This is a genomic window from Thaumasiovibrio clandestinus, from assembly GCF_047250365.1.
GTDB lineage: Bacteria > Pseudomonadota > Gammaproteobacteria > Enterobacterales > Vibrionaceae > Thaumasiovibrio.
This window is the reverse complement of the sequence record NZ_JBLBVL010000014.1, coordinates 1-57,671: the sequence shown is the minus strand read 5'-3', so window position 1 is coordinate 57,671 and position 57,671 is coordinate 1. Positions and strand designations below refer to the sequence as shown.

Below are 57,671 nucleotides of genomic sequence, written 5' to 3'. Positions count from 1 at the left end.
GCTATTAGTTTCTTTAATTGCTGGGGACTGAGAACTATAGACTTTATTAAATACACTAACGTTAGAGTCACCCAAATAAACATGAGATTGCAGACTCATTGTCGCGCCTTGCTCACCGCTGGCTTTATCGATGTTTTCAAAATCATAAAAACCAAACAGCTCACCCCATTCAAAGTTTAAGCCGCCTTCAATGCCGACTAAAGCTTGAGTAAAGTCACTCTCTGTTACACCATGCCCCCAAGCTTGATAATCAAAATGAATATTACCCCATGCTGAATATTCATTAGAAACAGCGGGCGTAGATAAGCATGCCGCCCCTAACAGGCAGGTACAAATAAGTTTCTTCATATTATATTTCCGTTATTGAACAAGTAGAAACCACTATTTACCATGAGAAAATAGTTTGGTCTTAATTTGAATTTAAACGGGAGTGATTATTCCACTCCCAATAGAGTATTTATTTACATAAACGATAAGAATAAGCCGGTTAATGCTGCGCTCATTAAGTTCGCTAACGTCGCTGCTAGAATAACCCGAACCCCCATCGACGCAATGAATGGTTTTTTCTCTGGCACAATGGTTCCCAATACACCAATCATCGCCGCTGGCGCCGACAAGTTAGCAAACCCAGCTAAAGCCATTGTTACTACCGCTTGCGTATGCGGCGTTAACGTCTCTTTTACTTCAGAGAAGCTCATAAAGGCAACAAACTCATTAAGCACTAACTTTTGACCAAGGAAGTTTCCTGCTACCATCACCTCAGCTGCTGGCACACCTAAAAGGAATGCCACTGGCGCAAAAATAAAGCCAAAAATGGACTGTAGCGTAACACCATCCCACCCGACGAGGCCGAACAGCGAGCCTAATATACCGTTTAACATGGCAATTAATGCAATCAGTGCTAATAACATCACACCAATGGCTGATGCCATTTTTAAGCCATTGAATGCACCACTGGTGGCCGCTTCAATGATATTAATTGGTTTGTCTTCTTCATTATAAATATCTAAGTTAACTTCAACTGGTGTTTCTGTTTCAGGCAGAATCAATTTAGCAAATAGTAGTCCAGCAGGCGCAGACATAAACGCGGCCGACACTAGGTATTTAATCTCGATCCCCATCCCGGCAAATCCAACCAAGACTGAACCAGCAATAGAGGCAAAGCCACCCGTCATCAATGCAAACAATTCTGATTTTGTCATCTTAGGCGCATACGGCTTCATCATCACAAATACATCGGTATTACCAATAAAAATGTTTGCTGCTGCAGCTGTCGATTCTGCTTGAGATGTACAAAGAATTTTCTGTACCGCCATGCCAATGTATTTCACTACACGCTGCATTATCCCAAGATAATACAGCACTGACATTAGTGAACTGAAGAATATAATAATAGGGAGAACATGAATGGCAAATATAAAACCGGAACTAAATGCGCCTAAATCACCAAACAAAAAGCGTATGCCTTCGCCGGAATAGTCCATAATTGAACCAACGGCATTAGAAACGCCCAGTAATATTACTTGCCCTGCTGGAACAAACAGAATAAATGCTGCAATAGATGCTTGTAATAGAAGGGCGATACTAACTGTTCTAAAATTTATCGCCTGTCGATTGCACGAGCAAAGCCAGCCAATAAGTAATAGTACGATAATTCCCAATAGGGGTATGAATGATTGCATGCTGGTACTTATCCTTTAATGAGACGGTTAAATAGGTCAATAAAGAGTTCATCACGTTCAATGAATTTAATCACGCGTATCGGATGACGCAGCTGATTGAAGGTCCACGTTAAGTTATCATTTAGCACAGGCGACGCACTCAGGGTAGCAGTGTACCAATTGGCATCCAACACATAACCAACCGGGGCGATATCCCAAATGACTTTACGATTGGCAAAACCAATCCAAGGACATTTAGGCGCTTCTTGAGCGAGATAATCACCAATGGCACTGGTGCCTGCCAAATAGTGCTGTATTTCTGGAACAGAGCTCGCCAGTGTATTGGTCACCCCCATACAAGGGAACAGAGTCAATGCAACGCCGGAGTCCAGTAACACCCGACTAGCATCGATATCTTGCATTAGATTGAATTCTTCTGTGTTTTCCCAATCGAAGCTATGACCTCCCAACCAAAGAATGTGCAGCTTATTAACCAGAGTTGGATCTGCCAATAACGCATGAGCGACATTGGTGGGAGCACCGATACAAATAACTTGTAGCACCCCTTCACAGGCATAAGCTCGTGCGATCAAGTCTTCGACGGCAGGAGAGCGTTCCGGCTGTGTACACTGGTAAACATACCGCGTCGAGCCAGTGAAAATGTCTGGTTTCGTGGCAGTGTCGACTCGTTGCATTACCCGCTCTATCTCTTCGAAACTCAGGGTCATACCTACAGCGGGATCAGACACCGCTTCATGACTGTCATTAAACATTGCATTGGTAAATGGCGCTGCATATACCGCTTGTAAATCGATACGATCACTGCGTAACATGGCCCAGGCAATCGCAAACTGATCATCAATTTCATTAAACGTGTCGCTGTCGATTACTGTTGCAATACGCCCCGTCGCAGGCACGTCCATCAGATGCATGCGCTTAGATAGCGTCAGCGATGGAAAGCTGGCTGTCATTGCGGTTAACGTTAACTCTGTAGGATTCATTACATCCCCTCCTGTTCATTTAGTCGCGCTTCTGCCAACGAGGCATTTGGCATATTGGATGCCCCCTTACGCTCAACAGCCAACGAGGCATACGCAGAGGCAAATTTAATGGCGTAATCAAGTGGCTTGCCATTGGCTAAACAGGCGGCTAACGAACCATTAAATGAATCACCCGCGCCTGATGTATCGGTAACGACCGCCTTAAAGCTCGGATAGTGTCGATGCTCCTCACCATTAAATAGCAACACCCCTTGGCTCCCCATGGTGATAAGCACTATTTTGACACCCATTTCATAGATAGCTGTTGCAGCTTGCTTGGCAGTTGCTATATCGGTAATTTCAATACCGGTGAGATCTTGGGCCTCTGTTTCATTAGGGGTAATAATGTCCACCAAATGGATCACAGATTTCACCTGCTCCTGATAAGGCGCTGGGTTTAATATGATCAGTGAGTCTGTCGTGCTGGCGTATTCCAACGCACGTCGTGTCGCATCAAAGTTATTCTCAAGTTGGGTTAAAAATACGCGACTATCTTGAATGAGCGAGAACTCTTGGCAAATTTCTTGCTCCGTTAGCGACAGGTTGGCTCCAAGATCGATAGCAATGAAGTTTTCGCCACGCTTACGCGAAACAAAGATTGACGCATTGCCCGTATGTTTTGCTTCATCCTCAAGGATGGTGAACGAGTTAATATCGGTGGTTGAAAAATAGCTCCGTGCTTTAGAGCCAAATTCATCTTTTCCTATCTTAACGGTCAGGTGCACCAAATCATTCACCTTAGCGGCAGCGGTTGCTTGGTTGGAACCTTTTCCCCCGGCATAAAACTCTGTTGAGAGTGAATGTATCGTTTCACCTTGACGTGGGAAATCTGACACCTCAGAGACGATGTCAATGTTGAACGACCCCAACACATATACGCCACTATGAGTAGACTTACCCTTGGCTGGATCGGCTGTTGAATGTTCATACTTTTCTGTCAGTGCGCTCATAATGTTCCTGATGCTTACTTGCTTGAAGTGGGTATTTTTGTCGATAGCGGCGAGCTGTGCCCCACCAAAGAACAGCTCGGCGACGCCGATTTCTTCTAATTGCTTTAAGTCTCTGCGTATGGTTCTGTCAGATACCTCTAACAATCTGGCCAACTCAGCAACCGTCACCCGCTTATCTCTTAGTAGTAATGAGCGAATCATGTTTATCCGGTGTGGCTTGAGCATGGACACCTCCTTTTAAGAGAATGGTACCGAGGTGGAAGGGGAATTTCTTAACGCTAGTACTCAAGATAGCGCTCAATTCGGACAATAGCTGTCCGAGTTTTCATTTTTTCCATTGCACCATTTAAAGCACGACTTAACGCTCGAAATAAAAAACAGCGTTCGATTTATTATTTCAAAAGCCCCTTTTCAACAGTGATTTTCGCAAGAAAAGTCAGTGCCCTAAATAGATTAACAATAGATAGGCACTGTTGTAATAAACCAGCCCCTGCACCATTGTCAACAGTGTAGGGGCTTTGCATTTAGGGGCACTGCAATATTCGATGACTTATAAAATCAGCCTACTCTTCATCGCCACAACGCGCGCTCCACCACGATTTATCAGTGGAAAGAAGAAGTATCAAATGTACCGATATAAAAGGTAGAAAACACTCTCTGCCCACTGGCGTCTAGCGCATAAACTCGAACTTGTTTGCTATACGTCCCCTCATCCGTTACCACGCTACGATTTATAGATAACGTGATGCGACTCTCTTCAGGTGCAACGCTTTCCTGAACACTCACGTACCCCGGGCCATATTCATCCTCTCCTTCCGGCCAGATACTTAGCCAAATCTCATCCACTTCTGCGCCTTCAGGCAAACCGACTTCAGACCATGCTAGCGTCAGCTCCCCGCCTTGATAGGCATCAAACGCCGTTTTCGCTTGGGGCGTTAATTGTGGTAACTCATTCACTGAGACTGTCGTTATAGGGTGAGTCCAAACATCTCCTTCAAGTTGTGCTACTGCCTCACTGGTCGGTGTTGGGCTGGTGGGATCCGTGAGATCTAACTCGGTCGTATATAACCAAACCACATACTCATCCCCTGCTTTAAAGTCATTGGCAGTAAAGCGATAGGGTTGTAGTGCATCATCGGATGGAAAGCCCCCGGCCCAATCACCTTGATACTCCCCTAAATGGTTTACTACCTGCAACTGCCCTAATCCATCAGCATCATTAAGAAACACAAACGCATTGGCCACCGGTTCACCGTCTCGTTGATTGCTAAACACCGCAGACTTAATTAACATGCCTTGATAAGGTGCTGGTGTATTGGTTGGGTCGTTGTCTTTAACCCCAATATTAACCCCACAACCGGGTTCATTGAAATTTGCCTGCCAACTACAGTGGAAATTGAAATGCATATCAACGATAAAGCGATTACCTTCAAATTGCCATCCCACGTCTGATTTTGCGACATACCAATCTAGTGGCTCAGTCCAACCTGGTTGGTCATCATCGATTAATACCAAGCCTAACTTAACGCGTTGACCATCATCAGCCCATTCTAAATAGCTCGGAGAGACAAATTGCAAATTAGCAAGGGTGGGGTCATCCACCATTTCAGCGATTACGATGGCTTTGTTGTCATCAAGGTCGACAAACGACTCTGCAAAAAATGGCGCTAATGTTGCCTCGGAGATATTGCCACTGCGCAAGACCTTATTAATCGCCTCAAGCATCTTAGCAATCAAAACTGTATCATCCTGGATCTCTTCCAGATCCACACCGTCAACACTCTCTAAAGTCACATCATTATCATCATGGTCAGTGATACTATCGAGCAACGTCACGCCGGGATTGAGTTTATTACGTATCGATGCGACAGCCGTTTCGGTATCAACGCTGATCTCTATTATATCTAGGAGAAAGTCCAGCCCATTGTGATTGGCCTTAAATTCGCTTGAGAGCAAATCAACGGTCTCAGAAATACCAAGGCTCTGCAATATTGGTGTTAATTTCGCTTGCAGGGCAGATTCTTGCTCTAGCAATACTTGTTCATCCAATACTGCACTGTTCTTTTCATAAAATTCGTGCGCCAATTGCTGTGCTGCATTCGCAATAATCAAATCGGTGAACGGTGTGATATTAATGATACCGTCTTGCTCTACAGCTTCACTGTACGAATGCAACTGATATTGCCGCCCTCCTACATAGCCAACGGCACGAAGACGATAAGGCGGTTCAATATCACTAACATCAACCGAAAAACTACCATCTGCTGCGATGGTTGCATGGCTGGTTTCCTTACCCTCCGAGCCCTTCACTACCACATAGCCCATCAATGGCGATCCCGCGGCAGCAACACCGCTAATCGTTGAAGACGGAGTGGCAATAGCATCACTGGTAACGCTATCATTACCACATCCAAATAGTGCGAGTATTATTGCGCTAGTTAAAAGTGATCGTTGTGCTTTCATCGCTCTGTTCCTTTGCGTTATATGATACTAAGAGCGTAATAAATGACAAAACAACCACATCCCCCATTCGGGGGACAAATGAGAGAAAAAGTAGACAGGTAAGACTTAAGAGGTGAGCTGATTCATGTAATAGCGACTGATCAGCTGATTTTGATGTTTCGAGCCTGTTTTATGCAGAATGTGTTTGATTTGCGTTTTTACCGTCTCTTTTGACACTCGTCGCTTTGCGGCAATTTCGCTACCATCACAGCCTTGTACCAATAGATTAAGTACACTACGTTCAGCCACCGTTAACGGCTCGATACACACCACACTGCTCGACTCTAGCTGCCGCCATTTCTGCGCAAAGAGATAATGGGAAACCCAACCATTTGCCCACAGAGCCAAGCTCTTCCACAGAGATTGTAAATGATAAAACTGTTTAGGCGATAAACGGCAATCTGCATGCGAACTTAGCATTAAATAGTGATGAGAGAGTAAAGGGTGTAGGCCGCTATACGAATGATGTAACTGCAATGTCGGCACCAACACGTCGTGGAAAATAGCGTCACCAATGGCATTAATAGGCAACATTTCTTGCATATAAACCAATTTACTCTGCAAATTCTGCTGAAGATAATAATTTAGGTAAGCATCATGACGTTGGTTTTTTTGATAAACCATCAGCTGTTGTTGGGAGAACCCTGATGAAATATCGACAAGTGGACGCTGGTACGGATCAAGTACCATCAGCACAAAACTCATCATCCCCATATGCTTCATCTCTTGACGTAACATCTGTTCAAAACCGACTTGATTAAGCAACTGCCATTGAGGCACAGACGCCATCCCTTGCTGCAATGTTGCCATACGCTTAACCGACATAAATAAGACTCGCCCCTCGATGCTAACCCTTACTGTGTATGCATAAGTAACTATGGCTGCCGATTTGGAAGTCATCAAATCTAAGTATTGATCCTGCTCACCCTATTGATAAAAATGTCGATCGCCGCAGGTCTATTGGTGCTATCCACGATAGTCATCGCATTGGTCAGCAAGAAGCTGGATATATAAGAAACAGTCCGAGTTGAGCCAGTAAAACGACAAAAGCCCCGACATTTCTGTCGAGGCTTTCTAAATGTGGCGGAGAGATAGGGATTTGAACCCTAGATACGCTATTAACGTATGCCGGTTTTCAAGACCGGTGCTTTCAACCACTCAGCCATCTCTCCGTAAGTGCGGCGTAATATAACGACTCTTCAGAACCAAGTAAAGCCTTTTTTGTACATAATGCTTAAAAAGATGCTATTTAACCCATTTTTAGCAATACACACCAAAAAATAACATAAAAAACATTGGGATAGGAATCATAAAAATAGTATTAATATTTGACAGTAAATAGGCTTAAGGGACTTAATTAACCTGTCGCTTAATAAGAGTCGGGTAAATAGCCAAATACGCAACATGAAAGAACGCATCATTGTATCTGTATCAACAATCAAAGGAACTCGGCACTTCCATGTAGGGAAATGGCTACAACGAGGGCTACGTGGTGCTGTCATTTCAGCCGCCCTCGCAACAGTCGCTACAGGCGGGGTGATCTATTATCTTATCCATCAGGTGGACTTTGCACTTGATCGACAGCATGAATTGGAGTCTCAATCACTCTCTTTAAACGAAGAGCTACGCTCTCTAGAAGATTTAAAACGAGAATTAGAAGAAGATCTAGAGGAGCGAGAAACAAGGTTAACCACAGTCGCTGACAGACTTGGCGATCTGGAAGTTATTTTAGGCTTTTCAGAGTCAGATGATCAAATTGAAAGCCGCCTCGATGCTGCTGCGATAACGTCTGCGGTACGCGTGTCACTATTAGATGAAATTCCCAATGGCTCGCCAACGCCTGGTGCACGCATTTCATCTCATTATGGTACGCGAACCCACCCGGTAACGGGCCGGAAAACCACCCACCGAGGGATGGACTTTGCGGTAAATACTGGCACGCCAATATATGCTCCCGCAGATGGGGTGGTTGAAACTGTGCGCCCAAGCAATGAAGGTTCAGGCAACTTTTTACGTCTACAACACTCGTTTGGGATCACAACCTCCTATTCGCATCTGGATAAGTTTGAAGTTCGTTCAGGACAATTTGTTCGTAAAGGCGACCTTATTGGTCGTTCTGGTAATACAGGGCTATCTACAGGACCGCACCTACATTACGAAGTTCGCTTTGTTGGACGCGCCCTCGATCCAAGACACTTTGTTAACTGGGGCTTAGATAATTTCGAAACACTGTTTGAGAAAGAGAGAAATATACGATGGGAATCTTTGGTAAAGAGAGTGGAACAACGAGTCAGTTCACAACTGCAACTGTCATCGCAAAAGGGTGTAGCATCAAAGGAGAGCTCCAGCTAGCTTGCGATATTCAAGTTGATGGTTTTATCGAAGGCAAATTGCGCTCAGATAAATCGCTGGTTATTAGCAACGATGGCCGTGTTAAGGGTGAAGTTTACAGTGACAAAATCATGGTAAATGGCCTATTGGAAGGCAACGTATATGCTAATGAAATCGAGATTCTTGAGTTAGGTAAAGTCACTGGTACTATCTATTGTGACAACCTAAGCATCGAAAAAGGCGGCTCTTTCCTTGGTGAAACCCTACCAACACAAAAAGAGCATGTGGTTAGCTTAGGCAATAAAGACGTCGGCAAGACCACCGCAAGCGCGGCGCAAGCACCACAGAAAATGCAAGCGACTAAATAAGTTTGCAGCAACAAAAACGCCCGACGATATCGCCGGGCGTTCTTCTCGGTGACCAATCCCTAGCCACAGATGTATCGCTACTTTAAACTATCCCATCGATTGCTAACCCATCCGCCAACATGACTATCAAAATGTGCATCGGCGAACGTAGATTGGCTCAAGGGGGCAGACTCTTGCTTACTCTCCAGAAGTTGCGATATATGTAATGACATTTCATCACTATCTTTTAATCTTTCTCGACGTTGGGCGACTTCTTTGATCAGCTGTAATCGATAAGATGAATTCATCTTCTTCATATATGGCATCCTCTGTTGTCTGGTCGTGCCATAAAAACTAGGATCTGTTCAAAATTTAGTCAACTCAAAGTTCACTTTAATGCCATCAATTTGACACATTGATCAGTAATGCCAATCTATATAGTCAGAAGTGCTAATCTTGATTAACAGGCCACATGCGCGGCCAGTTGCGCATCTTCATAAACAACCACGTTGCGCCCTTGCCCCTTGGCCTTGTACAGCAGCTTATCTGAACGCTCAAACCACGTATTAAAGCTATCCCCTATTTTATAAGCGCTAACGCCAGCAGATGCTGTGCAGCTCACAAGCTGTTGCCCTTTTCTCACTTTGATCGATGTTTGTGCAATGACCGTTTGAACACAATCAACTTGTCGTACTAAATCTTCAGCGTCATCCGCTCTTAAGATAACCGCAAACTCTTCTCCACCAATCCGGCAGGCTTTAAACTCCGAATCGACTTGATGATGTAACGCTTGTGCGACAGCAACCAACAACTCATCACCAACAAGGTGACCATGAGAGTCATTAATCTGCTTAAAATGGTCTAAATCAATTAAAACTAGATAGTGGCAGCTATCGCTGAAATGCTGCTCAGGGTTATTCAGTAGTTCGCTAAGATAACGACGATTGGCAATGTCGGTTAGCTCATCGCACATGGCAATCTCTTTTAGTGCAGTTTCCCGTTTTACACTATCAGTGACCACTGAAATATAGGTACACACTGCTTTCTGTCCTTCCCACATAACAGCAGTATCGGTAATCTCGGCTAACTTAGACATACCATTTAAATCGGTATGTTCGATGATCTGAGGTTCACTATTAACCTCATTATTCAAGACAAGTTGATAACGCCTTTCTGCCTCTTGCCAATGCGTTTGAACGATCAACTCCTTAAGTGAAGATAGGGTCAATACATCCTTTGCACAATGTAAACCGCTAAACTCAGCAAACGCATCATTCGCATAGACAGGCACGAAATCAATATGCACAACGCACGGGTTGGGGTGGCCATCTAGTACCGATTTAAAACAATTCAAGCTGGAACTCCATATACCCCATGCGCATCAAACAGAAACAATTACGACAGAAAACCGTCATGCATGTAGTCTATATTCAACATCAAATGTGGTTCAACACAAATTCCTTGCTTAAAAAGGGGTTATGTCACTAAATAAAAAAAAAGCTCGGAATACCCGAGCCTTTTATTTTGTGATATCGATTCAAGAAATGCTTATGCAACTTTCCATTGCGACAGTGAACGTTTGAAGTCGAGGTAGTTAAACTCGTTTAGTTTGTCAATTTCTCCGCTTTGACGTTGACAATACACTGAAGGCATACGCAATCCATTGAACCAGTTTAGTTTCACCATGGTGTATCCAGCACTATCCATAATATGTAAACGCTGGCCCACTTCCAGTGGTGCATCAAATGATGTAACACAGAACTGATCGCCGGCTAGACACGAACAACTGCCGATAATGTATTCATGTTTGCCATTTTCTGTCGCTTCTTTTATCGACGCTGGTTCATTGTAAATCAATGTATCCAAGCGGTGCGCTTCAGTGGCTGAGTCCACAATCGCAGTCTTCATGCCATTCTCTACCACATCGACGACAGTAACCACTAAGTCCGTTGTCTTAGTAATAATCGCTTCGCCTGGCTCTAAGTAGAGTTGCACGCCATGACGGCTAGAGAATGCTTTTAGGGCCTGTGCTAAGCGCTCTATGTCATAACCTGGCCAAGTAAAGAAGATTCCGCCTCCCAAGCTCACCCAGTCTAGTTTATTGAGGTGTTCACCAAACTGATCAGAGATATGGTCAAGCAAGGCCACCAATGCATCGACACTTTTGTTCTCACAGTTCATGTGGAACATAACACCATCGAGGTTATCAAATACCTGCGGGTCTAAATGATCAGCTTGTACACCTAAGCGCGAAAACTGACGAGCGGGATCAGCTAAGTCTTGCCCTGCACAGCTTACCCCAGGGTTTAGACGTAATCCTAACGACGCTTTTCCTTCGACAAGATGACGGTGCGCCTTTAGCTGTGACTGCGAATTGAAGATCATCTTGTCGCAGATGTCCGCAACCTCTTTTACATCATCTTCACTATAGCCAACGCTGTAGGCATGGGTTTCACCGCCAAACGTTTCGTGCCCTAGCTTCACTTCAAAAGGTCCACTGCTGGTTGTGCCATCAAGGTATGGTTTGATAATGTCAAACACACCCCATGTCGAGAAACACTTTAGTGCCAAGACCAGCTTCACACCAGATAACGTTTTTAACAGCTTTGCTTTTTCTAAATTCTCGATGAGCTTAGCTTCATCAATCATAAAAAATGGCGTTTTTAATTCATTTGCTTGCATAGTCGTTCTTCGCAATATCAAGTAACTAAATAACGAAGAGCCAGCTCGTGGCTGGCTCTATTAACTTATTGAATTAAGACTTAATCTTTTTTCAAAATTTGAATGTCTGGCGCTTTGACATCCAGCTCTTGAACATGCCAATCCAAGCCGATTTCAGGCATTAGCTCAAGGAATGGGTCTGGGTTTAGTTGTTCCATATTGAACACGCCCTTTCCGCCCCATTCGCCTTTAAAGTACATCAGTGCCGCTGTGATTGCAGGAACACCCGTCGTATAAGCAATCGCTTGGTGCTCAACATCTTTATAAGCCACTTCATGATCGGCGTTGTTATACAAGAAGACGCTACGAGGCTTACCGTCTTTAGTGCCTTGTACCCAAGTACCAATACAGGTTTTGCCTGTATAGCCCGGAGCCAGTGATGTCGGATCTGGCAGCATCGCTTTTAAGACTTTTAATGGCTCAACAACAGTACCATCTTGCAGAGTAACAGGTTCAGGGCTTAGTAGGCCGATGTCACGCATGCAGTTGAAGTAGGTTAAGTAACGATCACCAAAGCCCATCCAGAACTCAATGCGTTTCGCAGGGATAAACTCGCGCATTGAACGAACTTCATCGTGCGCCATAGAGTAAACTTTGTGCGAACCAACCAATGGGAATTCAAATTCCATCATACGGGTATGACATGGAACCTGTTTCCACTCACCATTTTCCCAGTAAAATGAGTCACCTTGGATTTCAAGCATATTGGTTTCTGGGTCAAAGTTAGTCGCAAACTTCTTACCGTGATCACCCGCATTAACGTCCATAACATCAATGCTGTCGATCTCATCAAACAGATGCTTAACAGCGTAAGCGGCAAACACGCTCACAACACCTGGATCAAAACCAGCGCCTAGAATACCGGTAATACCCGCTTCAGCGAACTTCTCGCGGAATGCCCACTGTGGATCATAGGCTTCAGGTACCTGCTGACCAGGACTACATAGGTCTGTTGCCACAGAAGTATCTAGGTATGACGTCTTGGTACGGTAACACGCTTCCATAATCGCAACGTTAACCCAAGGAGGACCCGCATTAACCACCAAATCCGGCTTTACATCTTCGATTAGTGCAACCAAAGCATCAATATCGTCAGCATCCACCGCACGAGACTCCAGCTTTTTCGCTGGATCTTTCATGTTATTGCGACCTTTAATCGATTCAATGATCGCATCACATTTTTTAACCGTACGCGAAGCGATGGTGATATCGCCCAGAACATCGTTGTTTTGTGCCGCTTTATGGGCAATTACCCAACCAACGCCACCAGCACCAATTTGTAAAATAGACATTTAGACTTAGTTCCTTGGTTACGCCAGCGAATTCGCCAGCTCAGTTAAATTATCCAGTAGCTCTCGAACGTGTTGTAGAGACAAACATGGGTTTAACAAAGTAAATTTGAGTGCACTTTGACCATCAACGACAGTCTCACCCAATACCGCTACACCTTGCACTAATGACTGCAGGCGTAACTTCTTATTTATAGCATCAACATCACTGTGCTTACCGTCGTTAAACCGGAATAACACTGTTGATAGATTCGGTTCTGATAACAATTCAAAATGGCTATCAGTATCAATCATTGCCGCAACATCACGGGTTAGTTGCAGTAAGTGATCATACATCGCCCCCATCTCTTTTGGTCCAATCGTCTGCATGGTCATTAACAACTTCAGCGCATCAAAACGCTTTGTTGTCGCCATGGTCTTATCAACCAAATTTGGCAGGGTATCTTCTTCGCGATTCAAGTAATCCGCATGATGCAGCAGGTACTTAAAGTTTGCCTTTTCTTTCAGCAAAAAGCCGCCACAACTGATTGGCTGCCAATACAACTTATGGAAGTCGACCGTTAATGAATCGGCGCGCTCAATACCGGCAAGGCGAGATTTTTCGCTACTCATGATCAGTGCGCCGCCGTATGCTGCATCAACATGGAACCATAACTGATGCTTCGCAGCGATATCTGCGATAGTGGTTAAATCATCAATCGCGCCATGATCTGTCGTACCTGCGGTGCCAACAATAACAAATGGGATAAGCCCTTCAGCCTTCAAGGACGCGATGGTCTCTTCTAGCTTGTCTGTCACCATAGTGCCATTTGTGCGGCTCTCAACACAGACCACTGCCCCCATACCTAGCCCCATAAGAGCGGCGGTCTTCTGCACCGTGAAGTGCGACTTCTGAGAACAAATGATACGTAGTTTATGGCCGTATTCTGGCAGTCCATCTTGTTGAATATTGTGACCAGACAGTGAATCGGCAATCCAATCACGGGCAATGATCAGTCCCATCTGGTTAGATTGCGTGCCACCCGCGGTGAACACACCGTCGCTGTTTTCGCCAAAATCATACAGCTCACACAACCAGTCAACCATGCGCTGCTCAACATAGGTTGCCGCACTGGCCTGATCCCAAGAGTCCATCGACTGATTGAGAACAGAGATAAACACTTCTGCCGCCAGCGAAGGCAGCAACGGCTGTGTATGTAAGTGCGCAATACAGTGCGGATGCTGGACAATAATAGAATTCTTGCCGATCAACTCGCCAGTTTGCTCAATCACATCTTGCAGGGTGTCGCCACCTTGTAAGTTAATCGCATCGATCTTTGCTTTAAGTGCCAAAGGATCCATACCTGAATAAGGCTTATCTGCACTCGCGAAAACAGATTTAATCACCTGTGCACTTTGCAGTAATGCCGCTTCTAACTGATCAGCACCACCTTCACCAGCATGAACAAAATGATCTTTCCAGTAAGATTGTTGTGTCATTGCGCGTCCTCTGCACTGGCCAAGATAGCTCTGCGCATCACATCAACCGCAAAATCGATCTGCTCATAGCTGATAATTAGCGGCGGTAAGAAACGCAACACACTGCCTTGACGTCCACCCTTCTCGATAATCAGTCCACGCTTCAAACACTCGCGCTGAATAGCCAATGTACGGGTTGGATCAGCTTCCGGTTCATTGAGCTTGTTTAAGCGCCCGTCGGCTTTAACAATTTCAAGACCTAACATTAAGCCGCGACCACGAACTTCAGCGATACATCCAACCTCTAGAGCGACTTCTTCTAGCTTCTCTTTTAGGTAAGTACCCGCTTTCGCTGCATGCTCTACCAGGTTATCACGGCGAATTATTTCGAGCGCTTTAGCTCCGGTTGCCATCGCCAGTTGATTACCTCGGAACGTACCAGTGTGCTCACCTGGCTTCCAGCTATCGATGTCTTTATGGAAAAGCAGGATAGACATAGGAAGGCCACCACCCACCGCTTTTGACAGACATAAAATGTCTGGCGTCACGCCCGCCTCTTCAAAGGCGAAGTTATGGCCAGTTTTACCAATACCACACTGGATTTCATCAAAAATAAGCAAGATGCCGTGTTCTTGGGTGATGCGACGCAGCTCTTTTAACCAAAATGCAGGTGCAGGGATCACGCCACCTTCCCCTTGAATCGGCTCTAGAATGATTGCAGCAGGCTTCTGAATGCCACTTTCGTCATCATTTAAGACACGCTCAATGTAACGAACCGATTGCTCCGCACCCTTCTCACCACCAATACCAAACGGGCAGCGTAAGCTATATGGGAATGGGAAAAAGTGAACATCAGCCATTAACCCTTGACGACGCGCTTTGGTGTTAAGGTTACCCATCATCGCCATCGTGCCATTGGTCATACCGTGATAAGCACCATGGAATGCCACCATCGTGTTACGGCCCGTGGTTTGCTTAGCTAGCTTGATTGCAGCTTCTACTGCATCGGCACCAGACGGCCCACAGAATTGAATACGTGCGTTTTGCGCAAATTCATGGGGAAGAAATCCCATGACTTCTTTAATAAATTTATCTTTTGCAGGCGTGGTCATATCTAGAGTCTGATACGGCAGCCCACTGTTCAATTGATTTACAATTTCCTGATTAATTTCAGGGTGGTTGTAACCCAAAGCCAACGTACCTGCACCAGCTAGACAATCTAGAAATAGCTGTCCGCGACTATCTTCTACCAAAACACCTTGCGCTTTTTTTATCGCAAGTGGAAGGCGACGCGGGTAAGAGCGCACTTCAGATTCATAATGTTCCTGACTGAGCAATAACTCATCAGGGGTCAAATCGTAAAGGTCATTTACCACAGGCACAGAAGCGGTGGTCAGCTGGTCTTCAGAACCAAACGGAAGTACATTGTTCATAGCAGTATCCAAAAAAACTACAACATCAAAACATCAACTCATGAGAGCTGATGATCGCTTTTTACAGCCTACGCTGAAAGGAAGAAGGTGATCGGAGTGATCAAGGCTCAGTAATGATACTGTATGGGGGAACGAGCAAACTGGTTGTGGTTGACGCAATCAAGTTAATCATGTTGGGTTCCTCAACAAGTCGCCAAATGGTTCGCTACATATGGCGATATCAATGCCCTTCTATCTGTATATGAATAATACAGATACCTACAGTTGCAACGTCAACAAGTACGATGCAAAAAACGTTTGCCACGTCGGAATGCTTGCCCGACAAAAAAACAGCGCGAAAATACCATAGCTTTCATAACAAAGATAGCGTTTTTTATCTGATTTTCACATATTCTAAGCATGTTTCCGACAAATGTATCAATAAAGTTTCATTGGGTTGAAGTCACTACAAAAAGATACCGTGTGACAGCATCACAATCAGTTGAATTTCCGTATTTGTGTTTTTCCGGCGAGATGCGAGGATATTAAAAATTTGATATTAAGAATTAATAGACAAAAAAAAGCGGTCAAATTCACTTTCGACCGCGGAAATATATCATTCAACTGTGGAACAACTATCGTAGAGGCGCGAATTATAGCCACAGCCGCCCAAAATGCAAGCACCTTTCGAGCAAAAAACACACAGAGAGACGATTTGCGTCTGTTCGCTTTTTGTAAGCGTTGTATTAACAAGCGCTTAGTCTTTCTGCTTCTTACGATGAACAAATGGAAAATCAAGGTGCACGCGCTACACAGGGCTGCACCTTTTGTGTATTAGAATACGAAATTAACCATCAGCGTTAGAAGCTGCGCGTCTTTATCTTCTCGGTGAAGAATCGGCGGCTCAACAAACTGGCCTGAGTTACCAGCCATATAGTCACTGTCACGCATCATGAACTGTTGCCACTCTGCGTTAATCGAGATGTTGTAGCGAAGATCATATCGCACACCAAGCGTTACACTTTTGCTTTTGCTACGATGATGGCTCTCTCCATAAACCAAATACGGCTTAATATCACCCCACTGATAGGCCCCACTCACATACCAATTAGTCTGAAGAGTGTCAGACTGTACCTCTGCCATCCATTCCCAGTCTTGCCAAAAATACTGTCCGCCTAAGGTATAGACATTGATAATAGCTGGTTCAGGATTAAAACTGGTTGAGTATTTCGAATGTAGCATTGCCGTGCGCAACGTATAGTTAAAATGGCTTAACTCAGCAGTGAATCCTAATAATCTATCGATATCAAAATGAATATCTATACGCCCTAAGGAGATATCATCTTCTCGTGGAATTCCGACGTACGGCCCTATTTTGAGAATGCCTTCATTAGGCAATTCAATATCAATATGCGCCGATGCTCCTTCGTAGGATGTGAAGCCGATGGTGCTGCCATAAACCTCCGTTGGAGGGCGAGCCCACGTATAAGCATGACCCACATAATAATATTCGGAAGTCAAAAACAGAGGCAAGCGTAATCTACCCGCGTTTATCCCCCACTCGTCACCCTCATAATCAATATAAGCCCACTCCAACTCTGGACTTGAAAAATGATCATGCGGCCTTTTCACCAATTGTGCAGATGCTCGCAACTGATCTGTCAGCCTCAAATCAACTTGTAGGCCTACCGTTGTATCACAGTCCCAACACGTTTCATCGGTTATCTCTCTGTTTACCAATAGCGGGGTACTATTGTCTGACTTAGCCACCGAAAATGAGCCAAAACCAGACACAGACAAGTGGTCGCCTAATGACACTGCCGCATAGCTTGATGTTGCTATACAACCCAATACCACTCCTTGTATTAATGCTCGCATTTTGCCTACTCCCCTTGGTTAATGGTAACCAAAATATTGGCGCCTTCTGGCACCTTCTCTATCGGTGCATAAGCAACACCGTTAGGATTCTCGTTAAGCCACTCTAATATGTCTTTTATATCTTCACTGCTTAGTTCGTCAGGAGGCGTCCCTTTGCCAGAAAAAGAGAGACTAGCCCAGTAGCCACTCATCTGTGCTACCGATTTACCTAACAACTGACTATAAAACTCTTCGCGTAAAATTGAATTCTTTGGCATATCTACCAACACAATTTTAATGCTTCCGCCAACTTTTTTGGTCTTACCTTTATATAGCATGCGCACTTTGCTTTCCGTTAATGCTGGAATGTCCGCATTCATCGAAAACACTGCAAACTCAACATCGTCATCAGCAGCCAACGCACTGCTAGTCATAACAAGCGCCAAAATCAGCCCAGATATCCATTTCATGATTCACACCTAACTATCAACCATTAATTTTAAGCAGCAGTGTATAGCTTAGCCTACAATCATGAGGTGGGAAGGCAATTTTATAAGAAAAATCAGGGATCAATGCATGAAAGCACTCAACAATTTATCCATACGAGTCAGGTTAATGTTGCTGGTTTTGCTACCGCTGACATTTGCCGGACTCTTCACCGCCAATCAAGTTTATAATCAGTTCAATTTGAAACAGCAACTTAACTTGCAAATGGAGCGAGTGATAGCGCTAGATGCTTTATCGCAATTCGGACAATCAACCCACAGCATCCGCATTGCTGTACTCAATAAGACACTGCCCTCATTTGCTGATGCTCTTGCCGCACGGGACGCGACTGAGCGCTTAAATCAGCTTCCCAAAGAGTTGTTTCAACATTCAGCAGATGTCAGTGCTCAATTCGAAGAGATGCATGAAGCCACAAATGAGATTGGTCATTTAGATATCGACTCGCTAGAAGAATGGAGCCTTTGGATTGATGAACTAACCCATCAATTTGCCATCTCTTTGCAAAAATACACGCCACAGTCCGGAAGTATCCATATTGATCAAAAGCTCAATGCGATGTATCAACTCATGTGGCTGCAACTCTGGGTGCAACAAGAAAGCTGGTTACTCCACCAAGCAGAATATGCTGATGAGTCATCTCAGCTCGATGCGTTATATGCGCTAGTCGGCAAACAACAAGAAATGATCGACCGCTTTATTAATATTAATGCGACCCCGCAACAAATTGAATTACTGTTAAGCACTTTTAGCAATGAAGCGTTCTCAACCAGTTACCAAGTTCGTAATGAACTACTTGCAGGGTCGCTAAATCCATCTCAACTGTCTCAAAGCCTCAGTGCCTTCGACCAGCGATATCAACTAATTGAAAGCGTCATCGATATAATCAGTGAGAACATCGCCAACGATATCTCTTTGGAAGTCGCGAAAACCACTCAGCTAATGGCTGTTTTCGCCTTAACTGCTGGTGTATCAATCCTTCTGCTTATTACACTTGGCATCAATGTATTTAAGCGAATCGTTCAACAACTAAATAAAGTCATTAATACCCTTTCAGTAATGACAGACAACGAGCATCAAGCACAAAGCATTGCCATTGACGGAAAAGATGAGTTTTCTATTTTTAACATCAAAATCAATCACTTAATTGAAGAGCAAGTGGCAAATGAAACACGTATTATCCACGCCAAAAATGAAGCAGAAAAAGCAAACTTCGCTAAAAGCTCGTTTTTAGCCAATATGTCGCACGAAATTCGCACACCTTTAAATGGTATTATTGGCATGTCGAATATCCTTACCGATACCAGCCTAACGCCAACCCAAACAGACTACGTTCAAACAATCGAAACATCATCACAGACATTACTTATTTTAATTAATGACATTTTAGACCTATCGAAAATTGAGTCTGGCAACCTTGCATTATCTCCGATTGAATGCAATGTCCGAGAGGTTCTTTACGATACTGCCACAATGGTACTGCCGAAGGCGACCGAATCAGGACTGGCACTAAATATTCATATCGCGGATTATCTACCGCAGCTCGTGATGTTAGATGACCACCGCCTACGACAAATCTTAATGAACCTAATGTCGAATGCCGTTAAATTTACGCAGGCAGGAAGTATAACAATAGATATAGAATGTAACGCTATCGACAAAGAACAGGTCGCTATGACCTTCTCAATAACAGATACTGGAATAGGAATAGATAAAGATAAACAAGAGCAAGTGTTTAAACCCTTCACTCAAGAAGATGGGTCTATCACTCGCCAATTTGGAGGTACCGGTTTGGGCCTTACCATTTGCCGTCAATTAGTAGAGTTAATGGGAGGAGAGCTAAAACTCACCTCTGAAAAAGGCAAAGGTAGTTGCTTCTATTTCACAGTGAAAACTCAAGTAAAACAACAGCAAACGCCCATTAATCAAGATCTAAACGGCAAAAAAGTCTTTATTGTTTACGATAATGATAAAATGGCAGACGACATTTTGCAGGCTTGCCAAGTTAACCATATTGCGGCCTCAAAGATAACAGATATCGACCGCTCACAATTGAAATCGGTTGATGCTGTTATACTCTGTTTTGAACAATTGGCTATCACCCAAACACAAATCGCGGAATTGCAAAGCTGGAAAACAGCAACACCGATTATTGTCGCCACTTACCATGCGAATGAACAAGTAGACTTTGCCGATAACATTCAAGGGCTCGTCACCTTACCTTTACTGGGTCGTCGATTTACTAAATCGCTTAAAACAGCATTAACCACACCACCAGCAATTCAAGAAACAAATGTTAGCCAGCAAGTCACGCCATTGGTTACTACTCAGCCTAACAAGACTAATGTTAAAACAGCAACAAAAACAGAAGTAGAAACAACAGTAGACGTGACCCCCAACAACTGTGTTCTCCTCGTTGAAGATAACCCAGTTAATCAAAAAGTCGCCGGATTAATGTTAAAAAGAGCGGGTTATAGTTTCGATATCGCCAATAATGGCCAAGAAGCAGTGACCAGTGTTGAGCAAAATCCAGGACGCTATCGCGCGGTATTAATGGACTGTATGATGCCAATCATGGACGGATTTGCAGCGACACAAAGTATCCGTAAACTGGAAAAAGAGAAGCAACGTCCAAGATTGCCCATTATCGCGCTAACCGCCAGCGTTATGGATGAGGATGTGCATCGCTGCTATGAAGCAGGAATGAATGACTATATGGCTAAGCCGTTTAAACCTGAAATTCTTATGGAAAAGCTGGAAGATCTCGTTTAGTCGCTAGATAAAATTAAACTCGGAGACCAACATGGCCTTCGAGTTTTTATTTAGCTAACAAAGTGATGGTCTGCTAAGCAAATATCAACGTCCGCGGGCAAACACTTGCGTCCAGTAGTAAGTATAAGTTGTCGCATTATTCTCGACCAACGCAGCCCCTATCTGAGTGAAGTCTTCACTCATAATGTTCTTACAATGGCCTTCACTATTCATCCAACTAGACATAACGCGTTCAACGCTCGATTGCCCTGCCGCCACGTTTTCTCCTAATGCTTGCCACGCATAACCGGTGCGGTTTACTCGGTCTGTCATACTGCTGCCATCAGATCCGGTATGACTCATAAAATCACCGTTTGCCATATCACTCGAATGGGCGTAAGCAGCACTTTCTAAATCATAATCCCAGCTAAGAGGGTCAACAGCAGGCATAATGGTATCACCACATTGTTGAGGCACCGCTCGCGCTTGATTGACCGCCTCCAACATTTGCTCTGCGAACGAGGATGGCAGACTACCGGTTTCATTTTCAACACTATCACCAGAGGGCAGTGAGGGGGATGTTGCCGCAGCATCACTGTTATCTTGTGAGACAAGATCGCTGTTTTCAGCGCTACTGCCTGATCCACATCCAACTAGCACGGAAGATATTCCAACGAGTAGTACTGTCCATTTCATCATGTCTATATCCTGTTTTATCAATACCAGTTGTTGGCTGGCGAAAAAACGCTCACTCTAGCAACCAAGAAATGACATGCCATATGCAATCAACAAAACCGGTCTACTTTTGACCAACCCTTGACAAGAAGTAGTGTCAAACCATACACATTAGACAATAAAATTAGTCATCACAGCCCTTTTACGTATTGCTTATTATTGCTGTCTTTGACTAACGGAGGAAAGTGACTTGTCTTATCCTTTACATGCTTTGCTACCGCCTGATAAAAGCTCACCTTATCAACAGCCAGTTCGGTATCCGTTTCAATCGGTCTAAAATCAAGCAACACATGGCTGAACAAATCAGGTAACTCGTTAATGACTTGTGGATTAAAGCAATGTTGATCCGCATAAAGCTGATTAAACTCACCCTTTGCTTTATCTATGATATACGTCGAATTATTAACATTCTTAATCCGTGTGCGCTTGCTACATTTTGGCAAACATCCTTTGGTAATTATCTTTTTACGACAACCAAGGCTCTGTTGTAACAAACACTGACGACTCGTCATCAACATAACTGGATGATAAAGGCTGTAGTGCAACTCAAAGTCTGGCGGACATACCAAACGTCGCATCTGTGTTGCATTTAGTTCATTGGAGATAAATGCGCCCACACAACCAAACTCTTCTTTCAAGCAGTGTAGAACCCAAGAGTTAGTTATATTCATTTGTGGCCCCGCCAACCAAGCGATACCATTCGCTGCCGCATAAAATGCAATGCCGCTATTTTCTGTCACAACACGCTTTGTGTTGAGTGACGCTAACAGTGCAACTGCCGCAGCATAATCATCGCCAATCAACACGGCGGGAAACCACGGGATCAACTGCGGGTGTTCAGCAAAATGCTGTTTTAGGGATTCAAGCTCGCGGGCTATTCCATTGGGTAACTTATAATAAATATCACCACCCAATTGTTGGTATTTCGATATATCAGCAAAGTCTGAGAGCAGTATCGCTGGCTGCGCAATCTCATTAAAGTGTGTCGACGATTGTAGTTTCGGCAATACCGTCTTAATTTCATGCCCTTTCAAACTGCGCTGCTTGGTCGCTTGAACATGTAATGCTGAAATTTCCCGCTCAACATGCTCGATTATGGCCGTTTTATCATCATAAAGACGACGTTTAATCGCTTTAAACGCAACTTCATCTTGCGCATCCACATTTTCTAGTGTGGCGCGATACAGCGCGGCATGATTTCGCGGCGCATCGATATACATCTCTTTGCCGATACGCCCTTGCAAATATCCATTGGAAAAATCGCGATTAAATACGGTATAAAGTGACGATTTGTCGGTACTAAGCTCAGCAGACGTTAAGTAGCGATCGATCTGTTGACGCCATTGCTCTACCGCGGTGTAGACATAGTCTGATTTTTTTATACGCCCTTCAATTTTTAGCGAATAAACACCCGCATCGGCGAGTGCTGCCATATCATCAAACGCAGAGTTATCTTTCATGTTTAATGGGTGGTCTACGCCAGCTGCGGTTGTTTCAAACCGATCACGACAAGGCTGACTGCAGCGTCCGCGGTTCCCCGAAGAGCCATTACGGTATGAACTCGCATAACATAAGCCAGAGAAACCAATACAGTAAGAGCCATGCACAAAAACTTCCATCAATACACCATGCTGATGGCCAAATTGAGCAAGATGGGCAATTTCTTGAATATTTAGCTCACGAGACAAGTTGACACGGCTCACCCCAAGCTGTTTCATAAACTGGATTTGCCCCTCGTTGTGCGAGTTCAGTTGCGTTGATGCGTGTACATCCAGCTGAGGAAAGTGGTGCTTAAGTAGGTAGGCTAGCCCGATATCCTGAATAATCACACCATCGATATCCACCTCACACAACAGCTCTAACAGACGCATCATGGCAGGAATTTCATGTTCTAAGATCACCACATTAAGCGTGATAAAAATCTGACATTGATGTTGATGGGCTAACTCAACCAGACCGGGCAGCAGATCAAACGATATATTGGTGGCACGATTACGTGCATTAAATCGGTCAAGTCCACAATAAATCGCATCGGCCCCTGCAGCAATAGCAGCTTTGATTGATTCTATATCACCACCTGGTGCCAATAATTCGAACTGTTTACTCGCGACTGCCATCTACTGCTACTCTTGGTTTTGCAAACTGAAGCGGCGTATTCTACGCAACCCATAACAACAGTAAAGCTCTGTGTGGAGCAAACGGAAAAGTAACGCAAGATCGCTAAAGAGTAAAACCACTAAGGGCAATAAAAAGGCGGTGTTAATCAAGACACTAGAAAGAAATGTACGTGTAAAGCAGAAGGTGGAGCGAGCACTAACAATTTGAGTTAGCAGCATCGCTCATCACGGTTAAGACAAAATATCGATAATGCGGCCTTGTTTAATCACTTTATTGCCAGCACTATCAAAGCAAATTGCGCTGGTTTTTTCTTCGGCTAGCATATCCCTATCAGGCATATCGGTGATAAAATCATCAACAATACCAATATCCCCATCATCTAATAGCACTAGTCTGTCCATATTAACCACCTCATCAATTGATATTATTTTTCATAGTGTTAGTGCGTTTTCATGGCTAGAATAATCTATTTCACCGCCAGATGTAAATAACTTGTTACTAAAAATGATGTAAATGTATACCAATGTCTTATATGTTAGGCGTGCAGCATACCTTTGTCGCACCGGGGATGATAGCTTACGCTTCTGCTTTTCAGTTAGTGAATCGCTAACGGATAACATAAAGTAGCAAGATCTCAGGGATTGTATTCTTCTCTGGCTATGGCCATAGCTAGGACGCTGATAAAATTAAAAGCGCATCTGAGTGCGCTTTTATCTTATTGGAGTATGCCTCGATGGAGGTTATTCGAGGCCACCGAAACACAGATATTTCGTATCAAGGTATTCATCTAACCCTTCTTGCGCACCCTCTCGACCATAACCCGATTGTTTTACCCCACCAAACGGTGCCACCGCACTAGAGATGATGCCTTCATTGATGCCTACCATGCCAAACTCTAACGCTTCAGCAATATGCCAGATCTCAGCCATATTATTGCCATAAAAATAGGCGGCTAAACCGAAGATACTGTCATTGGCCATCGTCAATAATGCATTCGTATCACTAAAGCGAATCACTGGCGCGACAGGGCCAAAAATTTCCTCTTTAACGATAGGCATGCTTTGAGTTACGTCTCCTAAAATGGTGGGCTGAATAAACAAGCCTGATAACGATTTTCCGCCCGTTATCAGCGTTGCTCCGGCATCCAGTGTTGATGCGATCAGTTGTTCCACTTTCTCTTTTGCTGCGGCATTAATTAGTGGACCAATATCCGTATCGAGATTTAAACCATTACCAACAACCAGTGTGGCTACGGCACGTTTATATTGCTCAATAAACTCATCGTAAACACTGTCATGAACATAAAAACGGTTAGCACAAACACACGTTTGCCCAGCATTGCGGAACTTTGATTTTACTGCCCCCTCGACCGCTTTCGGAATGTCAGCATCCGCCAATACAATAAACGGCGCATTGCCGCCCAACTCCATTGACGTGCGCTTTACCGTTGCTGCGCATTGGGCAATCAGTTTTCGCCCCACTTGCGTTGAACCAGTAAAACTTAGCTTACGCACCGTTTCACTCTGGCATAATACCTCACCCACTTCAGCAGGATTTGTACTAACGATAATGCTCAGCAGCTCTTTCGGAATCCCGGCTTGATAGGCTAATTCAGCGACAGCAAACGCTGACAATGGCGTTGCTTCTGCTGGTTTACACACAAAAGCACACCCTGCTGCTAATGCGGGCGCCGCTTTTCTGGTAATCATCGCAATTGGGAAATTCCACGGCGTAATCGCTGCTGCTACCCCGACTGGCTGCTTAATGGTGATAATACGTCTATCATTTGCGGGAGCTGGAATAGATCTACCATAAGCACGCTTCGCTTCTTCTGCAAACCACTGCACAAAAGAGGCACCATAAGCAACTTCCCCTCGAGATTCAGACAATGGCTTGCCTTGCTCTAAAGTGAGTATTCGCGCCAAGTCCTCTTTATTGCTCATCAACAACTGATACCAACGCAGCAGGATCTCCGCCCGCTGCTCAGCACTTCGTTGTTGCCACGCTTTTTGTGCAACCGCGGCTTGCTCTATCGCTGTATTAACATCTTCTGGTGTGGCACATGGCACGTGGCCGATCAGCTCGCCAGTTGCAGGGTTAGTTACCGCTAACCCATCGACTTCATTATCAAGAAGACAATTAAGTAGCGGTGCGTTCTTTACCTTATCCATTGTTCTGCCTTATCCGTTATGCCAGTGGAACAATTAGAACAGGTAAATCACTGGCTTTTATTACTTTATTGGTCGTGACGCCTTGAAAAAGCTTACTCATATTGCGTCCGTGGTGATAGCCCATCACAACCAAATCAACACCATATTTTTTTGCTGTATACAGTATCGCTTGCTCTGGTTGGCTGTCCTCCACAATTATCATTTCGATTTTTTGTGGATCAATGTCGGGCTTCTCATCCTCAATAAATCGCGACAAACGTTCACGCATTTTGTGCTGCAGCGCATGGATTCCTTCAGCGTTCATGTCATTAACATCACTACTGGGTAGCTCATTTTTTAACTGCTTTAGCACGCGCTTTTGCCGTGGCTCTATCGCATTCATAAACACAATATGTGCTTGATAGGTTTGTGCTAACTTTATTGCATAACGAAACGCCTGCCGTGAACCATTTTGTAGGTCAGTGGCATACAATATGGTTTTGATTTCTGGTAACATTTTTAACCCCTAACTAGACTGCCCATTCCTTTGCTGCCTTATACAGGAAAGATCATATTACACTGACCAGTGCCAGAGCTTGGGAAGTAAGGCGTCACAATTTCCGCCTTTCCTTGATAATCTTTTCCTCCCAACGCCCCTAATAGCATTGCCGTATCATGCATGCCGCCTTCACCAGCACAAGACGCCGCGTATTCCGGCAATATATCAATCAGTGTGGCAATCTCACCTTTTTCACAAAGTTCCATCACCCGCAAATCAACTTGACGGTTGAACTCACTAGAAATCGTAAACATTCCTTCCGCCACCTTACGGTTTTCCCAGATAAGGTGAGATAACGAACCTGATGCCAATATTGCTACGGTGCTATCACTGCGCTCAACCGCCTCTGCCACCGCGCTTCCCAACGCCATCGAGTCACTCAGTTCATGACGCGTACACCAAGCGGCAATAGAGATGACCTTTATATCTGCTTCAGGATTCATATAACGCATTGGAACAATCGTGCCGTATTCTAACGTTAACGTATCCACTTCATGCGATAGCGCGTTCACCCCCTTGTCACGACTACATTCCGCAATCGCATGCGCTAAACTCACGTTACCTTGATACTGATAATCGAGATTTTGGATAAAGTGCGGGAACTCATGACTGGTAAAACAGCCCTGATTTTCAGCATTGCCGTTAATGTGATACGCCGCATTCACCAACCAATGCGTATCAAACACAATAAAGGTATCTACGCCCAACGCCCTCGCTCGGTCGCCGATCTCTTTTAGCCCCGCAATCGCCTCGTCTCTGCAGCCGTGATGTGGACCCGGTTGCTCTGAAATAATCATTGAAGGGACATGCGTAATTTTGGCGGCTAAAGCTATTTTTCCCATCCTAGTTCTCCTTTATTTGATCACGACTCGGCAACCAGTTCACGTTGGTTGTAGTACTCTTCTTCTGTCACTAAATAGGTGCGTAGCTTGCCCACCCCTTCCACTTCCACTTCCACCACGTCGCCAGGTACGATGTCTGATAGCCCTTTAGGTGTGCCTGTCGCTATCATGTCACCAGGCTGTAACGTCATGAAGTCGCTGATATAGGCTATCAATTCAGGAATATCAAAAATCAGATCCGACGTATTTCCTTCCTGGCGCAATTCACCGTTCACATAAGTTTTTACCGCCAGTACGTGTGGGTCTGCAATGTCCTCTTTATCGACAATCCAAGGGCCTAATGGGCCAAACCCGCGCAAATTTTTCACTTTGATTGGCGGTCGCGAGTAGTCTTCAAGGTAATCCCTCACAGTTAGTTCATTGCAAACGGTATATCCGCCGACGTAGTCCATTGCATTTTCACGCGACACTTTTGATGCCGTTTTACCTATCACGACCACAAGCTCCGACTCATAATGCATATACTTGACATTGTCTGGTCTAAAGGCCTTTTCATTGTGTGCGTTGACACTCGAACCCGATTTAATAAAAATAATCGGGCTTTCAGGCTTATCAAAGGCAAGCTCTGCTGCATGATCGGCATAGTTAAGAGCTAATCCCATCAATACCCCATGTCGTGGCGGCAACCAACGCACTTCATCTTCCCGATAGCACTGGCCATCTTCAGTCTCGACAGAGTAGTCATCAAAACAGATAACATTTTTTTCTACACCGTTTATTTCGACGCGTGCTCTTTTCATTTTTATCTTCCTTTTAAACCTGATTCTGCAAACGCTTTTCTTCTGCCATGGCTGCCCTTATAGGATTATCTTTCCATGTCAGCTCTGGATCTATCTGACTAATTTCAAAAGATAGCGCACAGAGAAGTCCTGTTTTATTCTGCAGTTGCTCAACCCACTGCTTCACAATTTGTACCAACTCATCTCCCGCTTCCGCTAACTCACCACTCGTTCGCCCTGAGCCAACACGCAAATTGACATGCATATATCCAAAACGCGAATTGCCATTAGCCACTCGAAAATCGGGACAAGCTAGCGCGCGACAACGACACCCAGCTAATGGGAACGTTGGTGACACTGTCACATAGTCTTGCAAGGCATCAAATAAAACGGTGAAATCAGCTTCGGGTTTTAGGTTGCTGGAATAATCAATAATAAAATGTGGCATACCTTCTCCTTACCGTACTGGCCAACACGCATTTTTTGTTAATAAATCATCCGAGGTAAAAACAGGGCGATTTGTGCGAACAACGTAATCAGTAATAACCGCAGCATGTCTACACACCAGAACGGTGTAACACCTTTAAAGATCGTGCCCGTCTTAACATCTTTGAGCACCGCGCTAAGCACAAATACATTCATGCCAACGGGCGGGGTAATAAGGCTGATCTCTGTCACCACCACCACAACAATACCAAACCACACCGGGTCGAATCCCAAGCTCGCCACCAGAGGGAAAAAGACGGGCACGGTTAACAACAGCATTGATAGTGATTCAAAAACCATCCCCAACATGATGTAAATGGCCAGAATTACGAAAATGACCGTCATCGGAGATAGCTGATAACTATTAACCATGGTTAGTAGGTCATCCGTCATTCCGGCACGGTTGATGAAGTTGGAGAAAATGAGGGCACCGATCAATACAGCAAAAATCATTGCGGTGGTACGGATAGAGTCAGCTAATACTTCAAAGAGATTCTTCCAATTCAGTGAGCGACGACTAATTGCGATCGCAAACGCGCCTCCAGCACCAATCCCTGCCGCTTCTGTCGGGGTGAACATCCCACCATAAACGCCGCCGATAACCAACAAGAACAAACCCGTTATGCCACGCACTTGTTTAATGGCCTGCCACCGTTGCGCCCAGTTTAGTTTTTCGCCACATGGACCAGCTTCTGGATTTCGCCACACTGTGTAACGAACAGCCAATAAATAGAACCCTATCCCTAGCAACCCAGGTAAAAAGCCCGCCGCAAATAGCTCACGAATACTGGTTTCAGTTAACAAGCCGTAAAGCACGAGAATGACGCTAGGCGGGATCAATATGCCTAATGTCCCACCTGCAGCAATGGATGCGGTTGCTAATGCATCTGAGTAACCATATTTACGCATTGGGGGCAGCGCTACTTTTGACATGGTTGCCGTTGTCGCCAAGCTCGAACCACAAATTGCCGAAAACCCACCGCAGGCCACCACGGTAGCCATAGAAAGCCCACCTTTGCGATGCCCAAGCATGGCATTGGCCGCCGCATATAGCTCTTTTGACATTCCAGATTGGGTTACCAAATTACCCATGAGTATAAATAGTGGGATCACTGAAAGGTTATAGTCTTGCGCAGTGTCCAACACCCGACGTGATGCCATGGTTAACACACTGTTCCAGCGAAACTCGAAAAAGTTATCGAACCCTAACCCTTGTAGCAAGGCAAAGCCAAAGAACCCCACTAAACCCATTGCTAGTGCGATCGGCATGCGCACAAGCACAATCATTGCAAGCAATACCGCAAACCCCATTAAAGCAACGTCCATTATTTCTCCTCCATGACAACGGGAATATCTGAGGGTTCTGCACTGTCTGACCAGAGCTTATATATTCCCCACGTCAGCATCAAAGCAGCAGTAATCCAGCTCATGATGGCAACATATTGGATAATGACGCCAACGGGGACGCCGAGATGTTCCGTTGTTTCACTACGCCGCATTGAGCGTGCTGCCAATTCCCAGATCCGAAATGCGAGGAAATAAAATGCACCGCTAATCAAAACTGCAGAAAGGGTACCGAATATTTTCATCACTAACGGACTAATAAAACGATCTAGAATATCGACAGCAACATGCCCATTACGTAACGTAATGACCGGCATCTCAGCAAACACGATGACAGCAATACCAATTTCAGTCAGTTCAGTGGCCGCCTCTATCGGGCTACTAAAGAAATATCGCCCAACCACATCGACACATGTCACTGCCATTAAACCCAGTAACGCAATACCTGCAATTAACTCAAGTCCAAAAGCGACCCATCGCATCATGCCAAGATCGTCGTATGTTTCTTCTACCCACTGAACAAACCGCATGACTTACTCCTGTCCCTGATATGACTCAGCAATGGTTTTGAAAGACTGTAATGCAAGCTTCCCGTTAACATCTCGTTTTTCAACACGCTGAACCCAGTCCTCACTCACGTCGGCAATACGAACACTGATTTCCTGTGCCATCGCACTATCAGCTGACAATTGGGTATATTGCACATCGCGGTTTGCCGCGGCTTCCAATCCCGTAATGTCTGCGCTATCCCAAACCTGGCCAATCATAGCGGACAGCCTTTCACCAGAAACAGAAAGAATGGCATCACGATCCTGCGGGCTAAGATCATCAAAGGTATATTCGCTCATGAACATAGAGAAGCTGCCTCGGAACAGACCACCAGGATATTCAATGATTTGTTCCGTTACTTCGTTAAGCTTTAGAGCTTTTTGATCAAGGCGCGCAATCAATACGCCATCAATCACCCCTTGTTGAAGCATCTCGTAAATCTTAGGTGCAGGAGCACTAACATTGGTCAGTTCCAGTCGCTTACCCACCTCCGCAGCAATCCCTCCTGGTGCACGTATTTTCAACCCTTTTAGTTCAGAGACACTCTCAACAGGCTCACGTAAATGCAGAACACTTGGGCCATTGGTAAATAAAGACAAAAGCACTAAACCTTCATGCTCTTGCGCAGCAGACAGGTAGGCTTCATTGACTCGCCAGTAAGCAACCGAACTCGCCTCGGCATTCGCATTAACTGCTGGTTGCTCTGCTACTTCCGAAGCAATAAAACGCCCAGGCACATACCCATGTAGAGACCAACCGATATCGACAACCCCATCTTCTACCAAATCAAAATAGCTCTTCGGGTGTCCCACATCGTATTCGAGTTTTACCGTTACTCGCCCTTCAGTGGCTTCCTCAACCCACTCTGCCCATGTTGGCAGCGCGACTTCATTCATTGGGTGAGTCGGAGGGAGCCAAGTCGCCACACGTAGTTCGGTAGCTGCTAACGCCGACGCGCTGGATGTCAGTAAAGTCATTGCACATAGTGTTAATAATTTATTCATTCTTGCCTCTCATTCCTTTTGTTAACTGGCTTTACTTATGTTTTAGTTTTGGCAAAGCACGCTTGCTGGCGAGTGAGCTACCCACCAATATGTATAGAAATTATTTCACTCCCCATTTAGGAATAGGGTGATGTCCCAGTGAGATGCAGATATTCTTCGGTTCAGTAAAGACTTCGAAGCTAAATAGACCGCCTTCGCGTCCTGTTCCCGATGCCTTCACACCACCAAACGGGGTGCGTAAATCACGAACATTCTGGCTATTAACAAACATCATGCCAGATTCAATCTGGCGAGAAACACGATGCACACGCCCGTTGTCTTGCGTCCATAAATAAGATGCCAAGCCGTACTCATTATCATTAGCCATCGCGATAACATCGTCTTCATTGGTAAAGGGAATCAGCACAGCTACAGGACCAAATATCTCCTCGCGGGCAATTCGCATCTGATTGTTTACATCTCTGAAAACTGTTGGAGCAACAAAATGTCCATCTTTTAAGTGCTCAGGAAGATAGTCAGGCTTCTCAGGCCCCCCACATAACAGCGTCGCTCCCTCTTCGATGCCGAGGCGGATGTAACCCGTCACTTTTTCATAATGTGATTGCGAAATCAGCGAGCCTACTTTGGTCTCCATTGACATCGGATCACCGCATCGGATGTTTGCAGCTCGTTGCGCGAATTCATCACAAAAACGCTCATAGATACTTTCTTGAACAAAGATTCTTGACCCTGCCGTGCAACGTTCACCATTGATGGAGAAAATACCAAACAGCGCCGCGTCCATGGCTCTTTCCCAGTCGCAATCATCAAAAATCATCACTGGCGATTTGCCCCCCAATTCCATCGAGAACTTTTTCAATCCAGCGGTTGCAATAATGTTTTTGCCTGTTTCAGTTCCCCCAGTAAATGAGATAGCATTCACATTATGATCACTAATCAATGCCTGCCCCGTCGTACGACCGTGGCCATGAACGATGTTATAGACCCCTTTAGGTACGCCCGCCTCTTCCATGATTTGACCTAGGAAATTGGTTGTCATTGGCGATAATTCAGATTGCTTCATTACAGCGGTATTACCCAACGCTAGGCACGGCGCGCTCTTCCATGTTCCGGTCATAAACGGAACATTCCACGGTGAAATCAACGCACAAACACCCACTGGCTGGTACAAGGTGTAGTTAAGCATTTGATCATCGACCGGATAAGTATGCCCATTCATCTGTTTTGCTGTTTCAGCAAAGAAATAGAAGTTATCCGCCGCCCTTGGTATAAGCGCATTACGTGTTTGGTACAGGGGTAAACCAGTATCTCGTGTTTCCAACTCTGCAAGGGTCTCAACATTATCGAGAATCAAGTCCCCAATACGGTTGATAATCTGGCAGCGCTGTTTAACTGGCATATTTGCCCATGCTGGAAATGCCTCTTTCGCAGCTTGCGTTGCCATAGCAACTTGCTCTGCCGTCGCTTCAGCTACTTGCGCGATGGCTTCTCCCGTTGCTGGGTTATAGGTTGTGAAAGATGTAGGGCTATCTAGCCACACACCATTGATGTAATTTTTGATCATTGAGTTCGCCCTTACCTTTACACTTAAAGCTCTGCAATTGTTTCTTCTGCAACGGATTCAGTCGCATAGAATTGCTGTTCTGATACCAATGTATTTCGCAGTGTGCCGATCCCGTCGATGGTCACTTCGACCACATCCCCAGCATTTACCGGTGTCAGTTGACTCACGCATCCCATAGCAATCATGTCGCCGGGGTATAACGTAAGAAAACTCGCGGCCCAATAAATAACCTCTTCAATACGATGAACATAGCTTGCCGTTGAATCGTTTGAGATAACCTCGCCATTGACCTTGGTGGTTACCGCCAAGTCATGCGGGTCAGCAATTTGCTCAGCAGCCACGACCAATGGCCCTAGCGCCCCAGAACCATCAAAGTTTTTGGCTTTAACCGGGGGACGGTAATAACCACGAACCCACTCTTGCGCGGTAAAATTATTTAATATGGTGTAACCAGATACCGCCTCCATCGCTTGCTCTTTTTCTATGCGATGAATGACTTCGCCGATCACAACGACCAACTCCGCTTGTGGCGTATAGAAGCTGACCTGATCAGGTTTTTGAACCGGGGCTTCATGCGCCACCAATGTGTTAGGCGTCTTAAAATACAAAATAGGGTTTTTGGGTAGCTGAAGCTCACACGCCTTTGCATGCGAATCAGTGTTAACTGCAACACCTAACACCGATCTTTCCTTGTCTATCATCGTTTCATTTTTCATAACCGTTCCCATAAGCCCAGCAAATGACCAAGCGAGAGCCATCCACATGACAAATAATTAATTAACATATTAACCACACAAATAAACTAAACTATAACGAAACAAATTAGTATGTAAATTTGGTATATTTATACAAAACCATGATAGTTATCACATATTATTTAACATCCTAGAAACAAAAAAGACAGCAACTATTGACATTAGATCCTCAAAAGCGCAATAGTTAATATATTAATTAGAGAGCTAGAAAGGGAAATAGAATGCTTACAACTGAAGATGTCAATTATGCAGCTTCACTGCTACATCAAGCCGAAGTGAAGCGGGAACAGATAAAACAACTTTCTTTGCAATATCCAGAGATATCAATCGATGATGCTTATGCCATTCAGAGAACATGGGTTGAAATGAAGCTCGCGGAAGGAAGGAAAGTAATTGGACATAAAATTGGTTTAACGTCTAAAGCAATGCAGTACAGCTCACAAATTGATGAGCCTGATTACGGCACGTTGCTGGACGATATGCTATTTGATAACGGGGCACAAATTCCCGTCGATCGTTTCATTGTGCCACGCGTAGAAGTCGAGCTAGCTTTCATATTAAAGTCCCCACTTAAAGGGCCTGGTGTCACTCTTTTCGATGTATACAATGCCACTGACTATGTTATTCCTGCCATTGAGATCATTGATGCTAGAAGCCAATCAATCGATCCTGTCAGTAAAAAACCACGCAAAGTGTTTGATACCATCTCAGACAACGCAGCAAATGCCGGTATTGTGTTGGGCGGGCGTCTAGTCAAACCTGCTGATATCGACCTGCGTTGGGTCTCTGCATTGCTCACTAGAAATGGCGTCATAGAAGAGTCTGGCGTTGCGGCGGCGGTGTTAAATCATCCGGCTAACGGCATCGCGTGGTTAGCCAACAAGCTTGCGCCTTACGATGTTGCACTTGAGCCTGGACAAATAATTCTTGCTGGTTCCTTTACGCGCCCGGTTCCCGCCAGAAAAGGGGATACTTTCTATGTCGATTATGGCGACATGGGTGCTATAAGCTGTCAATTCGTTTAATGCTAAGGATCGATGATGAAAATCAAACCCAATAAATTTAAGCAATCACTGCAACAAGCGACGCCTCAAATCGGTATGTGGGTCGGGATGGCAAACAGTTATAGCGCAGAGATCATTGCTACCGCTGGCTACGACTGGCTGCTCCTTGATGGTGAGCATGCGCCAAATACGCTTCAATCATTATTGCTACAATTACAGGCCATTGCCCCCTACGCATCAGAGCCCGTCATTCGACCCCCTAGCGATGATCCTGTGGTAATAAAACAGTTGCTAGACATTGGCGCAAAAACATTGCTAATTCCAATGGTTGAATCTGCCGAACAAGCAGGACAATTGGTCAGTGCCATGCACTACCCACCATACGGTATTCGGGGTGTAGGCAGCGCACTTGCTCGCGCATCACAATGGAACAGTATTACTGATTACCTGCACCAAGCAGACAAAGAAATGTGTTTATTGGTACAAATAGAGTCGGCAAAAGGGTTGGCAAGTTTACCTGAAATTCTCAATGTCGAGGGCGTTGATGGGGTATTCATTGGTCCAATGGACCTCTCTGCGGCACTGGGGCATTTAGGTAACCCCAGTCACCCAGAGGTACAAAAAATCATCGATCAAGCCATCATAGATATCAAACAGGCAGGCAAAGCAGCAGGGATCCTTAGTGCAAGCCCCACACTGGCTCAGCACTACCTTGAACTTGGCGCTACCTTCGTTGCTGTTGGCGTAGATACAAGTTTGCTCGCAAAAGAGGCAAAATCTCTATTAAATCACTTTAAATCGAAACCATCAGGTCTACAAACGGTCGAAGATTCCGTATATTAAAATATATTCATCAAATGGATAATTGATTATATGAGAAAATTTGACGACTCACTGCCCTTAAAGCTACTAAAAACTCGCGATAGTATGATGGCGTATTTCCGACCAATACTCACGCAAAACGACCTCACCGATCAGCAATGGCGGATACTCAGGGCATTGTTTGAGTTCAAGGAGCTAGAACCTTCACAGTTGGCACTGCATTGCAATATTCTAGCTCCTAGCATGACAGGCATGCTAAACCGATTAGAGCAAAGTGGTTATATCTATCGCCGCAAACTGATTGATGACAAAAGGAAGTTTATTATCGGTATGACAACGCCGGCACGAGATAAATTTGAACAACTCAGCCCACAAGTTGAACGCTGTTACCAACAAATGCGCGTTGATATCGGTGATGATTTAGTCGACGAGTTCACTCAAGTGTTAGATAAGGTCTATAACAAGCTACAGCAGACCAAAACAACAGAAAAAGTTAAGGCTAAAGTCATTTAGGCCGCTTCTATATTTAATAAAAACATTATAGCAACTCCGTTTATGTCACTGACCAATCAACAACTCTTGGAAGAGATTAACCGACGCCAAGCAAAGCATCTTCTACAGCACTACCATAATGCTTTGGTAAATGGCTTTAATAGTATTAGTCGTGAAGGAAATCCGGATAAGTCTACCATCATGGTGATGGCAGGATTTTTTAGTGCGGCTGGGATTGCGATGCAATCTTTAGGAGATAACTACAATGCCGATCTGTTTCACGCTGCCTCACGGGAGCTAAAACGTGACTGGCGATTGTTCTCTAACACGGCCAAGTCTTTGTCAGATGCCATTCTTGAACAATACCCCCATATGCGCCAACAGAGCAGCGAGTAATCAGATGTGAAAAAGGCACCTTACGGTGCCTTTTCCTTTAGCGTTGATAAAAGCGCAATAAACGTAACGCGTTTAACGTCACCAATGCGGTCGCACCGGTATCGGCTAATACTGCGGCCCACAAACCCGTGACCCCTAGTAACGTGGTGATTAAAAAGACAGCCTTACTTCCTATTGCTAGCATGATATTTTGGCGCACGATGCCCATCGTTTTTCTCGACAATGCAATCATTAACGACAATTCGGTCACTCGATTATGGGTCAGAGCACAATCAGCGGTTTCGAGCGCAACATCAGAACCTGTCCCCATCGCAATACCCACTTCAGCCGCCTTTAATGCAGGCGCATCATTAATGCCATCACCGACCATCGCCACGTAACCATCTGCCCGCAATGACTCTACCGTATTCAATTTATCTGCGGGCATCAATTCCGCGCGATAATCCATGCCGATTTCTTTAGCAATCGCAGCAGCAGCTCGCGTATTATCCCCAGTTAACATGACACAATGAATACCAAGATCTTTGATCAACTTTACCGCGTCTTTTGCGTCTGGGCGCAAGTTGTCACGCAGTGCAATCAACCCTTTAACTTCCCCATTGCTCAACACTACCGCAACCGTGTTGCCGTGGTTTTCTAGCTCTAAAACGCGTTTTTCAGCTTCAGGTAGACGTGCCAGTTCTGCTTGTAAGTGACGCGGAGAGCTGACTGTCACCCACTGCTCATCAACCCTACCACTGATCCCAATTCCAGCTTGCACTTGTGATTCGGTAACGGCGCTTAAGGTCAATTCACGTTGTTGTGCCTCTGTCATAATCGCCAGCGCCAATGGATGATTAGAGTCTTGTTCTAACGATGAAGCCAATTGCAATATGTCATCTTCTTGCTGAGACCCACCCAAGGTGGTTATGCTAACTACCTTAGGCTTGCCTTCTGTTAACGTTCCGGTCTTGTCAAACGCGACTGTTTTTACATTACCCAACAACTCCAGAGCTAATCCACCCTTAATCAACGCCCCGTGACGCGAGGCCGTCGCTAAAGCTGAAGTGACAGCCGCTGGCGTTGAAATCACCAACGCACAAGGGCAAGCAATGAGTAGCAGCGCTAACGCTTTATAAATCCACTCATCCCAGCTCTCCGCCAGAAGCAACGGTGGAACCATCGCCACCAGCAAAGCGATAAACATCATTAATGGGGTGTACCAACGGCTAAATGCGTCAATGAATCGCTCGACAGGTGCTTTACGCTCTTCCGCCTCTTCGATTAAGTGAATAATACGGTCAACAGCACTCTCTCCAGGCTCAGATACCACCGTTAACTGTACGGCGCGATCAACAAGTAGACTACCGGCAAGAATTTTTTCGCCCGGCTCACGTTCTACGGGAATAGACTCTCCCGTTAATGCACTTTCATCAAAGCTAGCTGCACGAGAACGTAATTCACCATCTATGGGTAAACGATCACCAGGTAATACCTCTATTACATCATCTGGACGCAATGTCGAAGCAGATACCGTCTCTTTTCTACCATCTGAAAACACTTGCATTGCGCTGTCTGGCGTTAGTGCCATTAATTTTTGCACCCCTTGACGCGCCCTCTTGGCAGCATAACTTTCGAGGTGTTGTCCTACGGCAAACAGCAACAATACCATCGCAGCTTCAAGCGTTTCACCTAAAAACAACGCACCGATTGCAGCGACCGTCATCAAGGTTTCGATAGAAAACGGCGAACCACTCCTCATCAGCTTAAATGACTGCATGGCGACAGGTAGCACACCTAAAATAATCGCAGCGATTAACAACAATTCACTACTAACGAGCGATACCGATTTTAAGGCGATAGCAATCAGCACCAACCCTGCCAGAGCGAACAGCCGCCCATATTGTTGTAATCGGCTCACAGGCTCAGGTTGATCTTGAGTCTCTTTAGCGACAACAAAGCCTGCGCTTTCTATCGCTGTAACGACCTCGGTTTCGATTTCCGCTTGTTGGTCGGCGATTACGAGTAGACGCTCAGTTGCAAACGCAACACGTACTTGCTTAATGCCGCTAATACCCGCGACCGCTTTCTCAACTTTTGCAGCACAGCTTGGGCAGTCCATTCCCTCAATTTTCCAGCTATAGCGCTCTCCGATTGCATCAACAGTCACGTCACTTTGCTGCCGAGATGAGCAACATTGACTACTGCACGTATTTTCCACCTGAGACATAATTCTTCCTACAACATCACATATAAACATAAGCTTATATAAAGATAAGTTTATATGTTTTGCTTGTCAAGGTATTCGCCGTTACACGATCTCGTGTCAGCACATGCAACTAACACGGATCCTGCCTAATCGACTCTCGGAACCTTATCCCTGAATAACTATCTTAATTATTGGTGCAACAACCAGCAGAGAGAGTACGAGTGTTACCATTGATGGGATCGCGTCTTTGAATGTATCGAATCGAAAGTGAAAGAACATCGCCCCTATTGACGTACATGTAATAAAGCCTGCGCCGATAGCGCTGATTAAAGGGTTTGACAGAGTCATACCCACCAACATGACCAACGCACCTGTGATTTCGATGATGCCAACGATAAACATCGCGGCACGATTAAGTCCATAGCGTCGAAAAAATGCTAACTGTGGCTCGAAAATTGGCTTGACCCAACCAAATATTTTTACTGAACCTGCAAACAGAAAAAATGCGATTAATAGACCTTGAACAAACAACATAATTTAAACTCCTCTGCAAATGATGGCGCTATTAAAGCATTCCAATTTGACCACAAGAAGGCTACTTTTTAACTTACTACAATTCTCAACAGGAATATCAATGGATAAGTTCGATTGCCTAAAAGTCTTCATTCGTGTTGTACAGCTTGGTACCTTTACTGCCGCTGCCAATGAACTCAATACGACTCAAAGCGCGGTGAGTAAAAAGATTGCGTGGTTAGAAAAAAATATTGGTGTTACCTTGTTTCATCGCCACGCTCGCGCAATTAGCCTCACTAAAGGTGGCCAGCAATACTTAGAGCTGGCATCAAAGCTGACCGATGAAATGCGGTTACTTGAGTCCCAACTACGCCAAGAACAGGTGTCGGTCGCTGGGTTACTAACGCTCTCTGTTCCCAGCGCATTTAGTATTCAACTGTTATCTAAACCACTCAGTCAATTCTTAAAACTGCACCCTGACTTGTCAGTTGATGTATCGGTATCAGATAAGTTTGTTGACATGATTGAAGAGGATGTAGATATCGCTATTCGGGCAGCCTATCTTAAAGATTCAAGCTTAAGGGCCAAGTGGCTGATAGATAATGCGCTGGTTTATTTTGCTTCCCCAGCTTATTTGGACACACACCCGCCGATTGTTAAGGCCAATGATCTAAGCCAACACCAATGCTTAACTTACTCTTTATCGACACCATCAGATTTATGGCGTTTCAACGATGGCGAAAACATCCTCAAAATAAAGGTCAACGAGCAGGTTAGAAGTGATAGTCCAGAGATGCTAGTGCAAATGGCGAAATTGAGCCAGGGTGTAGCTGCAATGCCAAGGTGGATGGTAGAAGAAGAATTGCAATCCGGTTCACTGAAATTAGTCTTGGAGCAATATGAGCCGATGGCGTTGCCAATGTACCTTGTCTATAAAGACAGTGTATATCAACCAATGCGCATTCGTGCTTTTATCGATTTTTTGACGGCCTATTTTAAGACTTAAAATGAGACTGATAAGCCAACGATGCGTCAATTGACGTTATCCAATATGCCCTTGCTACTGACCCCCTCACTGCAAAAATACCATTTAATCTAGACTGCCACTAAAGCAGAGAGGGCTACAATAGCCCTGCCACCCGAAGGTAGCAGGGAACTTAAACAGCCGTTACTGCATTAACAACACGACTTATAACTTTTGCCATGGGCCATTTACATTGCCGGGTGCATTACCTTGTGTCCACCATTTGGCTTTGTAAGTTTCGCCTTGATAAACCACTTGGTCGCCGCCTGTATACACTTTCGACGCCTTCCACTCATTGGTGGTTCCACCAGCATTGTCTTCAACTTCACCCCAAACATCACTGGTTCCAGGTTCTTCACCTTGGGTCCACCACTTCGCCGTGTATTCAACGCCATTGTGAACAACGGTATCACCGGCAGTATAGACTTTGCTTGGATCCCAAGTCGACTCTCCACCACTAACACCACTGCCTTTAACCGCTACCGTCACAGTTGCTTGGGCCGTAAACTCACCATCGCTAACCGTTACTGTCAACGCCACTGTTTGATCGGTTTCAGTAACTGGCGCAGTGTAAGCGACTGTTGCGCCTTCTGGGGTAACAGTTACCACACCTTCGCTAGCCGTAATTGTTAAGCTGTCCCCTTCAGCATCAGAAGCAACAACTGCAATATCAACCGTTTCACCACTATTCACCGCAACATTTGCGGGCGCAGAGATCACAGGCGGTGTGTTCACCACAATGCCACTACCAGTCACGTCGACCAGTACGTTCTTAGACACTGACGCACGCCCATCACTGACTGTAACCACGACTGTTTCTTGTGTATCAGCAGCAGCATTTGGGGCAGTATAAGTCACTAGCGCAGTACCATCACCATTATCAGTAACAGATGCATTGGTTACGCTGAAGTTTAGTTTATCACCATCCATATCTGTCGCAGAAACAGTAAAGGTAATCGTTTGACCTGCATCAGCAACTTGCGCAGCAGGAACCGTTAGTGCTGGCGGATTATTTGGTACTGCATTACTACTAAATACCGCATCAATTTGCTCTGCCAATGGTGAACGCAAGTTCGTACATTGTTTCAGCTTAGTTCCATAGTTAACAAAGGTGCCTTCACACTGAATATCACCATGCACTTGCCATACAATGATACCGCCAATGCCATTATCAACAATATACTCGGCTTTTTTACGAATAGAGGCTTCATCGTCATAACTAAGGAAGAACTGCCCTTTTACTGCATACGGTACTTCTGCACTGGCATCCCATTGATGATCCCAGCCTGACTGCTTAAGAATATAGTTGTAACTCGGCTGCCCTTCAAAGTTGGCCCAGTTCGTTAAGTCAACCGCAGACAGCGTCGGCCCATCCACCGAGAAATTAACGTTGCGCTTATCTGTTGGCGCACCAACATAGGCTGTCGCTTCTGTTGTTTGAACGCCACGCCCATAGAAAGCAGCACCGAAGTTCACTTTTTCAAGCGGGATACCACGCGCTTGCATCCAAACGCGTAAATCGTCCAAGGTTAAATCGGCATATTCCTCTTCAGGGTATGGATACAACGGCGCATTATGCCCTGCAACATTTGACCAACCACCATTCAGGTCATAAGTCATCATGTTGAAGTAGTCCATCGAGTTCGCTAAACGCGTCCAATCGTAGCCTTCAAGTTTTGCCGTTGATGCTGAAAACGCCGCTGTCAGCAAACGATCCGGGCCAATCTTGGCACGAATGTCTTCCATCAGTTGCTCGAAGTTAGCGTAGTCCGCTGGAGTACCTCCAAAGTTCATACCGCCAAAACCCGGATATTCCCAATCGATATCAATCCCATCGAAGCCAAGTGCTAGAAGCTTGTCGATATCTTCGAGGAAACGTGCTTTCTTAACGGGATCTGCTGCCATCTCAGGGAAATGTTTTGACATTGACCACCCGCCAAGCGAGGCCATCACTTTCACGCCCTTCTGATGAGCTAAATCAATTAAGCCCGGCGCACCACCCGCTTTCTTCAGTGGGATTGGCATTTGGCCAGAGATGCCAGTTGGCGCATGCTTCCAACCATTGCCGTCTTTTACAAAGCCTTGTTCTTCTACTTTCAAACGTGCGGCTTCTTCCCAAGGCTCATTGCCCGGGAATTGATGAATGTACTCCAGCTCACCCCATAAAATATGGAAGTCCCAGCTAGAATAAACATCAGGGTGAAGTAATGGACCAGGCTCTTGCACTGCATTCGGTTGATAAATAGATTTATTACGCAAGTCGCCAGAATGCAGTGAACCATCTTTAGCTACGCCAAAGAATGAGAAATTGAGGATGGAATAAATATCCATATCTACGTTCAAATGCGTTGCTTCACCTTTAACGGTAAAACCATCCGCTGCACCTTTCCATGCTTCCCACTGAGTGAGATAACCGATAACTTGCTTATCGTGGGTCGGTGCGGCATGCACCGCTGAGAATGTCCCTGTCGCTAATACTAAAGCGACCGCAGTAGACGCTAAAGTACGTTTTATTCCAGTTTGCATTTTCTTCTCCAGAAATTGATACGGGTTTCTCGCGCTTCCTACGCGATTCACATCAGTCTGGAATAAGTTTTTTCGCGTTGCGTAATGATAATTCCAATATCATGATTTCGAGCCCCAAAAAACATGCAATGAGTGATTACTTTTTAAGCAACCCTCGTTACAGTTCAAACTTTTCAAGCTAAATCACCAAGCCAAGATAAGGAACAACACTCACAACGCGACTTATTTCATGAGGTAAAATAATCACAGTAGTAAATGCAGTTGTCGCCCTAATCTAAGCTTCTTGCTTGAACATGATGGAGAACCACAACTTTTTGAAATGTAGGTAATATCGTCTTATTTGATCAACTCTATATTTGTACAAAAAAAAGGACGCTCAACGAGCGCCCCAAACAGCCTTATATGAACTCGACTTTAATAATATTATGCAGCTGCCACCTTTTCCTCGTCTAAACGTTTAAGCAAGGCATAACCGAAACCTGTTACTGCGGTGCCCGCTGCAATCGCCACTAAATACATCAAAACTGCCGAAATAGCATTTGGAATCAATAGAACGAACAAGCCACCATGTGGAGCAAGTAGTTCACAGCCGAACAGCATAGATAGCGCACCAGCAACAGCACCACCAGCCATCGTGCAAGGAATTACACGCATTGGATCGCGTGCTGCAAATGGAATCGCTCCTTCAGAGATAAAGCACAGACCTAGTACGAAAGAAGCCACACCACCTTTACGCTCATCTTCGCTGAACTTATTTTTAGCAAGGAATGTAGCAAGCCCCATACCGAGTGCCGGAACCATACCCGCAGCCATGATAGCCGCCATTGGTAGGTAAGTCTCAGATGCAAGAAGACCAACACCAAATGTATAGGCTGCTTTGTTAACAGGGCCACCAAGGTCAAAGCACATCATCGCCCCAAGAATAATACCAAGCATCACAGCATTCGCTGAGCCCATATTTTCAAGGAAGTTAGTCATTGCAGACATGATTGCCGATACTGGACCACCGATAACATAAATCATGACCAGACCAGTGAATAGCGTGGAAATCAATGGGATGATAAGGATCGGTTTTAGCGCTTCCAGCGTTTGAGGTAGCTGCAACTTGTCGGCGATAAATTTCGCCGTATAACCCGCGATAAAACCAGCAAGGATACCACCAAGGAATCCAGCGCCAAGCGAAGAAGCCAGCATACCACCCACTAAACCTGGAGCAAGGCCTGGACGGTCTGCAATAGAAAAGGCGATGTAACCGGCAAGAACTGGGATCATCAGAGCAAATGCCGCACCACCACCAATCTCCATTAGAGCCGCTGCGAGTGTTCCTTCCTCTTCAAATGCATCGATACCAAAAACAAAAGAGAGTGCGATAACCAAACCACCAGCGACCACAACAGGAAGCATGTGAGATACACCGGTCATCAGGTGCTTGTACACGCCCTTCTTCTCATCAGAAGCAGTTGATGAGGAAGCATTGCCCGAATGTTGATAAATGGTCGCTTGAGCAAAGGCTTTGTCCATCTCCTCTGACGTTTTCTTCAGTGCTGGACCCGTCTTGGTTTTGTACAATTTCTTACCATTAAAACGATCTAACGGTACATCAATATCGGCGGCAATGATAACAAGATCGGCTTCAGCAATTTCCTGCTCGGTCAGTTGATTTTTGGCTCCCACTGAACCACGCGTTTCCACCTTTATGTTATGTCCTCTACGTTTGCCTTCTTCTTCCAACGCCTCTGCTGCCATAAAGGTGTGAGCAACTCCTGTTGGGCATGCTGTAATTGCCACAATTTTCTTAGCATTAGAATTCGACGTTGCGACCGTGCTAACGGCTGTCGCTGCAGTTAACTCCGTCGCTTCAGTCACGGCTTTTTTTAAAAATGCTTTCGCATCTGCCGTTACAGCTGAAATATCTGCCTGATAGACTTTTTTACCAACAAAACGGTTTGTATCGATGACAGCATTTGCCGCGATAACAACAACATCAGCATTTGCAATATCGTCCGCGCTAAGCACTTCGCCATCCATGAAACTAGACTGACACTCAACCTTAGCTTGCCATGACAGTGTCTTAGCTGCCTGAGATAGTAAATCTGCAGCAATAATACTGTTTGCAACCCCGCTTGGACACGCTGTAATAATTGCAATATTCATAATAATCGACCTTTCTTCATTCTTAAATTTATCTAGTACGGCTAATTAAGCTCATCACATCTAATTTTCTGTTGTAGGTTATTGAGCTCATCTACGCTCTGGACGCCGACCCCTACCTGAGATACTGCTAGAGCAGAAAGTGCTGTTGCAAAAGTTAGCAATTCTGGCTTTTTCATCTCCTGCATATGGCCCCAACAAAGACCAGCAACCAACGTGTCTCCCGCGCCAACGGTACTCACTACATCCATGCGAGGAGGTTGAGCGTGCAGCCATTTTCCAGCATTTAGCCACATCACCCCTTTCTCCCCCATAGATACCACGACATTCTCGATACCCTTATCCGCTAACGCCGTTGCTGCATCCTGGCACTGCTCAGCGGAAGCCAAGTCACGGCCAACAAACTCAGACAACTCCTCATCATTAGGCTTTATCAACCATGGGTTGGCATTAATCCCATCGGCAAGAGCTGCACGGCTGCTATCAAACAAAACCTTCTTGCCCATTTTATGAAGCTTTTGAATCCAAGCTGCGCAAAGCTTTGGGGATACGCCCTTAGGCAAGCTACCCGCTATAACGATGTACTCATGATCTTCTGCTAAGCCGAATAAGCGTCTCTCAAACTGTTCAATGTCTGTTGGCTTAACGTCTGCACCTGGGAAGTTGATATCACTGGTTACCCCAGCTTTATCGACAAGCTTAACGTTGATACGCGTTGACCCCTGCACACGCACAAACTGATCGTTCACACCTAGCTCTTCGAAAAGCTGGCAGAACATATCTTGATTATCGGCCCCCAAAAAGCCCGTCACCGTAACTTGAGCGCCTAAGTCAGACAGAACTTTAGCGACATTTACCCCTTTACCTGCGGCGTGCAGATCGCCTTGTTCTACTAGGCTTACCGACCCCACATTCAGCACGTTCAGGTGACCAGTAAGATCAAGTGCCGGATTCAGAGTGACTGTCACAACTTTTTTCGTAGACATAAAAACCTCTTAACCTTCGCCAAGGCCAGCATTGATTGCATCCCCAATAGCGACAAGCGCTTCTTGTGCATCCGGACCTTCAGCAACAAACTTTAATTCATGGCCCTGCGTAACACCCAGACCAATCACCTTCATAAGGCTTTTGGCATTGACCTGTTTTCCATTGCCATTCAGGTTTGACACTTTGATCGTTGATTCAAATTTCTTCGCTTGGGAAACTAGTACTGCCCCAGGACGGGCATGAAGGCCGTGTGGGTTCTTAATTTTAAATACCGCCTCATTTCCACCAACAACTAGGTTCTCGTCGGCTTCTTCGTCGGCACTAAATATTGCTAGCAGTTCTTGCGGGGTGGCTTGCGCAATCGCCCCTTGTCTTTGCTCAAAGACCAACTGGCTAAGCGTTTCAAGTAAGCGCTTATGTGCGGCATTACAAGCTGCAAGAGTAATGAGTGCTTTTACCGGCTTGCCGTCATAATTAAATTCATTTTCTGCGGAAGCGAAAGACATTGCGGTACGCGATACGCCAGACTTACTGCTTATCAGCCACAATCCTCCACCAAGGTTAGTCGGTTTCTTTGTCAGTAATTCAGTCACAAAATCTTGAGATGCCGCCCCTGTCTTTTGAACCATGTCGCCGGCGATGCTGCTCATCTCAACCATATCGCCAACTGGCAGGCGACACCGAATCAGCTCTTCGCTGAAATCAGCCTTGAACTGCACTTCACCATTCAACAAGGCCGCGATTTGATCTTTTGATGTCGCAGCCTGCAGCTTTGCTTCAACTTCATCATCCGATAGAACCTTAGTCAGTTGTTTCAAAATACCAAGGTGCTCATCGGATTTCGCCGCTATACCGATGGCCACATACACGGTGTTACCGTCCCCCCAATTAACCCCTTGAGGAAAATGATGAACCGCAACACCAGTATTCTTAACAAGGCTTCGAGTATCAGTTGTACCGTGCGGGATAGCGATACCGTTACCTAGATACGTAGAATTCTGTGCTTCACGGTTTAACATCCCTTCCACGTAATCAGCATCAACAAGACCTTTATCTGTAAGATCTGCCGCAAGAGTGCGAATAGCGGCTTGCTTGTCGTCCGCGGCCTGTTGAATTTTTATATCTGTCGTTGTTAGTTTTAGCATGGTATCTCGCCTCTTCCGCTAATAACTGAATTTTAACAATGAGTTATCTCATAGCTAAATCGATTCAGCATTTAATTTTAAAAGCAGTAACTTTCTACTCTTGTGTTCTAATTTAGGTGATATTGGTCAAATATCAAGATGTGCTGAATCCTTTCAGCCTTGATACTGAATCGGTTCAGCGTATAATTCAATACCGAATGGGAAGTAAGCAATGAATTTATGATCAAGCGCACATATTGAGATGTGAAGATATGACATTAGATGAAATAGCAAAGCTGGCCGGAGTATCGAAAACGACAGCCAGTTACGTAATAAACGGTAAGGCAAAGAAGTACCGTATCAGTGAAAAGACCCAAGAAAAAGTCATGGCTGTAGTAGAGGAGCATGACTTCAAACCTGACCATGCTGCCTCGTCACTGCGTGCTGGGTACAGTCGCTCATTTGGTCTGATAATCCCAGATCTGGAAAATACAAGTTACGCTAAGCTTGCAAAACTGCTGGAACAGAAATCAAGGAAAGCCGGGTATCAAATCCTAATAGGCTGTTCCGATGATGATCCTACAACGGAAGAGTCGCTTGCAGGCGCACTTATTAGCCGCAAAATTGAATCGCTATTTGTCGCGAGTTGCCTGCCGAATGCCAGCCGGTTTTACCGTAATATGCTGAAAAAAGGCACACCAATCATCGCCATCGACCGACCTTTAGATGATGAATTTTTTTCTTGTGTCATCAGTGAAGACTACAATGCTGCATTTGAGCTCACTAAATCAGTTTTGTCCGATAATGTCGAAAGCGTCGGTCTTATTGGCGCTCTTCCTGAGTTAAACGTATCTCACAAACGCCAGTTGGGTTTTGAAGACGCTTTAAAAAGTCCGTCAACAAAAACAATCATCGGTTATGGCGAACACTTTAATCGAGAAGAAGGCAAGAAGGTATTTGAGAGCTGGATAAAAGCAGGGACACTGCCAGATGCGATTGTTACCACGTCATACACGCTTTTAGAAGGCATTTTGGATGCTTTACTTGAGCGCCCTGCATTAATGAATCAACTCAAATTGGGCACTTTTGGTGATAACCGTCTACTCGATTTTTTGCCTATAAAAATCAACTCTATGCCTCAACAATTTGAACTCATTGCTAATACTGCTTTAGCAGCGGCTTTAGATGCTTCAAATAAGCGTTATCAAACTGGTATAGAGTTAATACCACGTAGTATTGTCATTCGATAGGATCATGGCAAATCAATGCCTTTCGTCTAGTCAAACGTCGGCACGGTTCCTTAATGGTGTCCAACTTAAACTCACTCCAATAAGATGGAAAATATAAGGCGATAACCGCTGATAGTAACGTTAAATTGTCCTTTTTCACCCCATTTTTGCAGGTTTTTGGTAGAAACAATGACTCAATCACAGAACGATAAATTAGGGCTTAAAAGAACCTGCTGAGTTTGATAAACATACCTTGAGTTCGCAGCGAGTTGTATACGGAGGAACTATGTCTATCAACTCCATTGATCACAATGAAATAAAAAATATCACTACCCACTGGGCAACAGATACAGAAGAGCGTTCAGAGAAGAGCTCAAAGAACAGTAAACAAGCAAACGCACGTCGCCGTATAGAAGCACTGCGTGATATTAAAGAGAGCGGCCTAACTTACGAAGAAGCAGTAGAACTAGGACTAATCCACTAATGCACAGGAAAGCCTCAACACGAGGCTTTCCTTATCTTTATCTACCCATCCATCAGCACCAGCGAGTCCAATATCCCTTGACCGCTATGAATACCACCCTCATTTTCACTGGCCGGTTTACTGCGAATTAGATAGCCCGCATAGCCGCCCAACTCCGTGACAGGGTCACCTTGATAGTGTGCGGTAAACAAGCCGATCTCGCTAACGAGGTCATCCACCAAGGTCTGTTTGCCATCACGCACCGCAATGGTTGGGGTATCACGCTCATGCGGGTAGAGGCGCTGCATCAGTGCCCATGCGTCGTACTCTTGTGGTTTGAGTGATGCTAGAGTTTCACTTATCTGCTCACCAAAGACGCAGTGACCGCCGCCTTCGCCCTGATTCTTAAGCACCCACTCATCCTTGTTAGCCGAGCTGTTAAACCACGCGATGGTTTGCGCCGAAATAGGCTTCATGTCGGCTAATACACTCTTTACTAATTGCGCCTCTTCAAGGCTAAGCCCCCAACGGGCATAGTCTTGCGCTGGCATCATTGTGAGTATCATCTGCATCGACTTGCTCGTTGCCAACTGCTGACTGATGGTGGCATTAATCGCCACGTAGTGTTTCTCAATAAACAGGCGTGTTTGGCTCAATGTATGACAACAAATGTCTTCATTCAGATCCGGCGCCCAATAATCGGCATATTGATAGCCTGCTCGCAGATAAACGCTATCAATAGCGCCAACACCATCCAGAATGAGGCGCTGGCTCTCTCCAGTCGATAACTGCGAGCTCAACTGCTCAAAGGTGCGTCTAACGGTGCGCACGCCACGTTGTTGCAGTGCGACCTCTAGTAAGTGCTGATCATAAACATTGTCTTCATCTTTTTGCACAATCATTAGAAACGTCGGCTTTTGCGCCGTTGCACTCTCGCCAAGCTCAACAAAGTGCGCCTTCACCTTAGCGGTGGCTGCCGCAATACCTAGGGCGAGTTGTTCCATGCCCTGATTATTCGCTGGTATTGCACTTTCATCTTCAAGCCAGTTGCGATACACATCATTCCATTGATTTTCGGCAAAACGATGCAGCTCTGAGGCACGCTGCCCAAATGGCCCCATGCCCGCAGCAATACCGTTGAATTCGATAACTTTTGCCCCATGCTGGCGATCGTCCATAAAATCGGTTCGCATCAAAAGCAGTGGCTGACGCGCAGGTGGTTGAGACTGAGTCGCATCACCATGCGCCTGGTGGTGCAGCTCCATCAAGCGGCCAAAAAATGGGTCGGCTTTGGCCATGTCACTCAGCGATTGTTGCAAAAATGCATGATCCTCAGACACGTTGCTCACCAGCTTTGCGATAAGCGGTGTCACCGTGAGTAAGTGCTCATAAATCGAACGTTCCATCGTCATCGGGGCGATGCTAAAGGGTACATGCCTTGCTGTATTATCCGCCTGACGAAATGCGACGCCATGCATGATCTCCCACTCAAGCAGATCATTGATGACTTGCTGAGAGACAAACTGATTTTGTTTATTCATCGTCTCGTTGTTTACTGTCGTGTTTTTTACTGTGCTGTTATTCATATTGCCATGACTCATATTCTGTTCCACTTAGGCCACGCTTGCAGGTGTTAGACCTAGCGTGCTGTTTTGGTGTTCGGTTTCTTCTTGCGCTTTTTGCGCAAGGTATAAATCTCGGTAATCACCCGCTTGTGCGATGAGCGTCTGGTGTGTGCCGCTCTGTACCACCTTGCCGCTATTCATCACTAGGATTTGATCAGCGTTTTGAATCGTCGATAGGCGGTGCGCAACCGTAATCACCGTTCTGCCATCTTTAATATTCTCAAGTGCCAGCTTTACGGCCTCTTCCGACTCACTGTCGATATTTGCGGTTGCCTCATCAAGCAGGAATACTTTCGGATCATGAGAGATAGCTCGCGCTAATGCCAATAACTGCCTTTCGCCAACAGAGAGCGAGGTGCCACCATGACTTGCCTGATGGTCAAACCCATCCGGTAAGCGATGAATGAAGCGATCCGCTTGCACTTTTTCTGCGGCGCTAATAGCTTTGTCACGTCGATTGGTCGCTTCTTGGTGGAACATTTCGTTCTCTACACCTGTAACATGCGAGAGATCGATGTTATCGACAATCGAGCCACTAAAGATAGTCGGGTCTTGCGACACCAAACCAAACAATTGACGTAGCTGCGACTCTGGTAGTGTATGTAATGGCTGTCCACCGATTAGAATCTCACCGTGCTGCTGCTGATAAAAGCGCATCAGCAGATTGATCACCGAGCTTTTACCGCTGCCAGTATGACCAACAATAGCGGTAAATTTGCCACCTTTGGCAGTAAAGCTGACATCTTTTAGCACTGGTTTATCGTCTTCATACGCCATGGTGACATTGCGAAACTCAATGTCATGAGCTTCATTAATCGTCACTTCCGGCATCGTTGCGTCATGGCTCTCCGATTCATCATCAAGCAGTTCAAAAATACGTTTTGAAGAGACGGTTGCCACCTGCAATTTATGTAGCTCCATCGAGAGCTGGCGGAACGGGTCAAAAAAGCGCTCAATATAATTGAGGAACGCATATAAGGTACCAATCTCAACCACCGTTGACATTGATGCGCCGGCAAACCACGCCACAATACCTGCTGCTGTTAATGTTGCAATCAGGCGGGTTAGCGGCAATAGCATTAGGCTATCGATTGCAATGGACTTAGTGCGAAAGTTAAACCAGCTTTGGTTCTCTTTTTCAAACTTAGCTTGGAACGCCTTCTCTTGACGAAATGCCTGTACCAGCGCCATGCCCTGCAGCGACTCGTTTATTTGCCCATTGATACTACTAACTTGGGTTCGAATGCCATCAAAGACTGGCATTGAGATCTTACGGTACAGGTGCATCGTCATCAGCAATACAGGGATAAGTACCATGCTTATCAACATTAAACGCCAATCTAGTAATGCAATGGCAATAAAAATGGCGCTGATACGCAGAGCCCCTTGAATCACCGTCGGCAATGTCGATACGAACATATTGCGTAACGACTCGGTATCGTTGGTGATGTAAGAGACCAACTTCCCCGTCGATAACCTATCGAAGGTAGCAATTGGAAAATGCAGCACATGACGAAAGAGCTGTTCACGCACATCTTTCACCACGAGTAATGCACTGTGTTTAAAGGTCACCGCCTGCAAGTAGCCAAACACGGCAGCAAGGACATAAAACAGCATGACAAGGCCTGTCAGCATCATCAGCTGTGGCCATTCAAACTGTTGCGGCACTATCACCTCATCTAAGATGATTTTCGCCAACCATGGGATCGCCATCTCTGCGCTCACGGCAAGCGCAAGCATCAAAAAGGCGAAGCCAAAGCGTGCTTTATGCGGCAATGAGAAGCTCAATATACGGCGATAAAGCGAACGCTTAGCCTGAGAATTACTCATGATCACTCTCCTCACTATTTACCCCGTTAAGTGGATTGTTGTTCACTGTTTTCCCTAGCTGACTTTGACGTTGATAAACGACTGAATACCAGCCTTGATTTGCCACCAATTGATGGTGAGAGCCTTGCTCTTCTATCTGCCCATCATTTAGCACTAAGATATGATCCGCCTCGATGAGGTTGGTCAATCGCTGCGTTACCAGCAGCATGGTCTTATGCGAATAATGCGCCCTTAGATTTTGACGAACCTGCACCTCGGTTTTCATGTCTAGTGCACTGAATGGATCATCCAATAAGAGAATCTCGGCATTCGAGAGTAGCGCTCTAGCAAGGGTTAAGCGCTGCTTTTGACCGCCAGATAGATTGGTTCCTCCCTCTCGCAGCGGCGTGTTGAAGCCGTCTGGCATTGCCTCTATCTCAGCTCGAATCCCGGCCATCTGCGCAACATGCTCTATTTCACTTTGTGATGCATCGGGTTTCCCTAGCGCAATATTCTCGGCGATGGTGCCTGAAAACAGGTGCGGCTTTTGCGGCACCCAGGCCAATTTGCTGCGCAGGGAATTAAACGTCAGGCTCTCGATTGGCATGCCTGCAACATGGATACTCGACGATTCATCCAGTTGGAATTGACGCAGCGCCAGATGCAATAATGTACTTTTCCCACTGCCTGTTGGCCCGGTAATGCCAACCAATCCGCCCGATGGCAGCTCAAACTTCACGTTATCCAGCGCCTTGCGGTTTGCTTTTTGATAAGTGAATGATTGAATGTCGAAAGACATGCTGGCATCGGCATCTTTGGGTAGTGTTTTATCCCCCTCAACAACCTCAACATTTTCAGCAAACAGCTGCTCTAGGCGACGCCATGAGGTGCTGCCACGCTGAAACACATTGAACTGCCAGCCAAACTGCATAAATGGCCCGAGAAGCTGCCCTAGATAGAGGGTAAAGGTGGTAAACAAACCGACTGTGATGCTGCCTTGCTGGATAAGCCATGCGCCGTAACCTAAGGCGATCACAAACGACAAGCCATACACTAATTGGATCGTCGGGGCGAACGCCGCATCGACTTTTGCCACCGTTAGATTAGTCTCAACCGTGTCAGCCAAGCTTTTACCAAAGCGCTGCGTTTGACGATCGCCAATGCCATGTGAGCGAACCGCACGAATACCCGAGACGGTTTCTCGCGTCTCTTCAGTCAGACCAGAAAAGGCGGCTTGCGCCTTGCCAAAGGCTTTGTGCAGCTTCACACCATAGCGGCGCGTGATCAAAACTAGTAGTGGGAAAGGCAGCAGTGCCACTGCGGTCAGTTCACCGCTGACAACAAAGATCATGCCTAAGATGACGGTTATACCAGCGATTAACGAGTCCACCAGCGTCATAATGCCCATTCCCATGGTCTCTTCTACCGCATTCAGATCGTTGGTGGCATGTGCCATCAGATCTCCTGTGCTACGGCGGGTATAAAAGGCCGGCGGTAGTTGCGAGAATTTATGAAATAACTCACTACGAATCACACGAGTTATTGCAATGGATGCGCCATACAGCTTGCTTTGCCATACAAAGCGCAAGCCGTACATCGCCCCAGCGGCAACGATAATCCCAACAACGTGAACAATCATCGTTTGAGTATCGAGTGTGTCTGCACTAATGCCATCGATGATACGACCGATCAGCCATGAAGGAACCAGATTAATCAACGCAACGACCTGCAACGCCACGAAAGCGATCAAGTAGTGCCGACGATACATCTTAAGGTAGGCTTTTAATTTCCAAAGAATATTCATATCTTTCCAATTTTTCCAATGCGTATTTTTGATGCGCTTGTTTGTAGTAAGTATGTTATGACGCTACTTTTGATAGCGTTAGCTTTGATGGCATTGATGATGCCGCCTTGATGATATCTTGCATTTTCGACCTAGGGATCGGCGTGTCAGGACATGCATCGCAATCCGTTATGCTCTTTTGCGCGACATAATCATCAAAACGCATCTCTGGCATTGCTTCGAGCTGTTGTTGTTTATGCAATGATGCCGTAGCCAGCGATTCGAGTTTACTCATCTCATCTACTGTGAGTATGTCATCTCGATACCCTTTCCCATGCTGTTGCGAGCGAGCGTAAGTAAATGCCGTATGACTTTGGTTCTGTTTTTCCATATTGGCCAGCACCTGCGCTGACGGCGTTAACGTACTGTCTGCAATTTTGGCTTTTTCACGCAACACTGCTCGCATGTAGTCATCGCCTTGATGAGGGTTGCCGATAGTTATTGCCATCTCCTCAAGCGCATCGAGTAGCGGTTCTGCCAAGTCAATCAATGACATCGTACCGCTTAGCGTGGGTAGCATCAAACCGGGCTTTCTGCCCTGTGTTGCCACCAACTCTTGGCGCTCCATGATCAGTTTTTGCTCTTTCTCGCTCATCTCTGGGCTCGGGGCCAGGGCGCTGTAGATTAAAAACAGATCAAGAAACTGGCTCTGCAGTTCATCGATCCCCAAAGGCAGCATGGGGTTATTATCCAAACTGCGTAATTCAATGTATTGGATACCGTAGTGACACATTGCCGCCAAGGGGCGCATTTTCGCATTAACGATCTTGGGGCGCACCGAGCCATACAACTCATTTTCTAATTGAAGAACGGCGCTATTTAACTGCTGCTCGTCACTCAAGTGCGCATAGTGCTTACTTGGCTTGGTCAATGCGTGGCACAGCCCAGTAAGATATGCATCCTTAGTGTTATAACTGATTGGATAATCAGCTTGCTCACTATTGCCATACCCAAGGCTACTAAGGCGCAGCGAGGTCGCCCAAGGCAGATAATCGGTCGTCTCATTCCATGACATCAATGGATTAGGCGTTAGTGCATCGGGCTTAGCTTGAAGATAGCTCTTATCGACCGCCGGTGACGCACCAAACAGATAGGGAATGATCCAGCCATGGCGCAGTACATTGCGGATCAGGTGAAAGTAGCGCTCGGAGATAAAGCTCTCTAACGGCTGCTCACTGTTGCTGTAGCGATGAAGCGCTTCCCAAAAGCTGTTTGGCAATGAGAAGTTATAATGAATACCCGAGATGAGCTGCATGCGTTTGCCATACCGATTGGCGAGCCCCTCACGATAGCGAGTCTTCATCATTCCTTTATTCGAGGTACCGTAATCAGCAATCGCAATGCTGCCATCGTCGGCTAATCGTGGTGGCATGCTTGCTGCCCATAGCGTCTCATCGTCTTCTAGGTGAGTTGCGACAAAATGGTGTAATGAAGCCAGGGTATTAAATGTCTCACTTCGTTCCGTATGCGCTGGCGTCACTAACTCAAGCTGGGCTTCTGCAAAATCGGTGGTGATGTATGGGTGAGTTAGAGCAGCCCCCAACGCTGACGGGTGGGCACGCTCAGAAAGTGCTCCGTCTGCGCTCACTCGCACCATTTCTCGCTCTATTCCACGGCGAATACCCTTTAGTGCGCTGGCTATTTCATCACTGGCGATAAAGTCCGCCAGCAACCCTAACGCTGGAGAGTTCATCTCGTTGTTGATTTTTGTCTCTTTCATCTCGAGAGGGGTCGCTTCATTTTTCATAGGTAATATTCGATATAAATTTGATTGACGTGGTTAAGACGCAACAAAGAAGGAGAAGACGCAAAAGTTTTTCAAAAAAGTGTCGAAACCTGTTTCGAAGACTATTTCAAAGACTATGCCGAAACAGATAGAGGGCGAAAACCCGTGGGACAACACGCCGTTAAAAGCAGAAGGGAGAATATCAATACTCTCCCTAAATTGGCATCAGTCATCACACTGGATGCGCTTTATTTTGCTACGTTTCCTGCCACATTTAAGGCATCCCATGTGCGTGAAAATGGCGGAGCATAAGCAAAATCAAGATAGCCTAATTGCTGAGTTGTCAGCTTCGCTGAAATAGCTACGGCTAAGGCATTAATGCGGCTCACTGCGCCTTTTTTGCCAATGATTTCCCCACCAAGAAGAACATGGCTATCAGGCTGATAGAGAAGCTTCACTTTAATGTCCTCCTGGCCCGGGTAGTAATCGGTTTGATTTTTATCGGCAATGGTCGATACGCTGATATTTACGTTGTGCTCAGCAGCCATTTTCTCTGAGATTCCCGTTCTGGCAAGCTCGTAATCAAGCACCTTTAATGACGATAACCCCAACATAGATACCATGACAAAATGAATCACAAACATTGCGCCAATGGCGGCGTAGCTAGCAATAAGAAAGCGCCCCATCTCTGCCAATGCGAATAAATCATTGGTCATCATAAATGAGGTCATCAGGGCAAACACTCCGTAAGGGGTTAGCTTTAAGATCTCACGTACCATCGACAGCACGACCTCTTTTGATGCATTAATGAAGGCAATAAATCCAGCCACTTTTTCAGGCTTTCTTTTTTTCACTTGCAGGGTGCTGTAGCCTAAGAACATACCAAACAATACCGTCGACAGCGTGGCGGTGCGCTCTGTGCCGGTTAACATCTCAAACACATTACTTGGGATAATTGATAGAGCTAAGTCGGAAAGCCCTGTACTGACCAAGGCATCTTGCGTGGCAACTAAAGCGTTGCCTCTTGCTTCAATCGCACTGTTGGTGCCAACAACGCTGACTAAGGCATTAGCATCAATACCAAAAAAATAAACACTGCCAATACCCACTGCAGCAGAGATCGCCACCGTGCCTATCAGCACAGCAATGATTTTCGGCGCTATCTTTGAAAGAGTCCCATTACCCTCGACATTCATGATTGATGAGATCATGGCGACAAATACCAATGGAATCACAATCATTTGAAGTAACTTGATATAGCCTTTACCAAAGAGTGAAATAAGTTCAGCAAAGTTAGCGGTCGCCAAATTATCCACACCAAAGATCACTTGAATGACGCCACCAAACAGCAAGCCTGCAGCCAACGCACTCAGCACTCTAAAGTTAAAGGTTTTTTTCTGTTTTTTAAATTTTGCTAGCAGTGCATAGAATGCAAAGAAAAGTATGCTCAAAGCAATGAACGAGAGGCTCATGGAAGATTCCTATTAATAAATGATAATAGGAAGACGCATTCAGTTAAGAAAAGATGCAACATCGCCAAAAATTTGATCTCTTAGCCGACTAAAGATGGTAACTGCGGCCGGGTGAACTCGCTTCCACCTCTTCATCATTTAGTGATGTCGGAGGGCATAAAGTCTGATCATTTACAATAAAGATTGAGCGCTTTTTGGCTGTATCAAGTCAGATGGGCAAATCAGCTAAAATACTTTTGCCCCGAGATCATTTGGAGCAAATGCTCTACGCCAGCAATCCACTTTTCTTTTTCCGTACTTTTGCTAATGGCATCACGTCCGGTTGAGTGAACTGCATGTACAGCGATCAATACTATTGCGATAATGTTACGAGATGCATGAAACTTTGGTAACGTGAGTACAGTAGTGTACCCTGCTAATAGGCTGCAACTTGCGGAATATCAGCTGTAGAAGCAACAGGAGTTACCCCTTATCCTATTGAATTTTATATAGTTAAATCTAGTGGTGAAACTAAGATATAGCGGGATAGGCGGCGAAGTGGAAAGCAGGATATGTGGCAATTTGCCGCA

At 45.4% G+C, this 57,671-nt stretch carries 46 protein-coding genes, 1 tRNA gene and 2 pseudogenes (1 of these 49 running past the window's edge); 10 read left to right on the top strand and 39 right to left on the bottom strand.

Annotated elements, in window-relative coordinates; translation table 11 throughout:
• From ACKLNH_RS15875 to ACKLNH_RS15845, 7 genes are all read right to left on the bottom strand, one after another.
• A protein-coding gene (locus tag ACKLNH_RS15875; protein ID WP_413113239.1) for an outer membrane protein OmpK crosses the window boundary here: on the bottom strand, positions 1–348 show its 5' portion. 393 nt of this gene lie to the left of the window's left edge; the window shows 348 of its 741 coding nt (coding positions 1–348); it begins with the start codon at positions 346–348; its stop codon lies beyond the left edge, outside the window.
• A gap of 113 nt (positions 349–461) precedes the next feature.
• Positions 462–1,682: a NupC/NupG family nucleoside CNT transporter gene (locus ACKLNH_RS15870; protein ID WP_413113238.1), complete on the bottom strand. Its 1,221-nt coding sequence runs from the start codon at positions 1,680–1,682 to the stop codon at positions 462–464.
• 8 nt (positions 1,683–1,690) lie between these two features.
• Complete coding sequence (locus ACKLNH_RS15865) at positions 1,691–2,662, bottom strand: nucleoside hydrolase (protein WP_413113237.1); 972 nt, start codon at positions 2,660–2,662, stop codon at positions 1,691–1,693.
• Positions 2,662–3,876, bottom strand: a complete 1,215-nt coding sequence (locus ACKLNH_RS15860) for a PfkB family carbohydrate kinase (protein ID WP_413113236.1) — start codon at positions 3,874–3,876, stop codon at positions 2,662–2,664. Before ACKLNH_RS15860 ends, ACKLNH_RS15865 begins: the two co-directional genes overlap by 1 nt.
• Before the next feature lie 378 nt (positions 3,877–4,254).
• On the bottom strand, positions 4,255–6,114 hold the full coding sequence (locus tag ACKLNH_RS15855) for a hypothetical protein (protein ID WP_413113235.1): 1,860 nt from the start codon (positions 6,112–6,114) through the stop codon (positions 4,255–4,257).
• 105 nt (positions 6,115–6,219) lie between these two features.
• Positions 6,220–6,978, bottom strand: coding sequence for a helix-turn-helix transcriptional regulator (locus ACKLNH_RS15850; RefSeq protein WP_413113234.1), 759 nt, complete (start codon positions 6,976–6,978; stop codon positions 6,220–6,222).
• Between the two features lie 256 nt (positions 6,979–7,234).
• Positions 7,235–7,325 (bottom strand) — tRNA-Ser (locus ACKLNH_RS15845).
• Positions 7,326–7,557: 232 nt separating this feature from the next.
• Here ACKLNH_RS15845 and ACKLNH_RS15840 point away from each other — a divergent pair.
• Complete coding sequence (locus ACKLNH_RS15840; RefSeq protein WP_413113233.1) at positions 7,558–8,505, top strand: M23 family metallopeptidase; 948 nt, start codon at positions 7,558–7,560, stop codon at positions 8,503–8,505.
• Complete coding sequence (locus ACKLNH_RS15835) at positions 8,409–8,852, top strand: bactofilin family protein (protein ID WP_413113232.1); 444 nt, start codon at positions 8,409–8,411, stop codon at positions 8,850–8,852. The genes ACKLNH_RS15840 and ACKLNH_RS15835 overlap by 97 nt, the downstream gene beginning before the upstream one ends.
• 77 nt (positions 8,853–8,929) lie before the next feature.
• Here the strand turns inward: ACKLNH_RS15835 and ACKLNH_RS15830 are convergent, their stop codons facing one another.
• The 7 genes and pseudogenes from ACKLNH_RS15830 to ACKLNH_RS15800 all read right to left on the bottom strand — a co-directional run bounded on the left by ACKLNH_RS15830 (position 8,930) and on the right by ACKLNH_RS15800 (position 18,038).
• A complete protein-coding gene (locus tag ACKLNH_RS15830; protein WP_413113231.1) occupies positions 8,930–9,148 on the bottom strand; it encodes a hypothetical protein in 219 nt (72 codons plus the stop codon).
• 143 nt (positions 9,149–9,291) lie between these two features.
• The gene (locus tag ACKLNH_RS15825; RefSeq protein ID WP_413113230.1) at positions 9,292–10,185 is read right to left on the bottom strand and encodes a sensor domain-containing diguanylate cyclase; all 894 of its coding nucleotides are present in this window, start codon (positions 10,183–10,185) and stop codon (positions 9,292–9,294) included.
• A gap of 194 nt (positions 10,186–10,379) precedes the next feature.
• Positions 10,380–11,513 (bottom strand): carboxynorspermidine decarboxylase, encoded by a 1,134-nt coding sequence (gene nspC / locus ACKLNH_RS15820; RefSeq protein ID WP_413113229.1) that lies wholly within the window; start codon positions 11,511–11,513, stop codon positions 10,380–10,382.
• Positions 11,514–11,593: 80 nt separating this feature from the next.
• Positions 11,594–12,844: a carboxynorspermidine synthase gene (locus ACKLNH_RS15815; protein WP_413113228.1), complete on the bottom strand. Its 1,251-nt coding sequence runs from the start codon at positions 12,842–12,844 to the stop codon at positions 11,594–11,596.
• 18 nt (positions 12,845–12,862) lie between these two features.
• Positions 12,863–15,732, bottom strand: a pseudogene (locus ACKLNH_RS15810) (diaminobutyrate--2-oxoglutarate transaminase family protein).
• A gap of 813 nt (positions 15,733–16,545) precedes the next feature.
• Positions 16,546–17,589, bottom strand: coding sequence for a hypothetical protein (locus ACKLNH_RS15805; protein ID WP_413113227.1), 1,044 nt, complete (start codon positions 17,587–17,589; stop codon positions 16,546–16,548).
• 5 nt (positions 17,590–17,594) lie between these two features.
• Positions 17,595–18,038 carry a hypothetical protein gene (locus tag ACKLNH_RS15800; protein ID WP_413113226.1) on the bottom strand — a complete coding sequence of 148 codons (444 nt, stop codon included), beginning with the start codon at positions 18,036–18,038 and terminating at the stop codon, positions 17,595–17,597.
• A 106-nt stretch (positions 18,039–18,144) separates the two neighbouring features.
• On the opposite strand from ACKLNH_RS15800, the gene ACKLNH_RS15795 reads away from it, so the two are divergent.
• Entirely contained in the window at positions 18,145–20,844 is a 2,700-nt protein-coding gene (locus ACKLNH_RS15795; RefSeq protein ID WP_413113225.1) for a hybrid sensor histidine kinase/response regulator, read from the top strand.
• 84 nt (positions 20,845–20,928) lie between these two features.
• On the opposite strand, the gene ACKLNH_RS15790 is transcribed toward ACKLNH_RS15795, so the two are convergent.
• The 13 genes from ACKLNH_RS15790 to ACKLNH_RS15730 all read right to left on the bottom strand — a co-directional run bounded on the left by ACKLNH_RS15790 (position 20,929) and on the right by ACKLNH_RS15730 (position 33,669).
• Positions 20,929–21,519 (bottom strand): CAP domain-containing protein, encoded by a 591-nt coding sequence (locus ACKLNH_RS15790; protein WP_413113269.1) that lies wholly within the window; start codon positions 21,517–21,519, stop codon positions 20,929–20,931.
• Positions 21,520–21,689: 170 nt separating this feature from the next.
• Positions 21,690–23,675, bottom strand: coding sequence for a peptidase U32 family protein (locus ACKLNH_RS15785; RefSeq protein WP_413113224.1), 1,986 nt, complete (start codon positions 23,673–23,675; stop codon positions 21,690–21,692).
• A gap of 231 nt (positions 23,676–23,906) precedes the next feature.
• Positions 23,907–24,077 (bottom strand): hypothetical protein, encoded by a 171-nt coding sequence (locus ACKLNH_RS15780; RefSeq protein WP_413113223.1) that lies wholly within the window; start codon positions 24,075–24,077, stop codon positions 23,907–23,909.
• A gap of 339 nt (positions 24,078–24,416) precedes the next feature.
• Entirely contained in the window at positions 24,417–25,847 is a 1,431-nt protein-coding gene (locus ACKLNH_RS15775) for an NAD-dependent succinate-semialdehyde dehydrogenase (protein WP_413113222.1), read from the bottom strand.
• 16 nt (positions 25,848–25,863) lie between these two features.
• Complete coding sequence (locus ACKLNH_RS15770; protein ID WP_413113221.1) at positions 25,864–26,343, bottom strand: universal stress protein; 480 nt, start codon at positions 26,341–26,343, stop codon at positions 25,864–25,866.
• 38 nt (positions 26,344–26,381) lie between these two features.
• Positions 26,382–27,227, bottom strand: coding sequence for a 3,4-dihydroxyphenylacetate 2,3-dioxygenase (gene hpaD / locus ACKLNH_RS15765; RefSeq protein WP_413113220.1), 846 nt, complete (start codon positions 27,225–27,227; stop codon positions 26,382–26,384).
• Positions 27,228–27,247: 20 nt separating this feature from the next.
• Positions 27,248–28,027, bottom strand: coding sequence for a fumarylacetoacetate hydrolase family protein (locus tag ACKLNH_RS15760; RefSeq protein WP_413113219.1), 780 nt, complete (start codon positions 28,025–28,027; stop codon positions 27,248–27,250).
• A 13-nt stretch (positions 28,028–28,040) separates the two neighbouring features.
• Positions 28,041–28,454 carry a hypothetical protein gene (locus tag ACKLNH_RS15755; protein WP_413113218.1) on the bottom strand — a complete coding sequence of 138 codons (414 nt, stop codon included), beginning with the start codon at positions 28,452–28,454 and terminating at the stop codon, positions 28,041–28,043.
• Positions 28,455–28,492: 38 nt separating this feature from the next.
• On the bottom strand, positions 28,493–29,818 hold the full coding sequence (locus ACKLNH_RS15750) for a TRAP transporter large permease (RefSeq protein WP_413113217.1): 1,326 nt from the start codon (positions 29,816–29,818) through the stop codon (positions 28,493–28,495).
• A complete protein-coding gene (locus ACKLNH_RS15745) occupies positions 29,818–30,366 on the bottom strand; it encodes a TRAP transporter small permease (RefSeq protein ID WP_413113216.1) in 549 nt (182 codons plus the stop codon). The genes ACKLNH_RS15750 and ACKLNH_RS15745 overlap by 1 nt, the downstream gene beginning before the upstream one ends.
• A gap of 3 nt (positions 30,367–30,369) precedes the next feature.
• Positions 30,370–31,389: a TRAP transporter substrate-binding protein gene (locus ACKLNH_RS15740; RefSeq protein ID WP_413113215.1), complete on the bottom strand. Its 1,020-nt coding sequence runs from the start codon at positions 31,387–31,389 to the stop codon at positions 30,370–30,372.
• Between the two features lie 100 nt (positions 31,390–31,489).
• Positions 31,490–32,953: a 5-carboxymethyl-2-hydroxymuconate semialdehyde dehydrogenase gene (hpaE, locus tag ACKLNH_RS15735; protein WP_413113214.1), complete on the bottom strand. Its 1,464-nt coding sequence runs from the start codon at positions 32,951–32,953 to the stop codon at positions 31,490–31,492.
• Positions 32,954–32,976: 23 nt separating this feature from the next.
• A complete protein-coding gene (locus ACKLNH_RS15730; RefSeq protein WP_413113213.1) occupies positions 32,977–33,669 on the bottom strand; it encodes a fumarylacetoacetate hydrolase family protein in 693 nt (230 codons plus the stop codon).
• Positions 33,670–33,929: 260 nt separating this feature from the next.
• Here ACKLNH_RS15730 and hpaH point away from each other — a divergent pair, with 260 nt between their 5' ends.
• The 4 genes from hpaH to ACKLNH_RS15710 are packed head-to-tail and all read left to right on the top strand — an operon-like array spanning position 33,930 to position 36,422.
• On the top strand, positions 33,930–34,733 hold the full coding sequence (gene hpaH, locus ACKLNH_RS15725; protein WP_413113212.1) for a 2-oxo-hept-4-ene-1,7-dioate hydratase: 804 nt from the start codon (positions 33,930–33,932) through the stop codon (positions 34,731–34,733).
• 12 nt (positions 34,734–34,745) lie between these two features.
• Positions 34,746–35,555 carry a 4-hydroxy-2-oxoheptanedioate aldolase gene (gene hpaI, locus ACKLNH_RS15720; RefSeq protein WP_413113211.1) on the top strand — a complete coding sequence of 270 codons (810 nt, stop codon included), beginning with the start codon at positions 34,746–34,748 and terminating at the stop codon, positions 35,553–35,555.
• A gap of 30 nt (positions 35,556–35,585) precedes the next feature.
• Positions 35,586–36,047 carry a homoprotocatechuate degradation operon regulator HpaR gene (gene hpaR / locus ACKLNH_RS15715; protein WP_413113210.1) on the top strand — a complete coding sequence of 154 codons (462 nt, stop codon included), beginning with the start codon at positions 35,586–35,588 and terminating at the stop codon, positions 36,045–36,047.
• A 42-nt stretch (positions 36,048–36,089) separates the two neighbouring features.
• Positions 36,090–36,422, top strand: coding sequence for a hypothetical protein (locus ACKLNH_RS15710; protein WP_413113209.1), 333 nt, complete (start codon positions 36,090–36,092; stop codon positions 36,420–36,422).
• Positions 36,423–36,459: 37 nt separating this feature from the next.
• Here ACKLNH_RS15710 and ACKLNH_RS15705 read toward each other — a convergent pair whose 3' ends face one another.
• Together ACKLNH_RS15705 and ACKLNH_RS15700 are read right to left on the bottom strand one after the other, a co-directional pair.
• Positions 36,460–38,631, bottom strand: coding sequence for a zinc/cadmium/mercury/lead-transporting ATPase (locus ACKLNH_RS15705; protein ID WP_413113208.1), 2,172 nt, complete (start codon positions 38,629–38,631; stop codon positions 36,460–36,462).
• 144 nt (positions 38,632–38,775) lie between these two features.
• Complete coding sequence (locus ACKLNH_RS15700) at positions 38,776–39,144, bottom strand: DoxX family protein (RefSeq protein WP_413113207.1); 369 nt, start codon at positions 39,142–39,144, stop codon at positions 38,776–38,778.
• A gap of 100 nt (positions 39,145–39,244) precedes the next feature.
• Between ACKLNH_RS15700 and ACKLNH_RS15695 the strand changes: the two genes are divergently transcribed.
• Positions 39,245–40,129, top strand: coding sequence for a LysR family transcriptional regulator (locus tag ACKLNH_RS15695; RefSeq protein ID WP_413113206.1), 885 nt, complete (start codon positions 39,245–39,247; stop codon positions 40,127–40,129).
• A gap of 183 nt (positions 40,130–40,312) precedes the next feature.
• Here ACKLNH_RS15695 and ACKLNH_RS15690 read toward each other — a convergent pair whose 3' ends face one another.
• From ACKLNH_RS15690 to fruB, 4 genes are all read right to left on the bottom strand, one after another.
• Positions 40,313–42,673: a glycosyl hydrolase family 18 protein gene (locus ACKLNH_RS15690; protein WP_413113205.1), complete on the bottom strand. Its 2,361-nt coding sequence runs from the start codon at positions 42,671–42,673 to the stop codon at positions 40,313–40,315.
• A gap of 423 nt (positions 42,674–43,096) precedes the next feature.
• Positions 43,097–44,827, bottom strand: a complete 1,731-nt coding sequence (fruA, locus tag ACKLNH_RS15685; RefSeq protein ID WP_413113204.1) for a PTS fructose transporter subunit IIBC — start codon at positions 44,825–44,827, stop codon at positions 43,097–43,099.
• Positions 44,828–44,868: 41 nt separating this feature from the next.
• On the bottom strand, positions 44,869–45,810 hold the full coding sequence (gene pfkB, locus ACKLNH_RS15680; RefSeq protein ID WP_413113203.1) for a 1-phosphofructokinase: 942 nt from the start codon (positions 45,808–45,810) through the stop codon (positions 44,869–44,871).
• Positions 45,811–45,819: 9 nt separating this feature from the next.
• On the bottom strand, positions 45,820–46,956 hold the full coding sequence (gene fruB, locus ACKLNH_RS15675) for a fused PTS fructose transporter subunit IIA/HPr protein (RefSeq protein ID WP_413113202.1): 1,137 nt from the start codon (positions 46,954–46,956) through the stop codon (positions 45,820–45,822).
• Positions 46,957–47,207: 251 nt separating this feature from the next.
• Between fruB and cra the strand changes: the two genes are divergently transcribed.
• Both cra and ACKLNH_RS15665 read left to right on the top strand, forming a co-directional pair.
• The gene (cra, locus tag ACKLNH_RS15670) at positions 47,208–48,185 is read left to right on the top strand and encodes a catabolite repressor/activator (RefSeq protein WP_413113201.1); all 978 of its coding nucleotides are present in this window, start codon (positions 47,208–47,210) and stop codon (positions 48,183–48,185) included.
• 265 nt (positions 48,186–48,450) lie between these two features.
• Positions 48,451–48,648: a hypothetical protein gene (locus ACKLNH_RS15665; RefSeq protein ID WP_413113200.1), complete on the top strand. Its 198-nt coding sequence runs from the start codon at positions 48,451–48,453 to the stop codon at positions 48,646–48,648.
• A 41-nt stretch (positions 48,649–48,689) separates the two neighbouring features.
• On the opposite strand, the gene ACKLNH_RS15660 is transcribed toward ACKLNH_RS15665, so the two are convergent.
• The 6 genes and pseudogenes from ACKLNH_RS15660 to ACKLNH_RS15635 all read right to left on the bottom strand — a co-directional run.
• Positions 48,690–50,168 carry a glutathione synthase gene (locus ACKLNH_RS15660; RefSeq protein ID WP_413113268.1) on the bottom strand — a complete coding sequence of 493 codons (1,479 nt, stop codon included), beginning with the start codon at positions 50,166–50,168 and terminating at the stop codon, positions 48,690–48,692.
• 72 nt (positions 50,169–50,240) lie between these two features.
• Positions 50,241–52,082 carry an ABC transporter ATP-binding protein gene (locus ACKLNH_RS15655; protein ID WP_413113199.1) on the bottom strand — a complete coding sequence of 614 codons (1,842 nt, stop codon included), beginning with the start codon at positions 52,080–52,082 and terminating at the stop codon, positions 50,241–50,243.
• Complete coding sequence (locus tag ACKLNH_RS15650; RefSeq protein WP_413113198.1) at positions 52,075–53,865, bottom strand: ABC transporter ATP-binding protein; 1,791 nt, start codon at positions 53,863–53,865, stop codon at positions 52,075–52,077. The genes ACKLNH_RS15655 and ACKLNH_RS15650 overlap by 8 nt, the downstream gene beginning before the upstream one ends.
• Positions 53,866–53,920: 55 nt before the next feature.
• Entirely contained in the window at positions 53,921–55,651 is a 1,731-nt protein-coding gene (gene gshA / locus ACKLNH_RS15645; RefSeq protein WP_413113197.1) for a glutamate--cysteine ligase, read from the bottom strand.
• A 227-nt stretch (positions 55,652–55,878) separates the two neighbouring features.
• The gene (locus ACKLNH_RS15640; protein WP_413113267.1) at positions 55,879–56,220 is read right to left on the bottom strand and encodes an NAD(P)/FAD-dependent oxidoreductase; all 342 of its coding nucleotides are present in this window, start codon (positions 56,218–56,220) and stop codon (positions 55,879–55,881) included.
• Positions 56,215–57,102 (bottom strand): annotated as a pseudogene (locus tag ACKLNH_RS15635) (cation:dicarboxylate symporter family transporter); the annotation flags it as partial. The gene ACKLNH_RS15640 and the pseudogene ACKLNH_RS15635, both read right to left, overlap by 6 nt.
• Between the last annotated feature and the right edge of the window lie 569 nt (positions 57,103–57,671).

Coding starts and splice junctions, on each gene's coding strand:
- ACKLNH_RS15870 (WP_413113238.1), bottom strand. CDS start 1,682: ATGCAATCATTCATACCCCTATTGGGAATTATCGTACTATTACTTATT.
- ACKLNH_RS15865 (WP_413113237.1), bottom strand. CDS start 2,662: ATGAATCCTACAGAGTTAACGTTAACCGCAATGACAGCCAGCTTTCCA.
- ACKLNH_RS15860 (WP_413113236.1), bottom strand. CDS start 3,876: ATGCTCAAGCCACACCGGATAAACATGATTCGCTCATTACTACTAAGA.
- ACKLNH_RS15855 (WP_413113235.1), bottom strand. CDS start 6,114: ATGAAAGCACAACGATCACTTTTAACTAGCGCAATAATACTCGCACTA.
- ACKLNH_RS15850 (WP_413113234.1), bottom strand. CDS start 6,978: ATGTCGGTTAAGCGTATGGCAACATTGCAGCAAGGGATGGCGTCTGTG.
- ACKLNH_RS15840 (WP_413113233.1), top strand. CDS start 7,558: ATGAAAGAACGCATCATTGTATCTGTATCAACAATCAAAGGAACTCGG.
- ACKLNH_RS15835 (WP_413113232.1), top strand. CDS start 8,409: ATGGGAATCTTTGGTAAAGAGAGTGGAACAACGAGTCAGTTCACAACT.
- ACKLNH_RS15830 (WP_413113231.1), bottom strand. CDS start 9,148: ATGAAGAAGATGAATTCATCTTATCGATTACAGCTGATCAAAGAAGTC.
- nspC (WP_413113229.1), bottom strand. CDS start 11,513: ATGCAAGCAAATGAATTAAAAACGCCATTTTTTATGATTGATGAAGCT.
- ACKLNH_RS15815 (WP_413113228.1), bottom strand. CDS start 12,844: ATGTCTATTTTACAAATTGGTGCTGGTGGCGTTGGTTGGGTAATTGCC.
- ACKLNH_RS15805 (WP_413113227.1), bottom strand. CDS start 17,589: ATGCGAGCATTAATACAAGGAGTGGTATTGGGTTGTATAGCAACATCA.
- ACKLNH_RS15800 (WP_413113226.1), bottom strand. CDS start 18,038: ATGAAATGGATATCTGGGCTGATTTTGGCGCTTGTTATGACTAGCAGT.
- ACKLNH_RS15795 (WP_413113225.1), top strand. CDS start 18,145: ATGAAAGCACTCAACAATTTATCCATACGAGTCAGGTTAATGTTGCTG.
- ACKLNH_RS15790 (WP_413113269.1), bottom strand. CDS start 21,519: ATGAAATGGACAGTACTACTCGTTGGAATATCTTCCGTGCTAGTTGGA.
- ACKLNH_RS15785 (WP_413113224.1), bottom strand. CDS start 23,675: ATGGCAGTCGCGAGTAAACAGTTCGAATTATTGGCACCAGGTGGTGAT.
- ACKLNH_RS15780 (WP_413113223.1), bottom strand. CDS start 24,077: ATGGACAGACTAGTGCTATTAGATGATGGGGATATTGGTATTGTTGAT.
- ACKLNH_RS15775 (WP_413113222.1), bottom strand. CDS start 25,847: ATGGATAAGGTAAAGAACGCACCGCTACTTAATTGTCTTCTTGATAAT.
- ACKLNH_RS15770 (WP_413113221.1), bottom strand. CDS start 26,343: ATGTTACCAGAAATCAAAACCATATTGTATGCCACTGACCTACAAAAT.
- hpaD (WP_413113220.1), bottom strand. CDS start 27,227: ATGGGAAAAATAGCTTTAGCCGCCAAAATTACGCATGTCCCTTCAATG.
- ACKLNH_RS15760 (WP_413113219.1), bottom strand. CDS start 28,027: ATGAAAAGAGCACGCGTCGAAATAAACGGTGTAGAAAAAAATGTTATC.
- ACKLNH_RS15755 (WP_413113218.1), bottom strand. CDS start 28,454: ATGCCACATTTTATTATTGATTATTCCAGCAACCTAAAACCCGAAGCT.
- ACKLNH_RS15750 (WP_413113217.1), bottom strand. CDS start 29,818: ATGGACGTTGCTTTAATGGGGTTTGCGGTATTGCTTGCAATGATTGTG.
- ACKLNH_RS15745 (WP_413113216.1), bottom strand. CDS start 30,366: ATGCGGTTTGTTCAGTGGGTAGAAGAAACATACGACGATCTTGGCATG.
- ACKLNH_RS15740 (WP_413113215.1), bottom strand. CDS start 31,389: ATGAATAAATTATTAACACTATGTGCAATGACTTTACTGACATCCAGC.
- hpaE (WP_413113214.1), bottom strand. CDS start 32,953: ATGATCAAAAATTACATCAATGGTGTGTGGCTAGATAGCCCTACATCT.
- ACKLNH_RS15730 (WP_413113213.1), bottom strand. CDS start 33,669: ATGAAAAATGAAACGATGATAGACAAGGAAAGATCGGTGTTAGGTGTT.
- hpaH (WP_413113212.1), top strand. CDS start 33,930: ATGCTTACAACTGAAGATGTCAATTATGCAGCTTCACTGCTACATCAA.
- hpaI (WP_413113211.1), top strand. CDS start 34,746: ATGATGAAAATCAAACCCAATAAATTTAAGCAATCACTGCAACAAGCG.
- hpaR (WP_413113210.1), top strand. CDS start 35,586: ATGAGAAAATTTGACGACTCACTGCCCTTAAAGCTACTAAAAACTCGC.
- ACKLNH_RS15710 (WP_413113209.1), top strand. CDS start 36,090: ATGTCACTGACCAATCAACAACTCTTGGAAGAGATTAACCGACGCCAA.
- ACKLNH_RS15705 (WP_413113208.1), bottom strand. CDS start 38,631: ATGTCTCAGGTGGAAAATACGTGCAGTAGTCAATGTTGCTCATCTCGG.
- ACKLNH_RS15700 (WP_413113207.1), bottom strand. CDS start 39,144: ATGTTGTTTGTTCAAGGTCTATTAATCGCATTTTTTCTGTTTGCAGGT.
- ACKLNH_RS15695 (WP_413113206.1), top strand. CDS start 39,245: ATGGATAAGTTCGATTGCCTAAAAGTCTTCATTCGTGTTGTACAGCTT.
- ACKLNH_RS15690 (WP_413113205.1), bottom strand. CDS start 42,673: ATGCAAACTGGAATAAAACGTACTTTAGCGTCTACTGCGGTCGCTTTA.
- fruA (WP_413113204.1), bottom strand. CDS start 44,827: ATGAATATTGCAATTATTACAGCGTGTCCAAGCGGGGTTGCAAACAGT.
- pfkB (WP_413113203.1), bottom strand. CDS start 45,810: ATGTCTACGAAAAAAGTTGTGACAGTCACTCTGAATCCGGCACTTGAT.
- fruB (WP_413113202.1), bottom strand. CDS start 46,956: ATGCTAAAACTAACAACGACAGATATAAAAATTCAACAGGCCGCGGAC.
- cra (WP_413113201.1), top strand. CDS start 47,208: ATGACATTAGATGAAATAGCAAAGCTGGCCGGAGTATCGAAAACGACA.
- ACKLNH_RS15665 (WP_413113200.1), top strand. CDS start 48,451: ATGTCTATCAACTCCATTGATCACAATGAAATAAAAAATATCACTACC.
- ACKLNH_RS15660 (WP_413113268.1), bottom strand. CDS start 50,168: ATGAATAAACAAAATCAGTTTGTCTCTCAGCAAGTCATCAATGATCTG.
- ACKLNH_RS15655 (WP_413113199.1), bottom strand. CDS start 52,082: ATGAGTAATTCTCAGGCTAAGCGTTCGCTTTATCGCCGTATATTGAGC.
- ACKLNH_RS15650 (WP_413113198.1), bottom strand. CDS start 53,865: ATGAATATTCTTTGGAAATTAAAAGCCTACCTTAAGATGTATCGTCGG.
- gshA (WP_413113197.1), bottom strand. CDS start 55,651: ATGAAAAATGAAGCGACCCCTCTCGAGATGAAAGAGACAAAAATCAAC.